56 protein-coding genes and 1 pseudogene (2 of these 57 only partly in view) are annotated in these 56,407 nt (G+C 66.6%); 38 read left to right on the top strand and 19 right to left on the bottom strand.

Annotation, left to right across the window (positions count from 1 at the left end):
- Positions 1-808 carry the 5' portion of an amidase gene (locus QF031_RS19190; RefSeq protein WP_307431908.1) on the bottom strand. Its footprint begins 602 nt before the window's first position, so 808 of the gene's 1,410 nt are visible here — the first part of the coding sequence; the start codon lies at positions 806-808; the stop codon falls past the left edge of the window.
- Between the two features lie 211 nt (positions 809-1,019).
- Here QF031_RS19190 and QF031_RS19185 point away from each other — a divergent pair, with 211 nt between their 5' ends.
- From QF031_RS19185 to QF031_RS19175, 3 genes are all read left to right on the top strand, one after another.
- The gene (locus tag QF031_RS19185; protein ID WP_307431905.1) at positions 1,020-1,346 is read left to right on the top strand and encodes a rhodanese-like domain-containing protein; all 327 of its coding nucleotides are present in this window, start codon (positions 1,020-1,022) and stop codon (positions 1,344-1,346) included.
- Entirely contained in the window at positions 1,346-2,326 is a 981-nt protein-coding gene (gene pheA / locus QF031_RS19180; RefSeq protein ID WP_307431902.1) for a prephenate dehydratase, read from the top strand. The genes QF031_RS19185 and pheA overlap by 1 nt, the downstream gene beginning before the upstream one ends.
- Positions 2,327-2,420: 94 nt before the next feature.
- On the top strand, positions 2,421-2,651 hold the full coding sequence (locus QF031_RS19175) for a hypothetical protein (protein ID WP_307431899.1): 231 nt from the start codon (positions 2,421-2,423) through the stop codon (positions 2,649-2,651).
- A 76-nt stretch (positions 2,652-2,727) separates the two neighbouring features.
- On the opposite strand, the gene QF031_RS19170 is transcribed toward QF031_RS19175, so the two are convergent.
- Positions 2,728-3,807, bottom strand: a complete 1,080-nt coding sequence (locus tag QF031_RS19170) for a diacylglycerol/lipid kinase family protein (RefSeq protein WP_307431896.1) — start codon at positions 3,805-3,807, stop codon at positions 2,728-2,730.
- An 88-nt stretch (positions 3,808-3,895) separates the two neighbouring features.
- Here QF031_RS19170 and serS point away from each other — a divergent pair, with 88 nt between their 5' ends.
- From serS to QF031_RS19150, 4 genes are all read left to right on the top strand, one after another.
- Positions 3,896-5,176 carry a serine--tRNA ligase gene (gene serS / locus QF031_RS19165; protein ID WP_307431893.1) on the top strand — a complete coding sequence of 427 codons (1,281 nt, stop codon included), beginning with the start codon at positions 3,896-3,898 and terminating at the stop codon, positions 5,174-5,176.
- A 153-nt stretch (positions 5,177-5,329) separates the two neighbouring features.
- On the top strand, positions 5,330-6,385 hold the full coding sequence (locus tag QF031_RS19160) for a type IV toxin-antitoxin system AbiEi family antitoxin domain-containing protein (RefSeq protein ID WP_307431889.1): 1,056 nt from the start codon (positions 5,330-5,332) through the stop codon (positions 6,383-6,385).
- 134 nt (positions 6,386-6,519) lie between these two features.
- Positions 6,520-7,407 carry an HAD family hydrolase gene (locus tag QF031_RS19155; RefSeq protein ID WP_307431887.1) on the top strand — a complete coding sequence of 296 codons (888 nt, stop codon included), beginning with the start codon at positions 6,520-6,522 and terminating at the stop codon, positions 7,405-7,407.
- A 66-nt stretch (positions 7,408-7,473) separates the two neighbouring features.
- On the top strand, positions 7,474-8,058 hold the full coding sequence (locus QF031_RS19150; RefSeq protein WP_307431884.1) for a histidine phosphatase family protein: 585 nt from the start codon (positions 7,474-7,476) through the stop codon (positions 8,056-8,058).
- A gap of 49 nt (positions 8,059-8,107) precedes the next feature.
- Here QF031_RS19150 and QF031_RS19145 read toward each other — a convergent pair whose 3' ends face one another.
- Positions 8,108-8,707, bottom strand: a complete 600-nt coding sequence (locus QF031_RS19145) for a hypothetical protein (RefSeq protein ID WP_307431881.1) — start codon at positions 8,705-8,707, stop codon at positions 8,108-8,110.
- Positions 8,708-8,860: 153 nt separating this feature from the next.
- Positions 8,861-11,092: a catalase gene (locus tag QF031_RS19140; protein WP_307431878.1), complete on the bottom strand. Its 2,232-nt coding sequence runs from the start codon at positions 11,090-11,092 to the stop codon at positions 8,861-8,863.
- Positions 11,093-11,276: 184 nt separating this feature from the next.
- Between QF031_RS19140 and QF031_RS19135 the strand changes: the two genes are divergently transcribed.
- Complete coding sequence (locus QF031_RS19135) at positions 11,277-13,715, top strand: phosphoketolase family protein (RefSeq protein ID WP_307431875.1); 2,439 nt, start codon at positions 11,277-11,279, stop codon at positions 13,713-13,715.
- A gap of 1 nt (position 13,716) precedes the next feature.
- Here QF031_RS19135 and QF031_RS19130 read toward each other — a convergent pair whose 3' ends face one another.
- The 4 genes from QF031_RS19130 to QF031_RS19115 all read right to left on the bottom strand — a co-directional run bounded on the left by QF031_RS19130 (position 13,717) and on the right by QF031_RS19115 (position 16,135).
- Positions 13,717-13,854: a hypothetical protein gene (locus QF031_RS19130; RefSeq protein ID WP_307431872.1), complete on the bottom strand. Its 138-nt coding sequence runs from the start codon at positions 13,852-13,854 to the stop codon at positions 13,717-13,719.
- Positions 13,855-13,880: 26 nt separating this feature from the next.
- Positions 13,881-14,198 carry a DUF429 domain-containing protein gene (locus QF031_RS19125; RefSeq protein WP_307431869.1) on the bottom strand — a complete coding sequence of 106 codons (318 nt, stop codon included), beginning with the start codon at positions 14,196-14,198 and terminating at the stop codon, positions 13,881-13,883.
- Between the two features lie 10 nt (positions 14,199-14,208).
- On the bottom strand, positions 14,209-15,552 hold the full coding sequence (locus tag QF031_RS19120) for a carboxylesterase family protein (RefSeq protein WP_307431866.1): 1,344 nt from the start codon (positions 15,550-15,552) through the stop codon (positions 14,209-14,211).
- A gap of 94 nt (positions 15,553-15,646) precedes the next feature.
- Entirely contained in the window at positions 15,647-16,135 is a 489-nt protein-coding gene (locus QF031_RS19115; RefSeq protein WP_043450105.1) for an inorganic diphosphatase, read from the bottom strand.
- 154 nt (positions 16,136-16,289) lie between these two features.
- On the opposite strand from QF031_RS19115, the gene dacB reads away from it, so the two are divergent.
- From dacB to QF031_RS19035, 16 genes are all read left to right on the top strand, one after another.
- Positions 16,290-17,786 (top strand): D-alanyl-D-alanine carboxypeptidase/D-alanyl-D-alanine endopeptidase, encoded by a 1,497-nt coding sequence (dacB, locus tag QF031_RS19110; protein ID WP_307431861.1) that lies wholly within the window; start codon positions 16,290-16,292, stop codon positions 17,784-17,786.
- A 106-nt stretch (positions 17,787-17,892) separates the two neighbouring features.
- On the top strand, positions 17,893-19,068 hold the full coding sequence (locus QF031_RS19105; RefSeq protein WP_307433515.1) for a zinc-dependent metalloprotease: 1,176 nt from the start codon (positions 17,893-17,895) through the stop codon (positions 19,066-19,068).
- A gap of 105 nt (positions 19,069-19,173) precedes the next feature.
- Entirely contained in the window at positions 19,174-20,232 is a 1,059-nt protein-coding gene (gene tilS, locus QF031_RS19100; protein ID WP_307433512.1) for a tRNA lysidine(34) synthetase TilS, read from the top strand.
- Between the two features lie 30 nt (positions 20,233-20,262).
- Positions 20,263-20,814: a hypoxanthine phosphoribosyltransferase gene (gene hpt / locus QF031_RS19095; RefSeq protein ID WP_141158593.1), complete on the top strand. Its 552-nt coding sequence runs from the start codon at positions 20,263-20,265 to the stop codon at positions 20,812-20,814.
- Positions 20,815-21,092: 278 nt separating this feature from the next.
- A complete protein-coding gene (ftsH, locus tag QF031_RS19090; protein WP_307431859.1) occupies positions 21,093-23,156 on the top strand; it encodes an ATP-dependent zinc metalloprotease FtsH in 2,064 nt (687 codons plus the stop codon).
- A 9-nt stretch (positions 23,157-23,165) separates the two neighbouring features.
- Positions 23,166-23,810: a GTP cyclohydrolase I FolE gene (folE, locus tag QF031_RS19085; RefSeq protein ID WP_307431856.1), complete on the top strand. Its 645-nt coding sequence runs from the start codon at positions 23,166-23,168 to the stop codon at positions 23,808-23,810.
- Between the two features lie 9 nt (positions 23,811-23,819).
- Entirely contained in the window at positions 23,820-24,758 is a 939-nt protein-coding gene (folP, locus tag QF031_RS19080; protein WP_307431854.1) for a dihydropteroate synthase, read from the top strand.
- 13 nt (positions 24,759-24,771) lie between these two features.
- Positions 24,772-25,161, top strand: coding sequence for a dihydroneopterin aldolase (folB, locus tag QF031_RS19075; RefSeq protein WP_307431850.1), 390 nt, complete (start codon positions 24,772-24,774; stop codon positions 25,159-25,161).
- Positions 25,158-25,703, top strand: a complete 546-nt coding sequence (folK, locus tag QF031_RS19070) for a 2-amino-4-hydroxy-6-hydroxymethyldihydropteridine diphosphokinase (RefSeq protein WP_307431848.1) — start codon at positions 25,158-25,160, stop codon at positions 25,701-25,703. Before folB ends, folK begins: the two co-directional genes overlap by 4 nt.
- Entirely contained in the window at positions 25,700-26,245 is a 546-nt protein-coding gene (locus QF031_RS19065) for a DUF3180 domain-containing protein (protein WP_307431846.1), read from the top strand. Before folK ends, QF031_RS19065 begins: the two co-directional genes overlap by 4 nt.
- A complete protein-coding gene (locus QF031_RS19060) occupies positions 26,226-26,738 on the top strand; it encodes a PH domain-containing protein (protein WP_307431843.1) in 513 nt (170 codons plus the stop codon). Before QF031_RS19065 ends, QF031_RS19060 begins: the two co-directional genes overlap by 20 nt.
- Positions 26,735-28,447 carry a PH domain-containing protein gene (locus QF031_RS19055; protein WP_370874540.1) on the top strand — a complete coding sequence of 571 codons (1,713 nt, stop codon included), beginning with the start codon at positions 26,735-26,737 and terminating at the stop codon, positions 28,445-28,447. Before QF031_RS19060 ends, QF031_RS19055 begins: the two co-directional genes overlap by 4 nt.
- Positions 28,440-29,333: a Rossmann-like and DUF2520 domain-containing protein gene (locus tag QF031_RS19050; protein ID WP_307431841.1), complete on the top strand. Its 894-nt coding sequence runs from the start codon at positions 28,440-28,442 to the stop codon at positions 29,331-29,333. Before QF031_RS19055 ends, QF031_RS19050 begins: the two co-directional genes overlap by 8 nt.
- Complete coding sequence (locus tag QF031_RS19045; RefSeq protein WP_307431838.1) at positions 29,334-30,257, top strand: 4-phosphopantoate--beta-alanine ligase; 924 nt, start codon at positions 29,334-29,336, stop codon at positions 30,255-30,257.
- 157 nt (positions 30,258-30,414) lie between these two features.
- Positions 30,415-30,981 (top strand): type 1 glutamine amidotransferase domain-containing protein, encoded by a 567-nt coding sequence (locus QF031_RS19040; protein WP_307431836.1) that lies wholly within the window; start codon positions 30,415-30,417, stop codon positions 30,979-30,981.
- Positions 30,982-31,104: 123 nt separating this feature from the next.
- Positions 31,105-32,619, top strand: coding sequence for a DHA2 family efflux MFS transporter permease subunit (locus tag QF031_RS19035; protein ID WP_307431833.1), 1,515 nt, complete (start codon positions 31,105-31,107; stop codon positions 32,617-32,619).
- Positions 32,620-32,630: 11 nt separating this feature from the next.
- Here the strand turns inward: QF031_RS19035 and QF031_RS19030 are convergent, their stop codons facing one another.
- Together QF031_RS19030 and QF031_RS19025 are read right to left on the bottom strand one after the other, a co-directional pair.
- On the bottom strand, positions 32,631-33,467 hold the full coding sequence (locus QF031_RS19030) for an alpha/beta fold hydrolase (RefSeq protein ID WP_307431830.1): 837 nt from the start codon (positions 33,465-33,467) through the stop codon (positions 32,631-32,633).
- 60 nt (positions 33,468-33,527) lie between these two features.
- Complete coding sequence (locus QF031_RS19025; RefSeq protein ID WP_307431827.1) at positions 33,528-34,442, bottom strand: alpha/beta fold hydrolase; 915 nt, start codon at positions 34,440-34,442, stop codon at positions 33,528-33,530.
- Positions 34,443-34,510: 68 nt separating this feature from the next.
- Here QF031_RS19025 and lysS point away from each other — a divergent pair, with 68 nt between their 5' ends.
- The 10 genes from lysS (at position 34,511) to QF031_RS18975 (ending at position 45,478) form a co-directional block, all read left to right on the top strand.
- Positions 34,511-36,049, top strand: a complete 1,539-nt coding sequence (gene lysS, locus QF031_RS19020; protein ID WP_307431823.1) for a lysine--tRNA ligase — start codon at positions 34,511-34,513, stop codon at positions 36,047-36,049.
- Between the two features lie 2 nt (positions 36,050-36,051).
- Positions 36,052-36,225, top strand: coding sequence for a hypothetical protein (locus tag QF031_RS19015; protein ID WP_307431821.1), 174 nt, complete (start codon positions 36,052-36,054; stop codon positions 36,223-36,225).
- A gap of 129 nt (positions 36,226-36,354) precedes the next feature.
- Positions 36,355-36,684 (top strand): histone-like nucleoid-structuring protein Lsr2, encoded by a 330-nt coding sequence (locus tag QF031_RS19010; protein ID WP_307431820.1) that lies wholly within the window; start codon positions 36,355-36,357, stop codon positions 36,682-36,684.
- 362 nt (positions 36,685-37,046) lie between these two features.
- Positions 37,047-39,539 carry an ATP-dependent Clp protease ATP-binding subunit gene (locus QF031_RS19005; protein ID WP_307431817.1) on the top strand — a complete coding sequence of 831 codons (2,493 nt, stop codon included), beginning with the start codon at positions 37,047-37,049 and terminating at the stop codon, positions 39,537-39,539.
- Positions 39,540-39,889: 350 nt separating this feature from the next.
- Positions 39,890-42,010, top strand: coding sequence for a S9 family peptidase (locus QF031_RS19000; protein WP_307431815.1), 2,121 nt, complete (start codon positions 39,890-39,892; stop codon positions 42,008-42,010).
- A 148-nt stretch (positions 42,011-42,158) separates the two neighbouring features.
- On the top strand, positions 42,159-42,668 hold the full coding sequence (locus tag QF031_RS18995; RefSeq protein ID WP_307431814.1) for an amino-acid N-acetyltransferase: 510 nt from the start codon (positions 42,159-42,161) through the stop codon (positions 42,666-42,668).
- A 248-nt stretch (positions 42,669-42,916) separates the two neighbouring features.
- A complete protein-coding gene (dhaK, locus tag QF031_RS18990; protein ID WP_307431811.1) occupies positions 42,917-43,918 on the top strand; it encodes a dihydroxyacetone kinase subunit DhaK in 1,002 nt (333 codons plus the stop codon).
- Positions 43,919-43,920: 2 nt separating this feature from the next.
- Positions 43,921-44,553 (top strand): dihydroxyacetone kinase subunit DhaL, encoded by a 633-nt coding sequence (gene dhaL / locus QF031_RS18985; RefSeq protein WP_307431809.1) that lies wholly within the window; start codon positions 43,921-43,923, stop codon positions 44,551-44,553.
- Positions 44,550-45,269, top strand: a complete 720-nt coding sequence (dhaM, locus tag QF031_RS18980) for a dihydroxyacetone kinase phosphoryl donor subunit DhaM (RefSeq protein ID WP_307431807.1) — start codon at positions 44,550-44,552, stop codon at positions 45,267-45,269. Before dhaL ends, dhaM begins: the two co-directional genes overlap by 4 nt.
- 35 nt (positions 45,270-45,304) lie before the next feature.
- Positions 45,305-45,478, top strand: coding sequence for a hypothetical protein (locus QF031_RS18975; protein ID WP_307431805.1), 174 nt, complete (start codon positions 45,305-45,307; stop codon positions 45,476-45,478).
- Positions 45,479-45,497: 19 nt separating this feature from the next.
- On the opposite strand, the gene QF031_RS18970 is transcribed toward QF031_RS18975, so the two are convergent.
- From QF031_RS18970 to QF031_RS18960, 3 genes are all read right to left on the bottom strand, one after another.
- Complete coding sequence (locus QF031_RS18970) at positions 45,498-45,992, bottom strand: hypothetical protein (RefSeq protein ID WP_307431803.1); 495 nt, start codon at positions 45,990-45,992, stop codon at positions 45,498-45,500.
- Positions 45,993-46,069: 77 nt separating this feature from the next.
- Positions 46,070-46,501: a DUF3592 domain-containing protein gene (locus QF031_RS18965; RefSeq protein WP_307431801.1), complete on the bottom strand. Its 432-nt coding sequence runs from the start codon at positions 46,499-46,501 to the stop codon at positions 46,070-46,072.
- A 59-nt stretch (positions 46,502-46,560) separates the two neighbouring features.
- The gene (locus tag QF031_RS18960) at positions 46,561-47,502 is read right to left on the bottom strand and encodes an A/G-specific adenine glycosylase (RefSeq protein WP_370874539.1); all 942 of its coding nucleotides are present in this window, start codon (positions 47,500-47,502) and stop codon (positions 46,561-46,563) included.
- Between the two features lie 151 nt (positions 47,503-47,653).
- On the opposite strand from QF031_RS18960, the gene QF031_RS18955 reads away from it, so the two are divergent.
- A complete protein-coding gene (locus QF031_RS18955) occupies positions 47,654-48,346 on the top strand; it encodes a hypothetical protein (RefSeq protein ID WP_307431798.1) in 693 nt (230 codons plus the stop codon).
- Between the two features lie 129 nt (positions 48,347-48,475).
- On the opposite strand, the gene disA is transcribed toward QF031_RS18955, so the two are convergent.
- The 4 genes from disA to QF031_RS18935 all read right to left on the bottom strand — a co-directional run bounded on the left by disA (position 48,476) and on the right by QF031_RS18935 (position 51,886).
- The gene (gene disA, locus QF031_RS18950; protein ID WP_307431796.1) at positions 48,476-49,552 is read right to left on the bottom strand and encodes a DNA integrity scanning diadenylate cyclase DisA; all 1,077 of its coding nucleotides are present in this window, start codon (positions 49,550-49,552) and stop codon (positions 48,476-48,478) included.
- Positions 49,553-49,704: 152 nt separating this feature from the next.
- A complete protein-coding gene (locus QF031_RS18945; RefSeq protein WP_307431793.1) occupies positions 49,705-50,886 on the bottom strand; it encodes an acyltransferase family protein in 1,182 nt (393 codons plus the stop codon).
- Positions 50,887-51,081: 195 nt separating this feature from the next.
- On the bottom strand, positions 51,082-51,573 hold the full coding sequence (locus QF031_RS18940) for a 2'-5' RNA ligase family protein (protein WP_307431791.1): 492 nt from the start codon (positions 51,571-51,573) through the stop codon (positions 51,082-51,084).
- An 88-nt stretch (positions 51,574-51,661) separates the two neighbouring features.
- A complete protein-coding gene (locus QF031_RS18935) occupies positions 51,662-51,886 on the bottom strand; it encodes a hypothetical protein (RefSeq protein ID WP_307431789.1) in 225 nt (74 codons plus the stop codon).
- A gap of 192 nt (positions 51,887-52,078) precedes the next feature.
- On the opposite strand from QF031_RS18935, the pseudogene QF031_RS18930 reads away from it, so the two are divergent.
- Together QF031_RS18930 and QF031_RS18925 are read left to right on the top strand one after the other, a co-directional pair.
- A pseudogene (locus QF031_RS18930) lies at positions 52,079-53,693 on the top strand (peptide chain release factor 3).
- A 7-nt stretch (positions 53,694-53,700) separates the two neighbouring features.
- Positions 53,701-54,930, top strand: coding sequence for a beta-ketoacyl-[acyl-carrier-protein] synthase family protein (locus QF031_RS18925; protein ID WP_307431786.1), 1,230 nt, complete (start codon positions 53,701-53,703; stop codon positions 54,928-54,930).
- 103 nt (positions 54,931-55,033) lie between these two features.
- Here the strand turns inward: QF031_RS18925 and QF031_RS18920 are convergent, their stop codons facing one another.
- The gene (locus QF031_RS18920) at positions 55,034-55,522 is read right to left on the bottom strand and encodes an NUDIX domain-containing protein (protein ID WP_307431782.1); all 489 of its coding nucleotides are present in this window, start codon (positions 55,520-55,522) and stop codon (positions 55,034-55,036) included.
- A 119-nt stretch (positions 55,523-55,641) separates the two neighbouring features.
- On the opposite strand from QF031_RS18920, the gene QF031_RS18915 reads away from it, so the two are divergent.
- Complete coding sequence (locus tag QF031_RS18915; RefSeq protein ID WP_307431780.1) at positions 55,642-55,881, top strand: hypothetical protein; 240 nt, start codon at positions 55,642-55,644, stop codon at positions 55,879-55,881.
- A gap of 65 nt (positions 55,882-55,946) precedes the next feature.
- Here the strand turns inward: QF031_RS18915 and QF031_RS18910 are convergent, their stop codons facing one another.
- Positions 55,947-56,407: the 3' end of a sensor histidine kinase gene (locus tag QF031_RS18910; RefSeq protein ID WP_307431778.1), read on the bottom strand. The gene runs 1,246 nt beyond the window's last position; 461 of the gene's 1,707 nt are visible here — the last part of the coding sequence; the start codon falls outside the window, past its right edge; the stop codon is at positions 55,947-55,949.

Here is a 56,407-nt window from a genome sequence, read left to right as displayed (position 1 = left end):
CCGGTGTGAAGGGGAAAGTGCCCGCCCACGGGCTGTCCAGCGTGACGCCAATCCTCAGCCGTGGCGGTTCCTGCTTCAGCTCCCGGAGGTAGGCATGCCCCGGCGCCAGGACGTCCATCATCAGTGCTGCGTCCTCTGAGGTCCGGGCGAGGGGGCCGGGCACCACCAGCCGGGCGGGATCGCCCGCGCTTTCTCCGGCCGTCACGAGGCTCCGGCCCGGCTTCAACCCCACCAGGCCGCATGCGGCGGCCGGAATCCTGACCGACCCGCCGCCGTCGGTTCCCGGGGCGAAAGGCAGCAGGCCTGCCGCCACCGCCGCGGCGCTGCCGCCGGAGGAGCCGCCGGAACTCCGGCTGGGAGCGTGGGGATTGCGCGACGGCGGTGCGATGCGGTTTTCGCTGTATGCAGTCAGTCCAAATTCGGGCACCTGCGTCTTGCCCAGCGTGATCGCGCCGGCGTCCCTAAAGATGGACACCAGCGGGCTGTCCGCGGGGGCAGGTTTGTGTTCCAGGGCAGCGCTGCCGTGCGTGGTAACGACGCCCGCTACGTCCGTAAGGTCCTTGAAAGCCAACGGCATGCCATGCAGGAGTGGAAGGTCCACGGCGTCCCCGGAGCGGGAGCGCAGTTCATCCGCCGTTCTGGCCTCGTCCAGGGCTTGTTCTGCGATCACGGTGATGAAGGCGCCCAGAAGGGGGTTCTGCTGTTCAATCCGTGCCAGGAAATGGGCGGCGGCGTCCACTGCGGACACTGTTCCATGTCGCAGGAGGTCCCGCAGGGCCAGCGCCGGAAGTTCGTGGAGTTCAGTCACGGGACCGCGGGGACCGTTCCTGTCCAGGCCGCCCGTTCCACGTTCGCGCCGGGGCGTGCTAGTGCCCCGGTCAGGGTGGCGATCTTGTGGGACATGGAAACCTCCTTGGGTTCCACCAGCCTAACCCGCGGCTTTTCCTGCTTGTTCAAGGCGGAAAGGGGTGGAAGGGCTAGGCTTAAACCGAACTCTGATCCGCCAAGACAGGACTCCGATGAGCGATTTCGATACCGTCCCCGTCCATGACATCCCCGCTGACGCCGTGATCCTGGACGTCCGGGAGGACTACGAGTGGGTCGCCGGGCACGCCGACGGCGCACTCCATATCCCCATGGACCAGATCCCCGCCCGGCTCAATGAACTTGATCCGGACGAGGACCTCTACGTCATTTGCCGCACCGGCGGGCGGTCCTTCCGCGTCGCCCAGTGGCTCACCGGCCAGGGCTACACGGCCATCAACGTCTCAGGCGGGATGGACCAGTGGCTGGAATCCGGCAAACCCCTGGTCTCGGATAACGGACTTAAGCCGCTGGTCCTTTAGTGCCCGGCAGTCCCCTGACCTACGCCTTCCTTGGACCGGAGGGCACCTTCACCGAAGCCGCCCTCCTGCAGGTACCTGACGCACGTCAGGCGGTCAGGGTCCCGGCATCCAACGTCAATGCCGCCCTTGACAGCGTGCGCGACGGTTGGGCCGATGCCGCCATGGTACCCATCGAGAACTCGGTGGAGGGCGGCGTCACTGCCACCCTGGACGCCATTGCCATTGGCCAGGAACTGCGCATTGTCCGCGAGGTCCTGGTTCCCATCAGCTTCGTGCTGGTGGCCAGGCCAGGAGTGCGGCTCGAGGACGTGCGGCGGGTGTCGACCCACGGCCACGCCTGGGCGCAGTGCCGGCAGTGGATGGACAGGAACATACCCGGCGCGGAATACGTGCCCGGTTCGTCAACCGCCGCCGCGGCACTGGGATTGCTGGAGCAGGACTGCCACTACGATGCAGCTATCTGTGCCCCGCTCGTTGCACGGGAGCACGCCGGGCTGTCGGTCCTGGCGGAGAATATCGGCGACAACCCGGGCGCGGTGACGCGCTTTATCCTGGTCGGTCGGCCTGGTGCACTGCCGGCACGTACCGGAGCGGACAAGACGACCGTTGTAGTGCCGCTTCCGGAGGACCGTCCAGGCGCACTCATGGAGATCCTGGACCAATTCGCCAGCCGCGGTGTCAACCTCAGCCGGATTGAATCCCGGCCTACAGGGCAGTACCTGGGCCACTACTTCTTCAGCATTGACGCGGACGGCCACGCCTTCGAAGCCCGGGTGGCCGATGCGCTCGCCGGGCTGCACCGCATCAGTTCGGGAACCCGGTTTTTGGGCTCGTACCCCAGGGCGGATGGGCAAGCCACTGCGGTCCCGGCCCATACCTCCGACGATGCATTCTCGGCGGCCAAAGCGTGGGTCGAATCGATACTCACCCTGAAATCCGCCGCAGGTGAAAGCGGTTCCGGTGCTTCGCCAAAAGCGTAGGTAAATGCCTTTGGAAGTACTTCCGCGGGCTGTGGACAATGCGTATGCTTGCCTGATCCACAAGGGGTATGGCCCCAGACGAAGGGAGCGGGTCATGACCAGCAGCAGCACCGACAACGACGGCCAGGGGATGATCGTCAACCCCAAGCCGACGGGAGATAACCAGGACTGGGACGGGGACGACGCAGACCGCGCCGACCGCCTTCGCTTCGAAGAGGAGCAGGCAATGATCCGGGAGCAGTCCGAAGCGCATGCCGCTGCCAAGGAAGCCCAGCACGCTGCGGCTGAGCCAGGAGCTGCCGCGGACAAGGAAGACCGGTCCTGACCACGACCGGATTCCGGCACCCTGTCACCACAGCCTTCGCCACTCGTTGCCGTTGTCGGCACTTGTTGGCCGCGCGTTAGCGCGCGGCTCCCGCGATGCCCGGTACCTGCCCCTTGACCCGGACCAGGAGTGACCGGGGCGCCACCTGAACCGTAAGCTGTGTTGCTTCCCCCGACGTGTCGCCGTCGAGCTGTGTGGGCATGGGCTCGGGGCACTTGATGACCACCTTCGTTGACCGGTACACGGTCATGATGGGCAGCTTGCCGCTGTGCTTGAACATGATTTTTACGTACATCAGCAGCCAGCCGAGCGCGCTGCGCGGGCTCATCACCACCACGTCCAGCATGCCGTCGTCGATCATGGCCTGCGGGATGAAATCGATGCCGCCGGGTACCAGGCCGCAGTTGGCGAACAGCACGCTGCGGATGTTCCGGATCTGCTCGGGACTCCCGTCCAGGCCGATGGATACCTTCTTCCGCCGACCGGGGAGGTGGCGTACGCCGGCCTCGGTGTAGGCCAGCCAGCCCACGGCCTTCTTCAGCCCCGCGTTGGTGTCGGCCAGGACCTCCGCATCCATGCCGATTCCCGCGATGACCAGGAAGACGTGCTCCGAGTAGTGGCCCGTGCGGGAGTTTTCAATGGCCATCCGGGCCGTATCGATGTACCGCTGGCGGCCGAAAAGCGCTGTCTGGACGTTGCCGTGCAGGTCATTCACGTCCAGGTCCACGTTCCGTGCCAGCAAATTTCCGGTGCCCAAGGGAATCAGGCCCATGGCAACATCGGTGCGGGCGAGGGCCTCAGCCACGACGCGTACCGTCCCGTCCCCGCCGCCCACCAGGACGACGTCGGGCTTTCCTGCCAGCGCGGCCTGCATCTGGGAGAAGCCGGGGTCCTCAGCCGTCGTCTCAAAGAAGACCGGTTCATCCCAGCCGGCGGCCAGGCAGGCCCTGTGGATCATCTCCCGGGCTTGCTCGGCCCGCGACTTGATGGGGTTCAGGACAACGGCCACCCGCTGCTGCGCCAGCCCGGAGTCGTAGGCTTCGCCGGCCACGGTACTGCGCACGTGCAGGGCCTTGAGGCGCCGCACCCCCCACCAGCTGGAGGTGGCGAAGGCAAGCGCCACCGCAATCAGCAGGTAGAGAATCCAGTCGCTCATGGTGTTTCAACAGTAGCCCGGCGGGCGGCGGGAGGGTGCACGGAGCCGGCCGCCCGCCGTCGTGCAGTGAATTGGATACCCTTGTCTGGTGATCGACGTAAAAGACCTCAGCGAAAACCCGGACAAGTACCGTGCCAGCCAGCGCGCCCGCGGCGCGGACGAATCAGTGGTGGACGCGATCATCTCCGCGAATTCCGCCCGCCGCGAGGCCCTGCTCCGCTTTGAGAACCTTCGGGCCGAACAGAACGTGTTCGGCAAGAAGGTGGCGAAGGCCAAGGGCGAGGAGAAGCAGGCCCTGCTGGCCGAGGTCAAGGAGCTGGCCAACTCCGTTAAGGCAGCCTCCGCTGAGGCCGATGCCGCGCAGGCCAAGCAGGAAGAACTGCTGCGCACCATCCCCAACCTGGTGGAGGACGGCGTTCCCGAGGGCGGCGAGGACGACTACGTGGTGGTCAAGACCGTCGGCACGCCGCGCGAGTTCCCGGATTTCGAGCCGCGCGACCACCTGGAGATCGGCGAGCTGATTGGCGCCATCGACATGGAACGAGGCGCCAAGGTTTCCGGCGCCCGCTTCTACTTCCTCCGGGGCGTGGGTGCGCGGCTGGAGATGGCGCTGCTGCAGATGGCCATGGACCAGGCCATCGAAGCCGGTTTCGTGCCCATGATCACGCCCACCCTGGTGCGCCCCGAGACGATGCAGGGCACCGGCTTCGATGTAAAGCACGACGCCGAGATCTACCGTCTCGCCGAAGACGACCTTTACCTTGTGGGCACCTCCGAGGTGGCGCTGGCCGGGTACCACGCCGACGAGATCCTGGACTTCTCGGCTGGCCCCATCCGCTACGCCGGCCAGAGCTCCTGCTACCGCCGCGAGGCCGGTTCGCACGGCAAGGACACCCGCGGCATCATCCGCGTGCACCAGTTCAACAAGGTGGAGATGTTCATCTACACCACCGTTGAGGAAGCCGCCGCCGAGCACCAGCGCCTGCTGGCCTGGGAAGAGGAGATGCTGGCCAAGTGCGAGCTGCCGTACCGGGTGATTGACACCGCCGCCGGCGACCTGGGCATGTCCGCGGCCCGCAAGTACGACTGCGAAGCCTGGGTCCCCACACAGGGCGCATACCGCGAGCTGACCTCCACCTCCAACTGCACCACGTTCCAGGCGCGCCGCCTGAACATCCGCGAACGAATCGTCAACGCGGAGGGCGTTTCCAAGGGCACCCGCGCCGTGGCCACGCTGAACGGCACGCTGGCCACCACCCGCTGGATCGTGGCCCTGCTGGAGCACCACCAGAATCCGGACGGCTCGGTCAACGTGCCTAAGGCGCTGCAGAAGTACCTGGGCGGCCTCGAGGTCCTTCCGGTTCTGTAGGGGCTCCCCTTTCATAGGCTTGTTCGCGGATCCGAACCTTCATGGTTCTGATCCGCGAACAGGTTCAGGAGTCTTCTGGGCCCATCCCAGAGGCTATCCACATAGGCGTGTTTACGGGAGCTTTCGCGGGCGCCCGGGCTGCAGGCTGTGGGAATGGAGATACCGCCCGGACTGATCGATACTGCCGCCGTCCTCCGTACGGGAGTCACCACCGACGCTATCCACCGTTCCTTCAAGGCAGGGCAGCTCGTCCGGATCCGGCGTGGCTTCTACGTGCGCACCGAGGACTGGCTGCAGGCGCGCCCCTCGCAGCGCTTTGCGTGGACTACGACGGCGATCGCCCGGTCGGTCAAGGGTGCAGAGCTGTGCGGGCAAACGGCAGCCGTTGCCAGCGGGTTGCCCACGCTCGGCACGCCGCCCTGCGTTGAGCTGGCCACAGACCTCCCCGGCCGCAGCGGTGTCCGTAAGTCGCCCCTGTTGGTCCTGGGTGGGGACGGAACCGCGCAGGAGGTGCGCAAGACGCGATCCTATTCGCTCAGGTACCGGCTCGTGCCGCGGTTTGAACCTGTCCGGCATGGGGAGTTCCTTTGTTCCGGGCTCATCCGCACGACAGTGGACGTACTTGGCTCAGCGAAGTTGGACCAGGCGCTGGTGCTTGCGGATGGAGCGGCCCGCAGACTCGTAACGGACGGCATTCTGGGACCAGGCGGGTCGTTGTTTTCGGTCTCAGGAATGGCAGCCGGCATAGCCGCTCTTCCTTCCGCAGCGGCCCGGAGCCGGGCGGAGATGGTTGCTGCCCTCGCCAGCCCACTGTCGGAATCGGTAGGGGAGTCCTACAGCCGGGCCGTGTTTGTGCTTCTGGGGTTCGAGCAGCCTGTACTCCAGCACGTCTTCAGTGACCGTGCAGGCTTTATCGGCAGGAGCGACTTCTGGTGGCCTCGGCAGCGTGTGGTCGGGGAGTTCGACGGTAAGGGCAAGTATGTGCAGGACGGCCTTCGCGGCGGCTACACCGCGGAGGAGGCGGTGTACCGGGAAAAGCTCCGCGAGGACCGGATTCGCGCGCTCGGGCACGGCTTCGTGAGGTGGCGGTGGGCCGATCTGACGGACCCCAGCCGGCTGAGGTGGAAGCTTCTGGCGGCCGGACTCCGCCCGGGCTCGGAGGTACCTTTGCCCGAGGGGCAGAGGCTTGTTCGCGAATCAGAACTCTGAAGGGGCGGATGTGCGAACACGGTTCGGACTGACGATTTCGGACGGCTGTGGAAACCCGCCGTGTTAATCAACAGTTCAATAAACCTGTGGCCCGCGTCCTAGCGCCTGTCAGTGACGTCTGGTTCACTATGTGGATGACAACGTTGACTGAAACCTCAGTCGCCGGCAACGATGACCGGCGAGAGAACAACGAGAACAACTCCCTGAACCACATCGAGTTCGCCGCAATTGACCAGAAATTCATGGTCGCACTGGACGTGGACGGCACCTTGGTGAACCATGACGGCCACATGTCCCCCGGAGTGCGGGAAGCGGCGCAGGCCGTGGTGGCCGCCGGGCACGAGGTGATGATCGCCACCGGCCGTTCCCTGAATGCCACGCTTCCCATCATCGAAAAAATCGGCATCGAGCGCGGGTATGCCGTCTGCTGCAACGGCGGGGTGACCCTCCGGCTCCACCCGGAACTGGAAAACGGCTACGAGGTGATCCACAAGGCCACGTTTGATCCGGCCCCGGCCCTGCGTGCACTCCGGGAACGCCTCCCGTCCGCCAAGTACGCGCTGGAGGATGCCGACGGGAACTTCCTGTCCACCGAGCGGTTCCAGGATGCCAGCTTTGGCGTGGAGGCGGTGGGCGTTGACTTCCACACCATGCTGGAGTCCACCGCAGTCCGCGTGGTGGTGTTCAGCACCGAGAACACTCCGGAGGAGTTCACCGAAGCCATCAACCACGTGGGCCTCGCGGGAGTGACCTACTCCGTGGGCTGGACCGCGTGGCTGGACATCGCCGCAGCAGGGGTGACCAAGGCCAGCGCTCTGGAAAACCTCCGGGTCCGGCTTGGTGTCGAGCAGCACCTCACGGTTGCGGTGGGCGATGGCCGGAACGACATCGAGATGCTCACCTGGGCTGGGCGCGGCGTGGCCATGGGGCAGGCCCCCGCAGAAGTGGTCGCCGCAGCCAACGAGGTCACCCACTCAGTGCACGACGACGGCGCCGCCCACGTGCTGCGCAGCCTCCTCTAAGGCACCCACGGCGTAGCCCGCTGCCGCGATTCCAGTACGGGCCCGCAGTCAAGGCAGAATAGGGGCATGACCCTTACGACGTTCGCCCTCGTCCGCCATGGCCAGACCGACTGGAACGCCGAGCGCCGGCTGCAGGGTGCGACGGACATCCCCCTGAACGACGTCGGACGCGGCCAGGCGCGGGACGCCGTCGCCGTCCTTGCCCCTTACGAATGGGACGCCATCGTCTCCTCGCCGCTGAGCCGCGCCGCTGAAACGGCAGACCTCATCGCCGAAGGGCTCGGGCTCAAAGTGTCCCGCCGCGTCCCGGAACTCACCGAGCGCAGTTTCGGCCCGGCCGAGGGGATGCAGGCAGGCCCCGAACTGGACGCGCTTCGCGTGCCCGGCGGGTTCAAGGGTGCGGAGAGCGAAGAAGAGGCCGCCGGCCGTGGCCTCGCGGCGCTGGAAGCCCTGGCGGAGGAGTTCCGGGGGCAGCGGCTCCTGGTGGTCACCCACGGGACCCTGCTGCGGGTCAGCCTCAGCCGCGCCATCGGACAGACCCTGGCAAGCGTGGACAACGCGGCACTCAACCTGGCGCACCACCACGCGGTGGACGGCTGGAAGCTGGAGTACTTCAACGGCGAGCTGGTCATGGCGGCCACCGGGAGCTAGGCCCAGGGCCGCGAAGGTAACGGACGACGGCGGGACGCGGCTGCGGCGGTCAGTCCACCGCGAGGATCAGCGCCAGCAGCCGGGCAGCTGCTGGCCGGGCAGCATGTTCTTCATTCCACTGCGCCCGTGCCACCGCTTTGCTGACGGCCTGGGTAGTGATGCCCAGTTCCTGCGCCACGGCCTTCTGCTGGCCTCGGACTCCAGGGGTCAACAGGTCCAGCACGCGCCATTCCGCGCCTGAGCGGTCCCGCACGATGTGGCCCAGCAGCCGCAGGATGGCTTCGGCGTCATGGGCAACATCAACCAGCGGCCCCTCCACCGCAACCGGCACCCGCTCCTTGCTCCTGCGGAGCCGGTCCACGGCACGGCGCGCATAGACCAGCCCGTGTCCGGATGCGTCCTTGATTTGGTTGGGGAGCGGCTCGTCCACCGGTCCGGCGCCAATGCCCACGTACCAGTGCCCGCTGCGAAGAGCGATGAGGGCGGCGTCCACCGTCTGATGCGGGCACTCGACAATCCCCTGGACCTCGTCCTCCACCGACCGGTCGAAGTCCAGGCGCGCGGGAATGTGCCGCAGCGCCTTGAGCAGCTGCGGCACCTGGTCGCCGTCGCGCCGGCTGTCCGTCTGGTTGATGGTGAGGGTGTACATTCTGGGTCCACATTACCCGGAAGTAGGAATTGCGAAACGGGTGGTTTTGCCAACCGTCACCCGGCGCTTCACAGCGGGAAACGCGGGGGGCCCGCATCAAGTGTGACGCGGGCCCCCAGCGATAAAAGCGGCGGATGAAGCGGTGAGCGCGGCCTACTGCTCCACGGAGACGGCCGCCCCGGTGGCCGGGAACCGGTCCCAGGCGCGGTGCGCGGCGAGCAGCCTGGAAACCTCGGCGGTCACCGAGGCTGCATCGCTGCCGGCAGCAACGCCAACCGTTTCCTGCTGGATGCCGATCGCCTCAAGAACTGCTGAACCGGAGCCCCACACGCCAATGGCCTTGGCGTGGCGGTACGCCTCGGAGAGCATGAGGGCGACCCGCGGATCGGGGGCGTTAACCGGCTCCCCGGCCTTGGCGTCGCGCCCGGCGGAGGCGTCGGGCCCGGGCTGCTTGCCTCCGGCCACGATCAGCGCGTCGAACTCGGTGGACCGTGCAGTGAGGAAGGTCCGTTGGACCGTCACCGAAAGCCCGTCGGAGGAAAGCACGCCCCCGGTTGGTGCGATGACCAGCGGGACCATGCCCTCGCCGTCGAGCGCTTTGCGGGCGGCCTCCACCTCGGCCAGGTCGCTGGAGGAATCGGCAATGATGCCCACCACGCGGCCGGCAACCGGCCAGGTTTCGCCCACCTGGGACACTGCCGGGCTGGGGTCGCGGTCCGCGACCTGCTCGGTGGCCTCCGGCGCGGGCATGCCCAGGCCGGCTGCGACGGCGGCGCACAGTGCGGCGTCGATGTTGGCCAGGGCCTGGAGCTGGCGTTCGCGGACCGCGCTTTCGTAGCACTTGCCGAGCTCGAACGTGTACGCCTGGATCACATGGTCCTGCTCCACGGCGCTCAGGCTGCGGAAGAACAACCGGGCCTGGCTGAAGTGGTCATCGAAGGAGGCCGGGTTGCGCCGTTCCTTGATGGATTCCGCAACCGCCTCCGGCACGTCCACGAACGCCCCCACGTCCTGCCCGGCCAGGAACGGGCAGCCGCCGTCCAGCGAATTGGGCCGGTAGGGCGCAACTCCTGCATGGTCCGCCGTCTGGTGCATGCCGTCCCGGAGCATATCGTTGACCGGGGCGTGCGGCCGGTTGATGGGAATCTGCGCGAAGTTGGGCCCGCCCAGGCGCGAGATCTGGGTGTCCAGGTAGGAGAACAGCCGCACCTGCAGCAGGGGATCATTGGTGACGTCGATGCCCGGCACCAGGTGGCCCGGGTGGAACGCCACCTGCTCGGTCTCAGCGAAGAAGTTGGTGGGGTTCGCGTTGAGCGTCATGAGCCCGATGGGCTGCACCGGGGCCAGTTCCTCCGGGATGAACTTGGTGGGGTCCAGCAGGTCGATGCCTTCGAACATCTGGTCTTCCGTGTCCGGGAAGGTCTGGATGCCCAGTTCCCATTCCGGGTAGGCGCCGGCCTCGATGGCGTCCGCCAGATCGCGCCGGTGGAAGTCCGGGTCCATGCCGTTGATGATCTGGGCTTCCTCCCACACCAGGGAGTGCACGCCCTGCTTCGGCTTCCAGTGGAACTTCACCAGGGTGGTGTCGCCTGCAGCGTTGACAAGGCGGAAGGTATGGACGCCGAAGCCCTCCATGGTCCGGTAGGAGCGGGGGATGCCGCGGTCGGACATGTTCCACATGGTGTGCGCCTGCGCCTCTGTGTGGAGCGACACGAAGTCCCAAAACGTGTCATGCGCGCTCTGGGCCTGCGGGATCTCCCGGTCCGGATGGGGCTTGGCGGCGTGGACCACGTCCGGGAACTTGATGCCGTCCTGGATGAAGAACACCGGAATGTTGTTCCCCACCAGGTCGTAGGTGCCCTCATCCGTGTAGAACTTCGTGGAGAAACCGCGGGTGTCACGCACCGCGTCCGCGGACCCCCGGGAGCCGAGCACGGTGGAGAACCGAACAAACACGGGCGTTTCGACGTCCGCGGCAAGGAAACCGGCGCGCGTGACCTTCGAAGCCGTCCCGTAGGACCGGAACACGCCGTGGGCGCCCGCTCCGCGCGCATGGACAACGCGCTCCGGGATCCGCTCGTGGTCAAAGTGGGTGATCTTTTCGCGCAGGTGGTGGTCCTGCAGCAGGATGGGGCCCCGCGCGCCGGCCTTCAGGGAATGGTCCGTATCCTGCAGCCGGAGGCCCTGGGCCGTGGTCAGGTACTGGCCCGACTGGGCGCGCGCTGTGGCCGGCGCGCCGGTAGGGCTGCCGGTGGGGGACACGGCCTCGGGGCCGCGCTGGTCGGGCTTTGGCGGCAACGGCTCCCGCGGAGTGGTGGACTCCTCGAGCGCCGGCGGCTCGCTGGACGGAACCCCGGGAATTACAATGTCGTCTTCGGCTGGCATGTCTCGATCTCCCCACAATTGACGTTCCCAGCTTCCGCCGCAGCGAAAGCTAAGCTTGCTTAGTACCCTACAGGGGCCCAAGGCCCACAAGGCAAGGGCCGACGGCGGGGGTTGCCTCCCTGCCCCTCCATCTGTTGCGATGGGGAAACGGCCGCCTGCAGCGGCACCCGACGTGAGGATGGTTATGGCCGGCAGCACTGGGCACGATGGAATGCAGAACACGATGCAGCAGGAGGACGTGCGGCAGGAAGGCATCGAACAGAGGGATCTCGAGCTCGTTGACAAGTGGTGGCGGGCGGCCAACTACCTTTCGGTGGGGCAGATCTACCTCCGGTCCAACCCGCTGCTGCGTGAACCGCTGCAGGCGGAGGACACCAAGTCCCGCCTGCTGGGCCACTGGGGCACCACCCCGGGACTGAACTTCGTCTATGCCCACCTGAACCGCGCAATCCGCCGCGACAACCTCGAGATGCTCTTTGTTGCAGGTCCCGGCCATGGCGGCCCCGCCGTCGTCGCCAATGCCTGGCTGGAAGGAACCTACTCCGAAATCTATGGCCACGTGGGCAATGACGAGGCAGGCCTGGCCGAACTGTTCCGGCAGTTCTCCTACCCGGGCGGCATCCCCAGCCACGCGGCCCCGGAAAGCCCCGGCTCCATCAGCGAGGGCGGCGAACTCGGGTACTCCCTGGCCCACGCCTACGGGTCGGTGTTCGACAACCCCCAGCTGGTGACCGCCGTCGTGATTGGCGACGGCGAGGCCGAAACCGGGCCGCTGGCCGCCAGTTGGCACTCGCACAACTTCCTGGACCCTGCCGTGGACGGCGCCGTGCTGCCCATCCTGCACCTGAACGGCTACAAGATCGCCAATCCCACCGTCTTGGCGCGCATGCCGCAGGACCAGCTGGAGCAGCTGCTGCGCGGCTACGGCCACGAGCCGTACTTCGTGGCAGTGGCGGATCCGGACAACACGGAGCAGGCGCACCGTGATTTCGCCGCGGTCCTGGACCGCTGCCTGGCCGATATCAAGGCCATCCAGGACGCCCACCGGCAGAATTCGGACGCTGAAGAGGCGGGGGAGGGCGGGCACCGCTGGCCGATGATCGTCCTGCGTTCCCCCAAGGGCTGGACCGGACCCCGCACGGTGGACGGGCTGCAGGTGGAGGGCACGTGGCGTGCGCACCAGGTGCCGCTGTCCGAGGTCCACACCAACGGCGAGCACCTCAAGCAGCTTGAGGAGTGGCTGGAGTCCTACCGGCCCAACGAACTGTTCGACGGCGATGGCCGGCTGCGCCCCGACGTCGCCGAAGGTGCGCCCACCGGTGATTTCCGCATGAGTGCCACGCCGCATGCCAACGGCGGCGTGCTGAGGCGCGCGCTGAAGATGCCCGCCTACCGGGACCACGCCGTCGAGGTGCCAACTGCCGGCGTCGAGCGCGTCAGCCCCATGGTGACGCTGGGCTCCTGGATGCGCGACGTCATCGCGCAGAACATGGAGAACTTCCGGCTGTTCGGGCCGGACGAGACGGCGTCGAACCGGCTGCAGAACGTCTACGAGGTCACCGACAAGGTGTGGCAGTACCGGATTGACGACGTCGACGAGCACCTTGCACGGTCCGGCCGGGTGATGGAGGTTCTGAGTGAGCACCTGTGCCAGGGCTGGCTGGAGGGCTATCTCCTCACCGGTCGCCACGGGGTCTTCAACTGCTACGAGGCCTTCGTCCACATTGTCGACTCCATGTTCAACCAGCACGCCAAATGGCTGAAGGTGTCCCGTAAACTGCCTTGGCGCCAGCCGGTGCCGTCACTGAACTACCTGCTGTCATCGCACGTGTGGCAGCAGGACCACAACGGTTTCTCACACCAGGATCCCGGGTTCATTGACCACGCGGTGAACAAGAAGGCAGAGGTCATCCGGGTCTACCTGCCGCCGGACGCCAACACCCTGCTCTCGGTCATGGAGCACTGCCTGGCCTCCACGGACTACGTGAACATCGTGGTCAGCGGCAAGCAGCCCTCGCCCACGTGGCTTGGCCCCGGGGACGCGGCCAACCACTGCCGCCGCGGCCTGGGGATCTGGACGTTCGCCGGCTCCGAGGTACCCGGCGAGGAGCCCGACGTCGTCCTGGCCTGCGCCGGTGACGTCCCCACGGTGGAGACCGTCGCGGCCGCCGAACTGCTCCGCGTCGGTGCGCCGGGGCTCAAAGTCCGGGTGGTCAACGTCGTGGACCTCATGCGGCTGCAGGATGAAAGCGAGCACCCGCACGGCCTCCCCGCCCATGACTTCGACGGGATTTTCACCGCGGACAAGCCCGTCATCTTCGCCTACCACGGCTACCCGGCGCTGATCCACCGGTTGGCGTACCGGCGGACCAACCAGCAGGGGCTGCACGTGCACGGTTACAAGGAAGAGGGGACCACCACCACGCCGTTCGACATGGCCATGCTCAACGGCATTGACCGCTTCACCCTGGCCATCGACGCGATTGACCGCGTTCCCGGTCTGGCCGAGAAGCAGTCGCTCCTCCGCCAGGACCTGCAGGACCGCCGGGCCCGCGCCCGCGAACACACCCGAACCCACGGCGAGGACCCCGAGGAGATCCGGAACTGGAAGCTGGGCGGCTGACCTACTGAAGCGGGAGCTCGTCCAGGCCGCAGGAGGGCAGGTGGATCCAGCCTTCGCTGCGGGCGGCTGCTGCGTGGGCAGCGTCCGGCAGGAGGGTACGACGGCGGGCCACGGCCCGGGCGGTCAGCGAGGCGATCACGGCGTCGAACAGGTCGTCTGAAGCGGCTATTCGCTCCCGGTGACCGCCCAGGTCCAGCCACGGCGCCTGTAGGCAAGCAGCCTCCGGCCCGCGCTCCCGTCGTGCTCAAGGACGGGTCCGGCGTCGGAATTCAGGTGGCCGGTCAGGAAGGGGATCAGTGCGTCGGGCCAGCCCACGGGACAGTCGACGCCGGTCATGTCGCAGGTGCCGAACAAGTCCACAATCTCCTGGTCGCTTACATCCAGGGCCAAACGGGTCAGCGTGGCGCAGTCATCGCTCCATTCAACGACCGCGACGGCGGTCTTCTTGGTCGAGGCCGCCAGGTCCACGCCGAGGGTTCTCACGGGCTTCCTGTCAGACCCGCCGGTAGTGGAGGGCATCGTTCACGGCGCCAGCCTCACCCAGGTCATCCCCGCGGGCAAAACGGGCCCACAATGACCTCACCGCCCTGCCAGTCATGTCCGCGGACTCCCAGTCAGCGCCGGCGATCAGTCCTACGCCGTCCCAGGTCTTCCGGTCGCCAAGCAGCAGGGGCAGGTCCACGGTGTGGGCAGCGCCGAAGATGTTGCCGGGTGCGTGCCAGTGCAGGACGTAGCGGTGCGCCCGTCCACCGGCCTGCGCATGGCGGCGGGCGAAACGGCGGGTTGCGCGGCCATACACGGTTTCGGTGACCACCCAGTCGATGGCCCGGACCGTGGCAGGCCCAACCACAGGAACACCGGCCAGGCGCATCAGGCGCGGACTCCGTGGGAGGAACAGCCGGGCCTCCTCCGAGGTATGCCCGATCAGCACCTCGATGGCCGGCGCAGTCCGGTTCCAGGCAGCCTCGATGCCGGACTCTTCGGGCAGGGGGTCGTGGCCGTACTGGGTGCCAAAGGGCATGGCGGCCAACATGCCGAACTTTTTGGCCACGTGGGTGACCTGCTCCTCAATTTCCACCACTTCCATCGCGGGCGTCTCCGCGGTGACCGACTCGGCGGCAATGCCCATGGCGTGGTTCATCTTCGCCCGCCCCCGGGTGATGCCCAGCGGCGCGCTCTGGATGATGGCGCGCCGGAAGAGGTTTGGTGCCTCGGGTGTGGCCATCAGGTGGGCAATGGCATCACCGCCGGCGGACTGGCCGAATGCAGTGACGTGGCCGGGGTCGCCGCCGAATGCAGCGATGTTCCGCTGTACCCAGCGGAACGCCTCGAGCTGGTCCAGGAGCCCCAGGTTGCCGGGACGTCCGGCAGGGGTCGCCAGGAAACCGAACAAGCCGAGCCGGTACGTCACAGAGACCACGATGACCCGGTTCTCGGCCACCAGCCTGGCGGGGTCGAAGATCGCAAGGTCCCCGGATCCGGTGGTGTAGGAGCCGCCGTGGATCCACACCATCACTGGCAGTTTTTCGTCCGCCAACACATCTGCGGGCATGGTGATCGAAAGGTTCTGGCAGTCCTCGCTGCCCGGAAGCTCGCCGTATTTGGTGCCCAGTACGGCGTCGAGGAACGGGACCGGCGCCTGCGGGCACGCGGGGGAGAGGGACGTGGCGGCAAATTCTGCGGTCCAGTCCGGAACCTGTGCCGGCGGCTGGAACCGCGGGGCCCTGGCGTAGGGGATGCCGGTGGCGCGGACAACGTCGCCGTCGCGCCACCCGCTGACGGGGCCGCAGGGCGGATGGAACAGTAGCTGGGACGTCAGTGCTGGCTCGGAACTCACAGCCCCACGATGCCACAACTTCCTGGAACAACGACGGCGGGTGCCCGGCTTCGAAAAGCCGGGCCACCCGCCGTCGTACTGGTGGTTTGTGGGACTAGTGCCCGGTGGGCACGTACCGCTTGATGGAAGCTTCCAGCTCGGCTTCGGCGGCGGCGCGGTCGCCCCAGCCCTCGGCCTTGACCCACTTGCCCGGCTCCAGGTCCTTGTAGCGGGTGAAGAAGTGCTCGATTTCCTTGATCAGGTACTCGTTGACGTCGCTGACTTCCTGGATGTGGTCAAAGCGGGCGTCGACCGGGACGCAGAGGATCTTCGCGTCTCCGCCGCCGTCGTCGGTCATGTTGAACACGCCGATGGGGCGGGATTCGACGATGACGCCGGGGTGCAGGTCGAAGTCCTGCAGGAGCACCAGTGCATCCAGCGGGTCGCCGTCCTCGCCGAGGGTGTTCTCGAAGTACCCGTAGTGGGTGGGGTACTGCATGGAGGTGAAGAGGACGCGGTCCAGGCGGACGCGGCCGGTCTCGTGGTCAACTTCGTACTTGACGCGTGATCCCTTGGGGATCTCGATGGTCACGTCGTGCTTCATGGGAATGCTCCTCGGCAATTGCAGGGGGCGCGGCACACTTGACTGGCCTACAAAAAAGAGTGTCGGTGCCGCCGACTACAATTGAGGATATAGCGAGAGGCCCTGGAATCAGGAACTTGTGGGGAAATTTCAGGACTTGAGGACCGGCACCAGCATGACCAAAACAACCGGCGCGGAACCGTTGCACACCCGTCGGCCGAGCCGCCAGGGAAGCGTGGAACAAAGGTCTTACAGGCCCTGGCCCCTGGCGCTGGCGGCCTTGATCCTGATCGTCCTTGCCATCCCGGGAGCCCTGCTGGTGGCTCCAGGGTTCCGGGGTCCGGACGCCCCTGCCCCCGCTCCTACCGCGCCGGCCTGGCAACAGGCTCCAGCCACACTTTCCGCCCCACAGGTGCTTGCCCCGCTTCAGCCCGCCGCTCCAGTGCCCGGGCAGGCAGCGGTGACGGCCCAAGTGGACCCGGTGTTAAAGGCCGACGGCGGCGGTACTTTCACGGGCATGGTGCAGGATGCCCTTACGGGCCAGGTCCTCTTTGACCGGGGCGGCGCGCAAAGCCGGGTGCCGGCGTCGAACCTTAAGCTGCTGACGGCGGTCGCCGCGCTGCGAACCCTGGGTCCCGACCACCGGTTCACCACCAAGGTGGTGCAGGGCCCGGCACCGGGGCAGGTGGTGCTGGTTGGCGGCGGCGACGTCCTCCTGGGCGCCGCAGAGTCGCAGCCCGAACAGGTCATGGGCCACGCTGGGCTCGCCACCCTTGCCGCCGCTACTGTGCACACGCTGCAGGCCTCCGGCGCCACCGGCGAGATCAAGGTGCTGGTGGATGACTCCCTCTTCACAGGCCCCGCGCTGAACCCCAACTGGCAGTCCGGCGACGTGGAGGCCGGCGAAATCGCGCCGCTGTACCCGCTGGCCCTCAACTCCGCGCGCTTCGACCCCGCCGTCACCACCGGCCCCCGCCCCCAGGACTCCGCCATGGCCGCGGCCCAGGAATTCGCGGCCCGGCTCCGTACGGCAGGTGCCGGTGCGGGACTGGCCGTGGCGGCCGCCGTCGACCGTTCACCCGGAGCTTCCCAAGCCAACGCCGCACTCCTCGCCGCCGCTGACTCCGCCACAGTGGCGGAGCAGGTAAACCTCATGCTGCAGGTCTCGGACAACTACCTGGCCGAAACCATGGGCCGGATGGCGGCTGTAGCCACGGGCCGCCCGGGCAGCAATGACGGCGCCACCGCGGCGCTCGCTGCCGAAGTCCCGGCCGCCGGCATTTCCCCGGACGCAATGAACCTGGTGGATGTTTGCGGCCTGGCCATGGGAAACCAGGTTTCTGCCCGCCAGTTCGCGGAGGCGGTGCGCGCCATCACCACCGGTACCGATACCAGGCTTCGCGCGGCTTTGGACGGCTTCCCGGTGGGCGGCCTCACCGGCACCCTGGACACGCGCTACGGGGATGCCACCACATCCGGAGGCGCCGGGCTGGTGCGGGCCAAGACCGGCACCCTGAACACCGTGCTGGCGTTGAGCGGCTACGTCGTGGACGCCGACGGGCGGCTCCTGGTGTTCTCGTTCCTTGGCAACGGCCTGACGCCGGGAGCGGCCGGCAACAAGGAAGCGCTGGACCGGGCGGCGACGGCTTTGGCAGGCTGCGGCTGCCGCTAGCGCGGGCTTGGTGCGGTGTTTTCGGCGTCCTGTGCAGCCGCTGTGCAAGTTCGCCGGTGAGCGAACTTAAGGACGATCCCCAGCCTGCTGTGTTCTGATGGGACTCATGGAGTCCACTGCGCGCGAGTCCGCATCGACGATGTCCCCAAAAGCCCAGTCCAACGGGGCCCAATCCAATGGGTCCCAGCCCAGCCAGGCGCAGGCCCTGATCAACTGGGACCTCGCCGCCTCCACCGCCGCGCGGCTGGCTCCCGCCGGGCCGGTGCTCGACCAAAAGGCCATCGGCGAGGCGGTGGACAGCCTGCGGCGGCTCGCGGATGCCTCTGTTCCGCACGTCCACGAAATCACCGGGCTGGAAGCGGCACGCGACCTGCGCGACTCCTCCGTGCTGGTGGTGGACCGGGCATCGTGGGCCAAGGCCAATACCCAGAGTTTTGCGGTGATGCTCAAGCCCGCCATGCAGAAGATGCTGGACAGCCGGCGGGGGTCCCTGAGCCCCTCCGCGGCCAGCGTCAGCGGTGCCATCACCGGCAGCCAGCTGGGCGCCGTGCTGGCCTTCCTGTCCAGCAAGGTCCTGGGCCAGTACGATCCCTTCGCGGCACTGGCGGAGAACTCCTCAGCCCCGGCCGGCGGCAGGCTCCTGCTGGTGGCGCCGAACATCGTCTCGGTGGAGCGCGAGCTCAACGTCACACCGGAGGATTTCAGGCTCTGGGTGTGCCTGCACGAGCAAACGCACCGCGTCCAGTTCGCCGCTGCACCCTGGCTGCGCCACCACATGCTGGAGCAGATCGACAACCTCAGCGGCCACCTCCTGGGCAACGTTGATTCCCTGATGGAGCGTGCTTCCGCTGCCGCCCGCTCCCTGAAGGACCGCTCGGCAACCGGGGATGCGCCCCGCCGCGGTGCCATCCTGGACCTGCTGCAGGACCCGGAGGAAAAGGCCGCCATCTCGCACCTCACCGCCGTGATGAGCCTGCTCGAAGGTCACGCGAACGTGGTCATGGACGCCGTGGACGCCAGCATCGTTCCGTCCGTCAGGACCATCCGGCAGCGCTTCAACGACCGCGGCAAGGACCGCGGCGTGATCGAGAAGTTCATCCGAAGCCTCCTGGGCCTGGACGCCAAGATGCGCCAGTACTCCGACGGCGCAAGGTTCGTCCGCGCCGTGGTGGATGTGGCAGGGATGGATGGCTTTAACAAGGTGTGGGAGTCGGCGGACCACCTGCCCACCGAGCCCGAGATCCACGACGCCAAGCTGTGGCTTGAGCGAATGGGCCTCTGATTGCCTGACGCCCAGTTGCCTGAAGAGGCACCAGCGGCTGCGGCCGTTCCCAGCGGACGCCGCCGGCCCGGAAGGCTCGCACCCGTCGTCGGCACCGCGCGGAAAATGCTGCAGAACGCCTTGGCCGACGCCGGTTATCCCCGCCACGTCATCGTGGCGTGCAGCGGCGGGCCGGATTCGCTGGCGCTCGCCGCCGTCGCCGCCTACTTCGCGCGCCGCGGCCACGTGGACGGGCACCCTGTGACAGTGGGAGCCGTGGTGGTGGACCACCAGTTGCAGGACGGATCCGCTGGCATCGCCGCCCGCACCGCGCACGCGTTGGAGGAGTTGGGCCTCTCACCCGTTGAGGTCCGCGCCGTCACCGTGGCCTGTGCCGGCATGGGTCCGGAAGCGGCTGCCCGCGAGGCGCGGCATGCAGCCCTCGAAACCGCCGCGGCACAACAGGGCGCGGAGGCGATCCTGCTGGGCCACACCCTCGACGATCAGGCCGAACAGGTACTCCTGGGCCTGGCCCGCGGCTCCGGCACGCGTTCCCTCGCCGGGATGCGTCCGGCCCGCGGCAAGCTGGTGCGCCCATTCCTTGGCCTCCGAAGGGCGGACACGGAGGAGATCTGCGCCGTGGAGGAGCTGGAGCCTTGGCACGATCCCACCAACGCCGATCCCGCGTTCGCACGGTCCAGGACCCGCGTTGAGGTACTCCCGCACCTTGAAGAAAAACTTGGCCCCGGCGTCGCCGAGTCCCTGGCCCGCACCGCTGCCATCCTGCAGCTGGACGCCGACTACCTGGAGGATGTGGCGGAAAGCACCTACGCCTGCCTCGTGGAGCGGGACGGCAGCGAACTGAGCCTGCCGGAGGAGGCGTTGCGCACCCTGGCCCCAGCCATCAGGTACCGGGTGATCGCCAAGGCAGCGGCCGACGTCGGCGGGCAGCAGCCCAGCTACCAGCGCCTTTTGGCGGCGGAGGCGCTGCTGCGGCGGCAGGGTTCGGCCGGTCCGGTGGAGCTTCCCGGCGGCGTCAGTGCATACCGGCTGTCACTGGCGCAGCTGGAGGAATCGAAGGACAACCCCGCCAAGGTGGCCCCGGACCGCGCAGGCTCCGTTCCCCGGGAACGCGCGCGCTGTGGGAAGCTAGTATTCCGGCCTCAAAAACCGCCCGCAAAATAGTCGCACCCCGCATCTAAACAGGAGCCATTGGTGGATTCAAACGACGTCCAGGCAGATCTCAAGCACGTTCTCTACACCAAGGAACAGATCCAGCAGCGGATCACCGAACTCGCCGCGCAGATCGACAAGGACTACGAAGGCCGCGAGATCCTCATTGTGGGCGTCCTCAAGGGCGCGGTGATGGTCATGGCGGACCTCGCCCGTGCACTCCACAGCCACATCTCCATGGACTGGATGGCCGTGTCGTCCTACGGCTCGGGAACCCAGTCCTCCGGGGTGGTCCGCATCCTCAAGGACCTGGACACGGACCTCATGGGCAAGGACGTGCTGATCGTGGAGGACATCATCGACTCCGGCCTCACCCTCTCTTGGCTCAAGACCAACCTGGAGTCCCGCGGGACTGCCTCGGTGGAGATCTGCACCGCGTTCCGCAAGCCCACCGCCGCCAAGGTGCAGATCGACGTCAAGTACGTCGGCTATGACATCCCCAACGAGTTCGTGGTGGGCTACGGCCTGGACTACGCCGAAAAGTACCGCAACCTGGACTTCGTGGGCACGCTGGCCCCGCACGTTTACGAGTAACCCCTTCCCGCGAGATGGCAGTTCACGGCAATGTTGCCGCCCGGGACTGCCGTCAAATGCCATCTCGCGGAAAATGCCCGCCCGGACCCCTGCATGTACCCTTCCAACAGCAGGCGGCGGGCGGATGCGCCACGCTACGCCCACAGGGAACTTTTGCTTTTCGCTGTGCGTGATGTACTCCGGACGGTGTATAGCTAGAAGCTGACGCAGCACCATCACGTGCGCAGAGTACTCGCCGTGAAGCACTACCGGAAGGGACGGGGCCAGCCCCCGAACAGATGAAAGCTAAGAACTTCTTCAAAGGCCCGGGCATCTGGATCGTCATTGTGGTCGGTCTGCTCCTCGTGGCTTTTGCAACGCTCGCCCCCGGCGGTGCGGCCCGGATCGACACGGACAAGGGCCTGGAACTGCTCTCCGGCAACAAGGTGGAGCAGGCCAAGATCTTCGACGGTGAGAACCGCGTCGACCTCACGCTGAAGGACAACCTGCAGCTGGATGGGCAGGACAAAGGCAAGAGCGTCCAGTTCTTCTACGTGGATGCCCGCGCGCAGGACGTGGTGAAGGCCGTCACCGACGCCAAGCCCGCCCAGGGCTTTACGGACCAGCCGATTGAAAGCAACTGGTTCTCCGGCCTGCTCTCCCTTCTGATCCCGGTCATCCTGTTGGGCGCCCTCTTCTGGTTCCTGATGACCCGCATGCAGGGCGGCGGCTCCAAGATCATGCAGTTCGGCAAGTCCAAGGCCAAGATGGTCAGCAAGGACATGCCGCAGGTGACCTTCGCCGACGTCGCAGGTTCGGATGAAGCCGTGGAGGAACTGCAGGAGATCAAGGAATTCCTGCAGGAACCGGCCAAGTTCCAGGCCGTTGGCGCCAAGATCCCCAAGGGCGTGCTGCTCTACGGCCCTCCGGGTACCGGTAAGACCTTGCTGGCACGTGCCGTTGCCGGTGAAGCCGGCGTACCGTTCTTCTCCATCTCCGGCTCGGACTTCGTCGAAATGTTCGTAGGTGTCGGCGCCTCCCGCGTCCGTGACCTCTTTGAACAGGCCAAGGCCAACTCGCCGGCCATCATCTTCGTGGATGAAATCGACGCCGTCGGCCGCCACCGCGGTGCAGGCATTGGCGGCGGCAACGATGAGCGCGAACAGACCCTCAACCAGTTGCTGGTTGAGATGGACGGCTTCGACGTCAAAACCAACGTGATCCTGATCGCCGCCACCAACCGGCCCGATGTCCTGGACCCGGCACTGCTGCGTCCCGGCCGCTTCGACCGCCAGATCGGCGTCGACGCGCCGGACTTGATCGGCCGTGACCAGATCCTGCAGGTGCACGCCAAAGGCAAGCCGATGGCACCCGGTGTGGACCTCAAGGCCGTAGCCAAGAAAACGCCGGGCTACACCGGCGCGGACCTCGCCAACGTCCTGAACGAGGCGGCGCTGCTCACCGCCCGCTCCAACGCCAACCTGATTGATGACCGCGCCCTGGACGAGGCGATCGACCGGGTCATGGCGGGCCCGCAAAAGCGCAGCCGCGTCATGAAGGAACATGAACGCAAGATCACCGCGTACCACGAAGGCGGCCACGCCCTGGTGGCGGCTGCCCTGCGGAACTCTGCTCCGGTCACCAAGATCACCATCCTGCCCCGCGGACGTGCCCTGGGCTACACCATGGTGGTTCCGGAAAACGACAAGTACTCCGTGACCCGTAACGAGCTCCTGGACCAGATGGCTTACGCCATGGGCGGCCGCGTGGCCGAGGAGATCGTGTTCCACGACCCGTCCACCGGCGCGTCCAATGACATCGAGAAGGCCACCGGCACGGCCCGGAAGATGGTCACCGAGTACGGCATGAGCGAACGCGTCGGCGCCGTCCGGCTTGGACAGGGCGGCGGCGAACCTTTCCTGGGCCGCGACGCCGGGCACGAGCGCAACTACTCGGACCAGATCGCATACGTCGTGGATGAGGAAGTGCGCCGCCTGATTGAGCAGGCCCATGACGAGGCCTACGAAATCCTTACCGAGAACCGGGACATCCTGGACTACCTGGCCCTTGAGCTGCTGGAGCGCGAAACCCTCAACCAGGCCGAGATTGCCGACATCTTCCGGGACGTGCGCAAGCGCGACTTCCGCGAGGTGTGGCTGTCCAAGCAAACCCGTCCCGTGCAGCTGACGGGGCCGGTGGAGAGCCGCCGTGAGCGGGCTGAGCGTGAAGCGCAGGAAGAAGCGAAGCAGGCCCGGCTGGACGAGCCGCTGGACGCGCAGCCGCCGCATCCGCAGGGCGTTCCGGAGGATGCACCCTTCAAGGGCGGGGTCACCGACTCGGGGCCTGACACCCTTCGCGGCTAAGCTTTCCCTGTGACTTCCTTCGACGACGACGACGTTCCCGCCTCCGCCGGATACCTGGCGGAGGACGGTTCCCACCATTCGATAAGCCAAAAGGTGGACCGGCCGCGAATCGAGGCTGCCGTCCGCGAGATCCTCCTCGCCATTGGCGAGGACCCGGACCGCGGCGGCCTCCTCGACACCCCCAAGAGGGTGGCGAAGGCGTACGCCGAGATTTTTGCCGGACTGCACCACGATCCGGCGCAGGTCCTCTCCACCACCTTCGAGCTGGACCATGAGGAACTGGTCCTGGTCAAGGACATTCCCTTCTATTCCACCTGCGAGCACCACCTGGTGCCGTTTCACGGTGTGGCCCACGTCGGCTACATCCCGTCACACGACGGCAGGGTGACTGGGCTGAGCAAGCTGGCCCGGCTGGTGGACATCTACGCACGCCGGCCGCAGGTCCAGGAGCGGCTCACCACTGAGATCGTCGAAGCGCTGGTCACCCACCTCAAACCCCGCGGCGCCATCGTCGTCGTTGAATGCGAGCACATGTGCATGTCGATGCGCGGCATCCGCAAGCCCGGAGCGAAGACCGTCACCAGTGCGGTCCGCGGGCAGCTTCATGACCCGGCCACCCGTGCCGAAGCCATGAGCCTCATCCTCGGAAGGTAACCACACACCATGGATTCACTCGCTGCAGCCCCCGGAACGGGGCCCGCAACTTCCCCGCTGCCCATCCTGCGCAAGCCCCGGCCGGCCGCGCGCTTCGAAGAGCTGCCCAGCGGCCGGACCCTGGTCATGGGCATCCTGAACGTCACCCCGGATTCCTTCAGCGACGGAGGGAAACACACCACGGCAGATACGGCCATCGCCGCCGGCCTGAGGATGTTCTACGCCGGTGCGGACATCATCGACGTCGGCGGCGAGTCCACCCGCCCGGGCGCGGATGACGTCAGCCCCGACGAAGAGCAGCGCCGGGTGCTGCCCGTAATCGAGGCCCTGGTAAAGGCAGGGGCGCTGGTCAGCATCGACACCACCCACGCCGCCACCGCCGAAGCGGCAGTCAGGGCGGGCGCCGCCATCGTCAACGACATTTCCGGCCTGAGCATTGAACCGGAAATGGCCGAGTTCGTGGCGGCCTCCAGGGTGCCGTACGTGCTCACCCACCGCCGCGGGGACGCCCGGACCATGAACTCGCTTGCCCAGTACACGGATGTGGCCGGGGAAGTGGTGGCCGAGCTGGCAGGAGTGCGGGACAAGCTGTATGCCGCCGGTGTCAGCCCGGAACAGATCATCATCGATCCGGGCCTGGGCTTCGCCAAGAACGATGCCCAGAACTGGGAACTGCTGCAGCACCTGGACCAGCTGGACAGCCTGGGCCACAAGGTGCTGGTGGGCGCCTCCCGCAAGCGCTTCCTGGGCACCCTGCTCACGGTCGCCGGGAAGGCCGCCGCTCCCGAGGAACGGGACGGGGCGACGGCGGCGATCACGGCCATCAGCGCCTTCCGGGGTGCCTGGGCTGTCCGCGTACACGACGTCGGGTCAAGCCTTGACGCCGTCAAGGTGGCCGCGCGCATGGCGGCCGTACCCACAGCAGCAGCCGTACCCAAAACGCAATAGGGCCGGGGGACCCATGGACAGGATTACGCTCACCGGAGTGACCGCAGTGGGCCACCACGGCGTCTTCGATTTCGAACGCCGGGAGGGCCAGCCCTTTGTGGTGGACGCCGTGCTCTGCCTGGATTTCACCGAAGCGGCGCAGTCCGACGACGTGCGGGACACGGCACACTACGGCGAGGTGGCGCGGCGCATCACCGAGTGGATCTCCGGAGAACCCCTGAATCTCATCGAGGCACTCGCGGTGCGGATCGCGGACAGCCTCCTGGCGGAATTCAAGCTCCAGGCGGTGGAAATCACCGTCCATAAGCCCCAGGCCCCCATCGAGGTTCCGTTCGGGGACGTTGCGGTTACCGTCCGCCGGGAACGTGTCCCTGCCGGCGTGGTGTCCGGGCCCGGCGCATGAACGGCATTTACACCAAGGCGGTGCTCGCCCTCGGCAGCAACCTTGGTGAACGGAACGAGACCCTGACGGAGGCTGTGGCGGACCTGGTGGATCCGCCGGAGGTGCGCCTCCTGGCCGTCTCGCCCATCGTGCAGACGAAAGCCGTGGGCGGCCCTGCCGGGCAGCCTGACTTCCTGAACATGGTCATCACCGTGGAAACCAGCCTGACGCCCCTGGAACTGCTGGAACACTGCCATGCCGTGGAGAACAAGCACCTCCGCGTCCGCGAGGTGCACTGGGGGCCGCGGACGCTCGACGTCGACATCATCACGTACGGGGACCTCCGCAGCGACGACCCCACCCTGACGCTCCCGCACCCCCGCGCTGCGTCACGGGCGTTCGTCCTCTACCCGTGGTCACTGATCGAACCGGCCGCCACCTTGAATGGCGAACGGATCAGCTCCCTGGCCGCCCGGGCCGACGACTTTGCCGACCTGGCACCGTTCGATGGCTTCGGGGACTTTGACGGCATGCCGACGGCGGGAGCGGTGGAGGAGCGATGAACCCCATCAACCCCCTGCGCCTGCTCCTGATCTGCGTCATCCTCACGGTCGCCGGCTGGTCGGCCACAGTGGTCACCAGTCGGTACAGCATGGCCACGCCCGTCCTGCCTGCCACCGCGCTTGCCACCATGGGCGTCATCGTCATCATCACGCTGATCCTGGGCATCCGGATCCTGAGGTGGCGCAACAGCCACAAACCCAACAGCACGGCAAAAAAGACCCAGCTGGATCCCCTCATGGCCGCCCGGACCCTGGTCCTGGCGCAGGCCTGCGCGTACGCCGGCACAGTGCTGCTGGGTTGGCACATCGGCATCTTCCTGGACCAGCTCCGGATCTGGAGCATGCGCAGTGACCAGGGGATCACCTGGCTGGCCCTGGCCATGGCCGGCGGCGGCCTGGTGATGATCGTGGTGGGGCTCATTGTGGAGCGTTTCTGCAAGATTCCGCCCGAGGACAGCGACCCCAACCTGGACGGTAAAAAGGGCCGCCCTGCCCGCGGCGAGGCGGCTGGGGAAGGCGAATATGCGTACCGAGGCGATTGACCCGCCGGGTATCGCCTGGCAGCGCGTGTCACCCCAATACATAAGGGTCCGTTTGGTGGAATGGGCCCTGGCCAACCTTGCCGCGGTCCTGGTGCTGTCCGCACCGCTGGCGTTTGTCCTCCTGGGATGGTGGCGGTGGCCCCCGCTGTGGCTGGCCATCACCGTTCCGGCCGTCATGCTGCTGGTCGCCGTGTGGCGGCTGGTGCTTATCCCGCGGCAGGTCCGGGCCATCGGCTACGCCGAGCGCGATGCCGACCTGCTGGTCAGGAGCGGCATCTTCTTCCAGCGCACCATGGCCGTGCCGTACGGCCGGATGCAGTACGTGGACATCGCCGTGGGACCAGTGGAGCGCAGCCTGGGCCTGTGCACCGTTAAGCTCCACACCGCGTCGCCGGGCACCAACGCGCGCATCCCCGGCCTTCCGGCTGAAGAGGGCGCGCGGCTGCGGGAACAGCTGGCCGCCCGCGGTGAAGCCAGGCTGGCAGGACTGTGACCGCTGACGGCCAGTTCCCCGGGCAGCCCGTGCTCCCTCCTGCCGCAGCCGGCGCAGAAAGCAACAGGATGCCCGACGGCGAATGGCGGCGTGTGCATCCCGCCTCGCCTTTCGTCCGCGGCTGGGTTGCGCTGGCCGCCATCACGTTCTTTTTTGGCAGGGACCTTTTTGAGCGGTCCCTGCAGGGCCAACCCGTTTTCGAGGAGGGGTTCGCCAGGCGTGCCCCGTGGCTCCTGGGCGGCGGCGCGCTGGTGCTGGCTGTGGCGGTGCTGGGATTCGTCCTGACTTGGTACTTCACCAAATACCAGGTGTCGGGCGGCTACGTCCGGGTCAACAGCGGGCTCCTTTTCCGCCAGCACCGGCAGGCGCGGCTGGACCGGGTGCAGGCAATCGACATTGTGCAGCCGCTGCTGGCCCGCATCTTCGGCCTTGCCGAACTCAAGTTCGAGGTGGCGGACGCCGGGGAATCGGCGGTGCGGTTGGCCTACCTGAAGATAGCCGACGCCCGCCAGCTGCGGGCCACCATCCTGGCGCGTGCTTCCGGGGCCAGCGCCGGTGCCGGTACTGATTACCTCTCCGGTGCCGGTGCGGGTGCCCCAGGGGAAGCTGGCCCCGGAGGCGCGGCCGGTCCGGAGCAGCTCACCCAGCCCGCACCTGAGGCGCCGGAGATTGTGGTGCTTGCCCTGCCGCCGTCGCGCCTTATCGGATCGCTGCTGCTGAGCGAGCAGAGCTTCTTCATCGTGGTGGCCGGCGCCGCTTCGGTGGTCCTGTCAGCGGTGACGGACAACCGGGCCTTCTACTTCTACCTGGTGCCCGCCGCGCTGGGCCTCGCGGCCAGCTACTGGAACTTCTTCAACAAGGGGTACAACTTCACCGCAGCCATCTCCCCCGACGGCATCCGGCTGCGGTACGGGCTGCTGGACACCCAAGCGCAGACACTGCCGCCGGGACGGATCCAGGCAGTGAAGATCGCCCAGCCGCCGCTCTGGCGTCCTTTCGGCTGGTACCGGATGCAGGTGAACGTGGCGGGCTACGGGACATCAGGCAACGCGGCCGAAGGCAACACCAGGACCATCCTCCTGCCGGTGGGCAAGTTCGCCGACGTCCTGGCCATGCTCTCGCTGGTCCTGCCGGACCCCGGAACCCACCAACCGGAGGCGGTGTTTGCTGCCGGGCTTGGGGGCAGGGATTCCGACGGCGGCTTTGTCACCACACCGAGGCGCGCACGGTTGCTGGCGCCCCTGGCGTGGCGGCGGAACGGTTTTGCCGCCACGGACACGGCCCTGTTGATCCGCTCCGGGCGCTGGTGGCGGGAGCTTGTTGTCGTTCCGCACCAGCGGACGCAGTCGATGGCGCTTCACCAGGGGCCGGTAGCGCGCCGGTTCCGGGTGGCGGACCTGGTGCTGCACACCACCGCCGGGCCGGTCGCCCCGCGGCTGACCCAGGCGGGGCTGGACGAGGCCCGGCAACTCTTCGACGAGCAGGCGGAACGCGCCCGGTTGGCCCGGAAGCGGCAAACCACCGAACAATGGTTGCGGCAGGTTGTTCCGGCAGGGGCACCCACGGCGTTACCCGGTGCACCCGTGCCTGCTGTACCGCAGGCTGAAACCCTCTTGCCCGGAACTGCCTTGCCTGGCACTCCAGTGCCCGACGCGGCGCCCAGGGAAGCCCGAACCCCTTACCAACAGGAAGGCCAGCAGCATGGCTAAGCCCGGACGCCTCGGTGTCGGAATCATCGGCGCCGGCAAAGTGGGGGCGGTGCTTGGCGCCGCCCTGCGCGCGGCAGAGCACGCCGTCGTCGGGGTGTCGGCGGTCTCCGATGCCAGCCGGGAACGGGCCGACGCCCTGCTGCCCGGGGTGCCCATCCTGGAAGTGCAGGACATCGTTGAACGCGCGGAGCTGGTGCTGCTGGCGGTGCCGGACGACGCTCTACCGGATTTGGTGGAAGGACTGGCGAAGCTCGGAGCCTGGCAGCCGGGCCAGTTGGTGGCGCACACGTCCGGCCGGTTCGGAGTCGGGGTGCTGCACCCGGTGCGGGCCGCCGGCGCTGTTCCCCTGGCGCTGCACCCGGCCATGACCTTTACCGGCATGAGCCTGGACCTCACCCGGCTGCTGGACTGCACTTTCGGCGTGACGGCCGATGCACCCATGCTGCCCATCGCCCAGGCGCTGGTAGTGGAGATGGGGGCCGAGCCCGTGGCCATCGCCGAGGCGGACAGGACGCTCTATCACGCTGCCCTGGCCCACGGGTCCAACCACCTCGTCACCCTGGTGGCGCAGGCGTCGCAGCTGCTGCGTGAGGTGGGTGTGGAATCACCCGAGCGCATGCTGGGGCCGCTGCTGAGGGCCACTTTGGAGAACGCCTTGGCCTCGGGCGAGTCTGCGCTGACAGGCCCGGTGGCCCGCGGGGACGTGGGAACGGTCCGTGCGCATGCCGAGGCGCTGCGGGAGTTCGACGCCGGCGGGCACGGCGACGTGCTGGAGGCCTACCTTGCGATGGCACGCGCCACAGCCCTGCGCGCCGAAGCGCGCGGCCTGCTGAAACCTGACCAGCTGAAGGGGCTGCACCAGGCCCTCGATCCGAAGGAGGACTGAATGTCCATGCAACTCGTGACCACCGTGGCCGGCCTGCACGCCGAAAGTGCCCGGCTCCTCAACGCCACGCAGGGCAGGTCACAGGGGTTGGTGCCCACCATGGGCGCACTCCACGAAGGGCATGCGGCGCTGGCCCGCACCGCCGTCGAGGACAACGATGTAGTGGTGGCCAGCATCTTCGTCAACCCACTGCAGTTCGGCGACGCCGTGGACCTGGACCGCTACCCCCGGACTCTTGACGCGGACCTTGAGTTGTTGGAGGCACAGGGCGTGGACCTGGCCTTCGCGCCCTCCGCGGAGGAGGTCTACCCCGGCGGGGAGCCCCTGGTGCGGATCACCTCAGGACGCCTGGGGGAGAAGTGGGAGGGCGCCTCCCGGCCCGGACACTTCGACGGCGCCCTGACTGTTGTTGCCAAGCTGCTGCACTACGGGATGCCGGCGGCTGGTCTTCGGGCCGGGTCCGCTGGTTCTGCCGGCGGAAGCCTGCCGGCGTACCGCGCCTACTTTGGGCAGAAAGACGCGCAGCAGCTGGCTCTGGTCCGGCGGATGGCGCACGACCTCAACTTCCCGGTGGAGATCGTGGGCGTGCCAACGGTCCGGGCCGACGACGGCCTTGCGTTGTCCAGCCGGAACCGGTTCCTGTCCGACGACGAGCGGGACGCCGCGCTGGTCCTGTCCAGGGCACTGCGGCTGCTCGAGGAGCGGGCAAACGCCCACGAGCCGCTGGACCTTGATACGGCACTGGCGATGGTTGAGTCCCAGCCCCTGGTGCAGCTGGACTACTTCGACGTGGTGGATCCGGACACCCTCGAGCCGCTCGCGGAGAACTGCCGGGAAACTCCCTTCCGCGGGGAGGCGCTGGCGCTCATCGCGGCCAAGGTGGGCCCGGTGCGGCTGATAGACAATGTTCCGCTGAGTTCCTGACTCCGGTCTTCGGTGCCTGTGTTCGATGGGGCGAACGGCCAATAGTCAGCTTGCTTATTACTTTCAGCTTTCCTAGGCTGGAACATGTCAGGCAATCAACTCTCGGGCGGTTGCCGCGCGCGTGAAGGCCGCGGACCGCCTCAGGCGAGGAGGAACAATGTCAGAGCACAGCATCGCAGGCAAGAAGGTAGCATTCCTGCTGACTGACGGCGTGGAGCAGGTAGAGCTCACCAGCCCCTGGCAGGCCGTGAAGGACGCCGGCGGAGAACCCACCCTGGTCGCTCCCAAGGGCGGCAAGCTGCAGGGCTACAACGGCACGGAGAAGGGTGACACCTTCGACGTCGACCTTACGGTCGCCGAAGCAAGCGCCTCCGACTTCGACGCCCTGGTACTCCCCGGCGGCGTCGTCAACGCAGACCACCTGCGCGTCGACAAGGACGCGCAGAGCTTCACCCGCAGCTTCTTCGAACAGCACAAGCCCGTGGCATCGATCTGCCACGGTCCGTGGCTGCTGATCGAGGCCGGCGTCATCAGGGGCCGCAACGTCACGTCCTATTTCACCCTGGAAACGGACCTGAAGAACGCGGGCGCCAACTGGACGGACCAGGAGGTGGTGGTGGACCAGGGCCTGGTGACCAGCCGTAACCCGGATGACCTCCCGGCCTTCAACAACAAGCTGGTGGAGGAGATCTCCGAAGGCCAGCACGCAGGCCAGACCGCCTGACCCCTAAAGTTCCCTCAGGGTTTTTAAACCCGTATGGAGGAATTACTCCAGCGGGTAGAGTGTTGCAATCTGCAGCGGCGCCGACCGCGCATCACTTTCAAAAACACCCCTGAGGGAACACCCATGTCTACCGAAGTCTCTCCGAACGCCGGCGGCCAGTCCGTCCAAGGCGAAGGAACCCGCGACGAAATCCGCGGTGGAGTCCGCCAAGGAACCCAGGCCGCTGCACCGGAAAAGATGTCCCGGGAATCCGTGACCATCATCAGCACGCTGCTGGTGGCGACGTTTGTGGTGATCCTCAACGAGACCATCATGAACGTCGCGCTGCAGCGGCTGATGGTCGATCTCCGCGTTGACGCACCCACCGTCCAGTGGCTGTCCACCGGATTCATGCTCACCATGGCCGTGGTCATCCCCACCACCGGCTTCATCCTCCAGCGCCTCTCAACGCGCGCCGTCTTCATGCTCGCCATGGGACTGTTCGCCGGCGGGACGGCGCTCGCCGCAGTTTCCCCCGGCTTCGAGGTCCTGCTGCTGGCCCGCATCGTCCAGGCCGGCGGCACCGCCATCATGCTGCCGCTGCTGATGACCACCATCCTCACCCTGGTCCCGTTGGCCAAGCGCGGCGCCGTTATGGGGAACGTGAGCATCGCCATCTCGGTTGCGCCCGCCATGGGCCCTACCGTTTCCGGCCTGATCCTGGAGCACTTCACCTGGCGCTTCATGTTCGTTTTCGTCCTGCCTGTGGCCCTCGCCGCGCTGGCCATCGGTGCGAAGTACCTCACCAACGTGGGCGAGGTGGAGAAGGGAAAGCTCGATTTCCTGTCCGTAGTCCTCACCGTTCCCGCCTTTGGCGGCCTGGTTTACGGGCTTAGCCAGATCGGCGGCGGCCACGGCGGCCAGGCCGGTCCGAGCGCCGGCGCCATTGCGGCGCTGGTGATCGGTGTGGCTGCACTCACGGTTTTCGTGCTCCGCCAGGTGCGGTTGCAGAAGGCCGCTGCGCCCCTGCTGGACCTGCGGGCGTTCCACTTCCGCATGTTCACCGTCTCGGTCCTGCTGATGGTGGTGGCCATGATGGCCCTGTTCGGCGGGGTCATCCTGCTGCCGCTGTACCTCCAGGAGGTCCGCGGCCTCGGCTCGCTGGAAACCGGCCTGGCGCTGCTTCCCGGCGGCCTGGCCATGGGCCTGCTGGGTCCAGTCATTGGCCGTGCATTCGACAAGGTGGGCCCGCTTCCGCTCACGGTCACCGGGTCCATCCTCATGGTGGCGGCCCTTTGGCAGTTCTCCATGCTCGACGCCGGCACGCCGGTTTGGTGGATCGTCACCCTGCATGTCGGGCTGAGTTTCGGCCTCGCGCTGCTGTTCACCCCCGCCTTCACCACCGGCCTGAACCCGCTGCCGCCGCACCTGTACTCGCACGGCTCGGCGATCATGAGCACCACGCAGCAGGTGGCCGGCGCTGCGGGTACAGCACTGCTGGTGTCCATCTTCGCCGTGGTGAGTGCCGCCTCCGGGCTCGTCGCAGGGATGAGCGCCGCCTTCATGACGGCAACCGCCATCTCCCTTGCCGCCGTCGTGCTCTCTGCCATGATGCGCAAGACCGAAGGTGCCGGCCCGGGCCACGGTCCTGCCCACTGAAGCCAGTTGGGTCAGCCGGCGTAGAAGTCGCTCAGTTCCTTGATCAGCTTTTCCGGTGCCTTGATGGCGCCGTCGTGACCAAAACCGGGCAGGATGGTGTAGCTGGAGCCGGAGAGCACGTCGTGGATCTGGCCGCAGGCAATGCCGAAGTAGGCCGGGCTCTTTTCGCCCACCACAATCAGCGTCTCCAGGGGCAAATCGAGGAACGGCTCGGCGGGCATGTCCGCGGCGATGATGGCCTTGATCTCGCGGACGCCCGTGCGCATCAGTTCGCGCTGCTGCTTGCCTTCAGTGGTGCCCGCGGTCAGCTTGTTGGCCAGGGTGAGCATGGACAGCGGCATCCGTGAGGAGAATGCGCCGCCGGCTTCCAGCCCCCGCTGGATCACGGCGAGGGCGCGGTCATCGTCTCCGGCGGCGATGGCGCGCTCGTACTCCCCAATCCAGTCGGCGCTGACGCTGCCGTTCACGGACACCGCGGGATCGTAGACGGCGAGCCGTTCCACCGGGAGGGTCCGCGCGGCGTGCAGGGCCACGGCGCCGCCGAAGCTGTGGCCAAAGACGTCCGTGCTGGCGGTGTGCTTCATCACGGCAGCGAGGTCCCGAATGTCCACGTCCAGCGTGTAGTCCTCAGGTTGTGGCGACGACGAACCGCGGCCGCGCCGGTTGAAAGTATGCACCGGCCGCCCCAGGGACGCGCTCAGTTTCTGCGCGAACCTGGTGTAGTCCGCGGCCGTCACCATGGAGGGCGGCACCACCACCACACCCGAACCTGCCGAAGCCAGGTCCACTCCGGTGGAAAAGAGTTCCACAGTGCCGCCGTCGGGGGTCCTGATGTTCTCTCGCGTCATGTTCCGAGCCTAGCCGAGCAAGCTGGGCGGGGGCATAACGGATGCGTCTCAGCGGCACGTTCAGCCGCGGGGAACGGGGACAGCGCCGGCGGCGTCCGTACGGGAGTCCCCGTCCGGGCGGTCATCCTTGAAGTACGCCCCGATGGCGTCCACGAGATCCTTCACCGCTGCCGGGACGGACCCGTGGAAGCACTTGGGGGACAGTTGGTAGGTGCTCCCCGGCACCGCGGCGTGGAGCCGCTCCGCCGTCACTCTGTAATAGCTGGGGCTCTTGCCCCCTGCCATGAAGAGAGTGCCGGTAGGGAGCACGCTGAAATCCCGGGCATGGTCCTTTTCGTCGTAGGCGGCGCGCAGTTCGCCCACGCCGCTGGGCATCACCTGCCGGAAGATTTTGTTCACCTTGGTCCGGAAGAGGACCGCCATCAGGCCCGCGAGGACAGGTTCCGGGATCCTGGCCATAGCCGAGCCCGGGCTGGTGGCCTTCTTCATATGCGCCAGCGCGTGGCCCACCTTGCCGTTGTTGACCGCATCCTCAAACCCGTCCAGCCATCTGGTGTCAATGCTGCCGTCGATATTCACCGCAGCGTCATACACGGCCAGCCTGTCCGGGACGAACGGGGTCCCCGTGAATTCCTGGACGGCGTTCAGGGCCACCGATCCGCCCAGGCTGTGGCCCAGGATGTTCCGGGCGCCGGTGGCGGTGAGGACCGTGCGGACATCCTCGATCTCGGTGGCCATACTGTAATCTGCCGGCTGCTCGGACGAGTTGCCGCGGCCCCGGCGGTCGTAGACGTCCACCGCCCACCCGTCGCCCAGGCCCTTGGCCAGTGCAACTGAGAACGGGCGGTAGATCAGGGCCGTGAGGAACGCGCCCCCGATCAACAGCACCCGCTTTTCGCCCGGCGCATCCTCGGCGCCGTAGCTGTACAAAGCCAGCCTCCCGCCGTCGTGCGTTGGAAGTACCCGTTCTTTCACCAGCCCATCCTAGGCAGCAAGCCTGCGCAGCAACTGGGAGCCCGGCCTGGCAACGCCCGGTAAACTTGATGATTGTGACTTCCCAAAACACCCCCGCGCCCAAGAATGCCCCAGAGCCCGTCGATGCCAGTGAGCAAATGCGGATCCGCATGGAAAAGCGCGCCAAACTCCTTGAGCGCGGCACGGAGGCGTACCCCGTGGGTGTGGAGCGCACGCACTCGCTTGCCGAGATCCGGGAAAAGTACGCCCACCTTGAAGCGGACGACACCACCGGCGACGTCGTGGGCGTCACGGGCCGTGTGGTCTTCGTCCGCAACACCGGCAAGCTGTGCTTCGCAACGCTGCAGGAAGGCGGAACAGACGGCAAGGGAACGCGTCTGCAGGCGATGCTGAGCCTGGCCAACATCGGCGAGGAAGCGCTCGCCGACTGGAAGGCCCTGGTTGACCTGGGCGACCACGTGTTCATCAAGGGCGAGGTCATCTCCTCCCGCCGCGGCGAGCTGTCCATCATGGCCGACTCCTGGTCCATGGCGTCCAAGGCGCTGCGCCCGCTGCCGGTGCTGCACGCCGACCTGAACGAGGAAACCCGCGTCCGCCAGCGCTACGTGGACCTGATGGTCCGCGACGAGGCCCGCGAGATGGTCTACACCCGCGCCGCCATTACCCGGTCCATCCGCGAAACGCTGTTCCGGCACCGCTACGTGGAAGTGGAAACGCCCATCCTGCAGCTGGTCCACGGCGGCGCGCTGGCGCGGCCGTTCGAGACCCACATGAACGCCTTCGACCAGAGGATGACCCTGCGCATCGCCACCGAGCTGTACCTCAAGCGGGCAGTGGTGGGCGGGATCGACCGCGTCTACGACATGGGCCGCGTTTTCCGCAACGAAGGCGTCGACTCCACCCACAGCCCCGAATTCACCACCCTCGAGTGCTACGAGGCCTGGGCGGACCAGTTCATCATGGCGCAGCGGATCAAGGAGATCATCCTCGACGCCGCCGACGCCGTGGGTGCCGGCCGCGTCCTGCAGACCGACGCCGGGGAAATCAACCTCGACGGCGAGTGGGCCTGGTTGCCCGTCTACCCCGGACTGTCCGACGCCGTTGGGCAGGAGATCACGCCGGACACTTCCGTTGAGGTGCTTCGGGAGATTGCGGCAAAGCACGACGTCAAGGTGGATCCCAAGTGGGACGCCGAAAAACTGGTGGTGGAGCTTTTTGGCGAAATCGTGGAGCCCACCCTGCTGAACCCCACCTTCGTGTACGACTACCCGCCGTCCGCGCAGCCGCTGGCCCGCCCGCACCGCGAGGACGGCCGGCTGATCGAGGCCTGGGACCTGATCATCGGCGGCATGGAGCGCGGCACCGCCTTCTCCGAGCTGATCGACCCCGTCATCCAGCGCGAGCGGCTCACGGAACAGTCCATGCACGCAGCTGCCGGTGACGTCGAGGCCATGCAGCTTGACGAGGACTTCCTGCGCGCCCTTGAATACGGTGCTCCGCCCATGGGCGGCATCGGCCTGGGCATCGACCGCCTGGTGATGCTCTTCACCGGCGCCGGTATCCGGGAAACCATCCTGTTCCCCCTGCTGAAGCCCGAAGGGCACTGATCATGGAATACGTAGCAGTTCTCCTTCCCTCCCTGGTGGTGGGCCTGCTGTTCTGGTTCGCCATGAAGGCGATCTTTAACGCCGATAAGGCTGAGCGGCAGGCGGAGGCCCGCGCCCAGGCCGAAGCCGATTCCGCCGTTCACCCGACGGACCGGCCGGGTTCCGAGTCCGAATAGATAAAACCCCCAACTTTCGGGGTTTATCCCCAAGGAACCATTAGGCGCTTTGACGCGTTGCCAAGATAAGAGTCATAATTTTTTTGGGAAACATCCTGCTTTTCTGAAAACCCAAGAGGAAGACCTTTAATGGCACAGAAAGTAAACATCATCCTCGTTGATGATCTGGATGGGGGATCCGCTGACGAGAATGTGAAGTTTGGCCTCGACGGGGTCAACTACGAGATTGACCTGTCGGCAGGCAATGCCGCTGAACTTCGGTCTTCATTAGAGAGGTTCATCAACGCCGCGCGCAAGGCGTCCGGGGGCCGCGCGCAGCGGACCAAGGCGCCAACCGGGGGACGCAGCCACGACTCAGCACAAATCCGGCAATGGGCACGGGATAACGGCTACACGGTTAACAGCCGCGGCCGAATTCAGGCCGAAATCCAGGAAGCCTACCAAAAGGCAAATTCCTAGCACCGCCTTTAGCTCCACCGAAACCCCGCTTACCGCCGCACGGCGGGGCGGGGTTTTTCAATTTTCCGATAATGCTGCTACGGGCAGGGTCCGCTCAATTGGCCCAATTCCGGGGGGGGGGCGGCCGGTCCGCTGGATGGCCGGTCTATTTGGTGGGCCTATGGGTCTGAGGACCCCGCGGCACGGCCGGAACCGGTTTGCTGTGTCAGCTTCCCCTGCCCTTGGGGCCCGTTCTGTAGCGCTGCAGCTCACTGCTGCGCCTATTCCCGCAAGCGGCCGGGTTTCCCCTGTGGCGAACATGCTCCACATCACCGGACGGGCCACGTAGCATCAAAGTACGTCGTAGCTAGGAGTGTGGCGAAATGTTTGAGCGATTTACGGACCGTGCCCGTCGCGTAGTTGTGCTTGCCCAAGAAGAGGCACGCATGCTGAACCACAATTACATCGGTACCGAACACATCCTCTTGGGTTTGATCCATGAGGGTGAGGGCGTTGCCGCCAAAGCTCTTGAGTCCTTGAGCATTTCGCTCGACGGCGTTCGCGAGCAGGTGCAGGAGATCATTGGGCAGGGCCAGCAGGCTCCCTCCGGTCACATCCCCTTCACCCCCCGTGCCAAGAAGGTACTGGAGCTCTCGCTGCGCGAAGCCCTCCAGCTGGGCCACAATTACATCGGCACGGAGCACATCCTGCTCGGCCTGATCCGGGAAGGTGAAGGTGTCGCTGCCCAGGTTCTGGTCAAGCTCGGCGCCGACCTCAACCGGGTCCGCCAGCAGGTCATCCAGCTCCTCTCCGGGTACCAGGGCAAGGAAACCACCGGCGCAGGCGTCGGCGGCGGACAGCCAGAAGGCGCACCCGCCGGTTCCGTGGTCCTGGACCAGTTCGGCCGTAACCTGACCCAGGCTGCGCGCGAGAACAAGCTGGACCCGGTCATCGGCCGCGAGCAGGAAATGGAACGCGTCATGCAGGTCCTTTCCCGCCGCACCAAGAACAACCCGGTCCTCATCGGCGAGCCGGGCGTCGGCAAGACTGCCGTCGTCGAAGGCCTTGCCCAGGCGATCGTGCGCGGTGATGTCCCGGAGACCATCCGTGACAAGCAGCTGTACACCCTGGACCTCGGTTCCCTGGTGGCAGGCTCCCGCTACCGCGGTGACTTCGAGGAGCGCCTGAAGAAGGTCCTCAAGGAGATTCGCACCCGCGGCGACATCATCCTGTTCATCGACGAGATCCACACCCTGGTGGGTGCGGGCGCCGCCGAAGGCGCCATCGATGCGGCCTCGATCCTGAAGCCCATGCTTGCCCGCGGTGAGCTGCAGACCATTGGCGCCACCACGCTGGACGAGTACCGCAAGCACATCGAGAAGGATGCCGCCCTGGAGCGCCGCTTCCAGCCGATCCAGGTCAAGGAACCCTCCGTGGCACACGCCATTGAGATCCTCAAGGGCCTGCGCGACCGGTACGAGGCACACCACCGCGTCACCATCACCGATGGCGCCCTGGCCTCCGCTGCCAGCCTGGCCGAACGCTACATCTCGGACCGCTTCCTGCCGGACAAGGCGATCGACCTGATCGACGAGGCCGGCGCCCGGTTGCGCATCCGCCGCATGACCGCTCCGCCGGAGCTCAAGGCCATGGACGAGCGCATCGCCAAGCTGAAGATGGAGAAGGAATCCGCCATCGACGCGCAGGACTTCGAAGGCGCTGCCGCGCTCCGCGACAAGGAGCAGAAGATGATCTCCGAGCGGTCGGAGAAGGAACGCCACTGGAAGTCCGGCGGCATGGACGACATCTCCGAGGTGGATGAGGATCTCATCGCCGAGGTGCTGGCCAACTCCACCGGCATCCCCGTCTTCAAGCTGACCGAGGAAGAGTCCTCGCGCCTGCTCAAGATGGAAGACGAACTGCACAAGCGCGTCGTCGGCCAGGACGAGGCCATCAAGGCACTGTCCCAGGCCATCCGCCGCACCCGTGCAGGGCTCAAGGACCCCAAGCGTCCCGGTGGCTCGTTCATCTTCGCCGGCCCCACCGGCGTCGGAAAGACCGAGTTGGCCAAGGCCCTCGCGGAGTTCCTGTTCGGCGAAGAGGACGCCCTCATCACCCTGGACATGTCCGAGTACTCCGAGAAGCACACCGTTTCGCGGCTCTTCGGTGCCCCTCCGGGCTACGTGGGCTACGAAGAGGGTGGCCAGCTGACCGAGAAGGTCCGCCGCCGTCCGTTCTCCGTGGTGCTGTTCGACGAAGTGGAAAAGGCCCACGCGGACCTCTTCAACTCGCTGCTGCAGATCCTGGAAGACGGCCGCCTGACCGACTCCCAGGGCCGCGTGGTGGACTTCAAGAACACCGTGATCATCATGACCACCAACCTGGGTACCCGGGACATCTCCAAGAGCGTCGCCACCGGCTTCCAGTCCGGCACCGACACGCAGACCGGCTACAACCGCATGCGTGCCCGTGTCACGGAGGAACTCAAGCAGCACTTCCGCCCCGAGTTCCTGAACCGTGTTGACGACGTCGTGGTGTTCCCGCAGCTCACCCAGGACGAGATCATCGAGATCGTGGACCTGTTCGTGACCCGCCTCGAGAAGCGGCTCAAGGACAAGGACATGGGCATCGAGCTCACCAAGGCCGCCAAGGTGCTTCTGGCAACCCGCGGCTACGATCCCGCCATGGGTGCCCGGCCGCTGCGCCGCACCATCCAGCGGGAGATCGAGGACCAGCTGTCCGAGAAGATCCTCTTCGGCGAGATCCACCCCGGCGACATCGTCGTAGTGGATGTCGAAGGCGAAGGCGACGACGCGAAGTTCACCTTCGCAGGCAACGCCAAGCCGCGCATCCCGGAGATCGCCCCGAGCGTCTAGTCTCCACAGCCAAAGCCCCGCCACTCCGCAAAGGAGCGGCGGGGCTTTGGCTCTTTAACGACACCGTGGTTGGGTCCGGTGACGGCCATCAGAGATTTCCCGGCGCCTGCTCGTTCCTCGCTTTGACGCCGCCTACGTAAATCCCTGATGTCCGCCACCTCGTGCACTGGTGGACTTCAGGCGAAGCGCGGCCGCCGGGGTCATTTGTGTAGCTTGCGTCAAAGCGAGGAACGAGCAGCAAGCGGCAAATGGCGCCGGTGGCGGCGCGCCCCAGCCAACCCCAGTCAACCCATCAGCGTGTCGGCCCCCCCAGTTTGTGACGGGGAGCACAAGCCGTGTTGAATCGGGGCATGGCTAATCAGAATCCGGCGATCCCGGATGAGCAACCTTTGACCCCTTTCCATGACCTCGACCACTACCTGTCCATCCCCCGGGTAAGCGGGCTGGCCCTGAGCCCCGACGGTTCGCGGCTGGTGACCACGGTGAGTACCTTGAACGGCAAGGGCACCGAATTCGCCAGTGCCCTGTGGGAGCTGGACCCGGCCGGGCAGAAGCACGCCCGGCGGATCACCCGCAGCGCCAAGGGCGAGGCCGGCGCCGCCTTCGCAGCCAACGGCGACGTCTACTTCACGTCTGCCCGGCCCGATCCGGACAGCCCTGACGAAGAACCGGTCAGCGCGCTGTGGCTCCTTCCGGCCGACGGCGGTGAGGCGCGGGTAGTCCTCAGCCGGCCGGGTGGTGCGGGCAGGGTGATGACGGCCAGTGATGCTGATGCGGCGTTCCTGACCGCGGAGGTCCTGGCTGGGTCGGCGGATGAGGAGGATGACGCCGAACGGCGCAAGTCCCGCAAGGACAAGAAGGTCTCGGCCATCCTGCACAGCGAATATCCGGTCCGGTACTGGGACGCCGACCTCGGGCCCGGCCAGCCGCGGATCTTCGCGGTTGAAGCGGGGGAGGACAAGGGACCCGGCAGGCCAACAACAGTTGACGCGACTGCCCCTTTGGTCCTGCGCAACCTGACGCCCGACGCCGGCCCGCGGCTCAGGGAGGCCGCGACTGTGGCCAGCCCCGACGGGAAGACCGTCTACAGCAGCTACACCAAGCCCCTTGCCAAGGCGGACAGCCGGTCAATCCTGGTGGCAGTGGATGTGGCATCCGGGGGCCTCAAGGTGCTGCTGGACCAGGAAGGCATGAGCTTCTTCCCGGGTCCCGTCAGCCCCGACGGGCGTACGCTCGTGGTGGTCAGCGAGAGCGACTCCACCCCGCAGCAGGCCCCTGAGGTCAGGATGAACCTGCTGGACGTCTCCGGCGGGACCGCCGAGGACGCCGGGCTGCAGCCCCTTGCCCACGACTGGGACCGCTGGCCCAGGCCCGCAGCCTGGCTTCCGGACGGCTCCGCCATCCTGGTCACAGCGGACGACGACGGCGCATCGCCGGTTTTCCGGGTCAGCGTTCCGGCGGCTGCCGCTGAGGTTGGCGTCACCCGGGTGACGCAGGACGCTGCGGCCTACTCCGACGTCGTGGTTTCGCCGGAGGGGCGCACCGCCTATGCCCTGCGCAGTTCGTACGGGTTCCCTCCGGAGGCCGTGCGGATCGACCTGGCCACGGGCGAAACCACCCGCCTGCCTGCCCCGGCTGATCGTCCGTCCTTCCCCGGCCGGTTGGAACGCGTTGCCGCCACCGCCGTGGACGGCTGGCGCGTGCCCGCCTACCTTGCCCTCCCCGACGGTGCCTCAGCGGACCATCCGGCGCCGCTGCTCCTGTGGATCCATGGCGGTCCGCTTGGGTCCTGGAACGCCTGGACGTGGCGCTGGAACCCCTGGCTCCTCACTGCGAAAGGGTACGCAGTGCTGTTGCCGGACCCCGCGCTCTCCACAGGCTACGGGCAGTCGTACATCCAGCGCGGTTGGGGGTCGTGGGGGAAGGCGCCCTTTACGGACCTCATGGCCGTGACCGATGCGGCGGTGGAACGCCCCGACATTGATGAGACCCGGACTGCGGCGATGGGCGGCTCCTTCGGCGGCTACATGGCCAACTGGGTGGCCGGCAATACGGACCGGTTCAAGGCAGTGGTTACCCATGCCAGCCTCTGGGCCCTGGACCAGTTCGGGCCCACCACCGACGCCTCGCAGTACTGGCTGAAGGAGATGACGGAGGAGATGGCGCTGGAGAACTCGCCCCACCTCCATGCGGAGAACATCAGCACCCCCATGCTGGTAATCCATGGCGACAAGGACTACAGGGTGCCCATCGGCGAAGGCCTGCGGCTCTGGTACGAACTGCTGTCCAAGTCCCGGCTCTCGGCGGACCAGGACGGACAGACGCCGCACCGGTTCCTGTACTTCCCGGACGAGAACCACTGGGTCCTCCAGCCACAGCACGCCAAGGTCTGGTACCAGGTGGTGGAGTGGTTCCTGGCAAAGAACGTCCTGGGCCAGGACACCGAACTGCCGGGCGAACTAGGCCTGTAAGTTCGCGGGCTTCGCGCCGTCGGCCGAGGTATTTGCCCGCGCCTGCTCGTTCCTCGCTTTGACGGCGCCTACACAAATGGCGCCGGTACCCGAACGCCCCAGCCCATCCGCAACCATTAGCAGCCGTCACGCCTCGTAGGATGGCTTTGTGACCAACTCCTTCCACATCCGCCCAGCACGCACCAGCGACGTCCCTGCCATCAAGAGGCTGGTGGCGCCCCTGGCCGAGGAGCGCATTTTGATGGCGAAGGAGACGGTGGCGTATTACGAGAGCCTCCAGGAGTTCCGTATTGCCGAGTCCAGCGACGGCGAAATGATCGGCTGTGGAGCACTGCACGTCATGTGGGAGGACCTGGCCGAAATCCGCACCTTGGCGGCTTCGGGGGAGTGGCGCGGCAGAGGGGTGGGGCACGTCCTGGTGGAAAGCCTGCTGGAGGAGGCCCGGGCGCTGGGGGTGGCCCGGGTCTTCTGCCTCACCTTCGAGGTGGACTTCTTCAAGCGCCACGGCTTCGAGGTGATGGCGGACCAGTCAGCTGTGGATCCGGAGGTCTACTCGGAGCTCCTCCGCTCCCACGACGAAGGCGTGGCGGAGTTCCTGGACCTGGCCCGCGTCAAGCCGAATACCTTGGGTAACACCCGGATGATCCGCACCCTCTGACGGGATTGGAGACTGCACTCCGCGAAGCCCTCTTGGTTTTACTCGATTTGATGGATAAACTTTTGAAGGCCGGTATGTGGGGGCCTCAGGAAAGGGACAGTCATTGGGGGCTGTCCCTTTGCTGCATCCGGAATCAACTGCCCGGCATCGGGGTCCGAAATTCCGGGAAGAACGAATCTACCGCCAGCCGCAATGCCGGTAGTAGGGTACGAGACACATCCTTCAGGAGCACAGCCAGGAGCAACGCCATGAAGAAACTCATCAACGATCCAAAATCCGTTGTCCAGGAAGCTGTCCAGGGCTTTGGCCTGGCACACGCCGGCCTGGTCACCATCAGCGAAGACCCCATCTACGTCACGCGCAAGGACGCGCCCGTGGCAGGCAAGGTGGGGCTGGTTTCCGGCGGCGGAAGCGGACACGAGCCGCTGCATGCCGGTTATGTTGGGCAGGGAATGCTCGACGCCGCGGTGCCGGGGGCGGTGTTCACCTCACCAACGCCGGACCAGATCCTTCCCGCCACCCTGGCAGTGAACTCCGGCGCCGGCGTCGTACATATCGTCAAGAACTACACCGGCGACGTCCTGAACTTCGAGACGGCGGCCGAACTGGCTGAGGCTGAAGGCGTCAGCGTCCGCACCGTGCTGGTCAATGACGACGTGGCGGTGGAGGACTCGCTGTACACCGCAGGCCGCCGCGGCGTGGGCGGCACCGTGCTGGTGGAGAAGATCGCCGGTGCCGCTGCCGAGCGTGGTGACAGCCTCGATGCCGTGGCCGCCATCGGCGAACGGGTCAACGCCAACGTCAGGACCATGGGTGTTGCGCTGTCAGCCTGCACGGTGCCGCACGCAGGCACGCCAAGTTTCGATCTCGCCGAGGATGAGATCGAGATCGGTATTGGCATCCACGGCGAACCCGGCAGGCACCGGATCCCCATGGAAAATGCGGACAGCATCACCAACCGCCTGCTGGAACCCGTCCTTGCCGACCTGAAGATCAGCTCCGGCGACAAGGTGCTGCTTTTCGTCAACGGCATGGGCGGCACGCCGCTGAGCGAGCTCTACATCGTGTACCGGCGGGCCGTGCAGGTACTGGGCGATGCCGGGGCCACAGTGGAACGGTCGCTCGTGGGCAACTACATCACCGCGCTGGAGATGCAGGGCTGTTCCATCTCGGTCCTCCGGCTCGACGACGAGCTCACGGAACTCTGGGACGCCCCCGTGCATACCCCCGCGCTGCGCTGGGGCGTGTAGCCGTGGTGCTGGATGCCAACTGGGCCGTAAAGTGGCTGACCCTGTGTGCGCAGGCCATGGCCGAACACCGGGTTGAACTTATCGAGCTGGACCGCGCCATCGGGGACTCGGACCACGGCGAGAACATGGACCGCGGCTTCCAGGCGGTCCTTGTCAAGCTCGGCGAATCCACCCCTGAGACGCCGGGCGCGGCGTTGAAGATGACCGCCATGACCCTGATGTCCAAGGTGGGCGGCGCTGCCGGCCCCCTCTACGGGACCGCGTTCCTTCGCGCCGCCACCGCGCTGGGCGATTCCGCTGAGATCGATCCGGCTGCGTGGGCCGGCGCGTTGGAGGCGGCCCGGGACGGGATCGTGGCGCGCGGCAAGGCGGAGTCCGGGGACAAGACCATGGTGGATGCGTGGACCCCGGCAGTTGATGCTGCCCGTGCGGCAGCCGACGGCGGCAGTACGGACGTTCTCAGTGTCCTGGTGGCCGCAGCTGAGGCTGCCGAGGCAGGGGCGGTGGCCACCGACCCGATGGTGGCGCGGAAAGGCCGCGCCAGCTATCTTGGCGAACGCAGTGCAGGCCACCGGGACCCGGGAGCAGTGTCCAGCGCGCTGATCCTGCGCGCGGCGGTTGGGGCGGCTGCGTGACCGTCAGCATCGTGGTGGTGTCCCACAGCGAAAAGATTGCCGACGGCGCCGTGGAACTTGCCGCCCAAATGGCGCCGGACGTGAAGATCATCCCCGCCGGCGGCACCGACGACGGCAGGATCGGTACCAGCCTGGAGAAGGTCCTCGCCGCTCTGGAAAGGGGCAGTGAACAGGGGAGCGGGGACGGCGCGGTGGCTGATGGCACCGTGGTCATTACGGACCTGGGATCGGCCGTAATGACCGCGGAATCAGCCCTTGAATTCCTGGAGGATCCGGCCGGCGTGCTGCTTGCCGACGCCCCGCTGGTGGAAGGCCTGGTGGCAGCTGCCGTCGCGGCCCAGGGCGGAGCTGACGTGCAGGCGGTCCGGAAGGCCGCCGAAGCAGCAGGACGCATTGTGCAACAGGCGGAGCCAGCGTCTTCCGGGGAGGAGGAGCTGGAGCCCGTCACCAGCGCCCCACCCGACTGCACTGGGGACTTCGAACTGGTGAACCAGGCAGGCATGCACGCCCGGCCCGCCGCGAAAGTGGCAGGGGGACTCGCCTCCCTCGATGCCGAAGTCACCATCAACGGAGTGGATGGCGCCTCCATGACCGGGTTGATGACCCTGGGCGCCGGCAAAGGCGCAGTGCTGCACGTGGAAGCATGGGGCGCGGATGCGGAACGGGCTGTCGAATACGTGGGCGGCCTGGTGGAAGCCGGCTTCGGCGAGCCATAAGCGCCCCGGCCATTCCTGGCCATAAGCTCGATGGCATGGAACGGCCGCTCACAGACAACTCCCAGGAAATCGAAGTGCTGGACGGCCAGATCTCGGTGGAGGAACTGCTCGCCGAACTCGGCTTCAATTGGACTGCAGAACCCGTGGGCGGCGGTCCCGCGCCCGGCACTTCCGAGGGCGACACGTTTACCCAGCCCGCGCTGTTCTAGCGGCTGCTTTCCCCGGCGCTCACGGGGACGCCGGCTGTAGGTGCAGCCCGGCATCGTCCAGCAGGACTGCTGCCGACAGGACCTTCCCGCACTGCTTCCCGAACGGATAAAGCACCTTCGGCTGGAACTCCAGCGCGCGGACCTGCAGGGCGGTCCGGTCCGGGGCCGTACCCGAAGCCGTGACCGTCATGGGTGATTCGGTCAGGGTGTCCAACATCAGGGTGGCCACCTTGGTGCCGTCAGGAGAGGCTGTAGCCGAACATGCCCCGCCTTCGATGCAGCCCTGGTCAATGGTGGAGGTGCCGGGGCGGAGTTCGACGTCGGCCTCCTTGCAGGTGCCGTCCTGGCAGGCCCGGAGGTGCAGGCTCGCCACCCGCGGCGAATAGCCCGCGGTGACAGTTACGGCGACGGCGGTCGCCTGGGCGATGGCCGGACAGGCGCTGCCGGCCGGCTGGCAGGCGGGGACGAGCGACATCGTCGTCATCAACACCAGGAGCAGCGCGGGCCTCCGCATGCCTTCAGGCTACGTCCGGTGGAGGCACAGCAGTTGAGCCCGATCCAATTGGTGGCGGCATTGTTATGCCTGCCGCCCTAACCCATTGGGAAAACGCCGATAAACCAGAACGAAACAACCGCAAAAACCGCGAAAAACGCGATCAGGCAGCCCATTACCGTACGCGGCTCTGAAGAGACCTGCAGCGATTCATTGGGATTGGCCGGGTTGTAGGCCACCTCGATCAGCGAGCCCGGCGCCGGCTGCTCCACCCCTGAGATCTCTGACTTGCCCATGAAGAGGGTGCCCTGCGGATCGGTGAACTGATAGGTGGGGAAGTAGCGCAGGTTCCGGCTGGAACCGCCCGCACCGCTGGTCCATCCGGTGGTGCTGCCGGTGACAGTTGCCCGGGCTTTGGGCCAGGCCGCCATCTGCTGTCCCTGGCGCCTGGTCCTGCGGGCCGTATAGACCAGCGAGAATATCGCGGCGGCAACAAACAGCACCCACACGATGTACAGAATGATTTTCACGGCTTCCCCCGGTTCCGGTCACCAAGAAGTATGCCATCCCGGCCCGCGCCGGCGGCGCGTCAGGCCGGCAGCCGGTAGCCGCCGTCGTGCATCTCCGCCAGCCCGTCAGCCAGCAGCCCTGCCATTGCCCGTTCCAGTTGCTCCGGGGCGGAGCTAAGCCGGTGCAGCGCGGCCAGGGGCACGCCGATCCCCTCCGGCTCAAAGCCCAGATCGGCGGGTTCGCGGTGGAACATGTCCGGGGGCACCGGTGCATCAGCCAGGCGGAGCACGGCCAGCACGGCGCCGCGGACCTGGCGGTCAGTGCCGTGCCACGCCTGGCCCTTGGGAACGTACGACGGCGGGGGCTCGCCTGCCGCGAGCCACGCACAGGAGTCTTTTACCGGGCAATCGGCGCACTTGGGTGCCCGGGCCGTGCACACCAGAGCCCCAAGTTCCATGACCGCGGCGTTCCAGCGCACGGATGTACCGTCGTCGTCCGGCAGCAGGGCGGCGGCCAGGCGCATCTCCGCCGCGGTCAGGGCCGGAGCCGGAAGTGCTGTCCCGGAGATCAGCCGGGCGTGCACCCTGCGGATGTTGGTGTCCACCACCGTTTCGCGGCGGCCATAGGCGAAAGCCGCCACGGCAGCGGCCGTGTAACTCCCCACCCCGGGAAGGGCCAGCAGCTCCGGGTAGGTGTCAGGGACCTTGCCGCCGTGCTCCTGCACAATGGCGGTGGCCGCGGCGTGCAGCCGAAGAGCCCGCCGCGGGTAGCCCAACCGGCCCCAGGAACGGACGGCCTCACCCGCCGGTTCGCCTGCCAGCCCCGCGGGCGTGGGCCAGCGCTTCAGCCACTCGTGCCAGACCGGCAGCACCCGGACCACAGGGGTCTGCTGGAGCATGATTTCGCTGACCAGCACACCCCAGGGGGAGCAGTCGGGCTTGCGCCACGGCAGGTCCCGGGCAATGCCGGCGAACCAGCCGTTGATCCGCCGGTGGAGCAGGTCCAGCTCTGCGGGGGACACCGGCGTGTCCGTGCTGGGAGAGGTTTGAGTGTCGATGCCAACACTGTAGTGGATGGGTTCGGGCGGGCTGCAAACCGGGTGTGACCAGAGCAATGGAGCCGCGGCGGCGTGGTGGCGGGGCAGAACCGGAGGCGTTCCCTAGCCTAGAAGGATGGGCAGGCAAGGCAATTCATCAGCACGCGGCACGTCGGGTTCCAGCAGCGTCCGGAAGCCGAGCGCCGCTGTGTACCGCCGCCGCCGGCTTGTTGTTGGCGGTGCCCTGTTGCTGGTGATCCTGGTGGTCAGCGGTTTCGCGCTCGCCGGTGCCTTCAGGGGCGGTTCGCAGCAGGCCTCCTCCACCCAGCCTTCTTCCACCGACCCTGCTTCAGCGACCCCGGCCGCCTCGGCCACCTCTTCTGCCGCCGCTGCGGCAACTGCTTCCGCCACGCCGTCGCCCACGGCCTCCGCAACCCCAACCTGCGACCAGAACCGGGTCACGGTCACGGCTTCCACGGACAAGCCCGCCTACGGCCCCGGGGAAAACCCCATGCTCACCCTGAAGGTAACCAACGGCGGCAAGGTCCCTTGTGAGGTCAACATTGGAACCTCGCAGATGGAATTCCTGGTGACCAGCGGCTCGGACCGGATCTTCTCCTCCAAGGACTGCCAGGCGTCCAGCGAGGACCTGGTGAAGGTCATTGCGCCCGGTGCCAGCGAAACCGCGAACTTCCCGTGGAGCCGGAACCGCAGCGCCGACGGCTGCAAGGCCGTGGCCGCGGCTCCAGGCGGCGGCGGGGCGTACTACATCTTCACCGCGAAGCTGGGCTCACGGGCCAGCCCCAAGGCAGTCTTCCAGCTGAACTGACACCCCACACCCATCGATTGCTCCGTAGATGCCGTTTTCAGCGTCCAAAACGGCAGCTACGCAGCAATCGATGAGAGTGACCCAGCGACTTACCGGGAATTGGATCGGCTGCGCCCGGGGTCTGGTTGTCTAGAGGAAGCGGTCCAGGAGGCTGGCTTCGGCCATCCGGCTCAAGCCTTCGCGCACGGTCCGGGCGCGCTGGTCGCCGATGCCGTCAACGGTCATGAGATCGTCAATGGTTGCGGCCATCAGGAACTGCAGGCCCCCGAAATGTTCCACCAGCCGGTCCGCGACGGCCTTGGGCACTGCCTTGAGTCCGGACAGCAGCCGGTAGCCGCGGGGCTGGACCACCGCATCCAGGTTTGCTTCGCCCCCGGCGAACCCAACAATTGCCGAGATCTTGCCCAGGTCAATCAGTTCGGTTGGGCCCAGGCTGACCAGTTCATTGACCGCTTTGTCGATGTCATCGGCGGAGGCATTGGGGCTGGCGTAGTCGCGGATGATCACGTCGCTGCCCGGGCCCCGTCCCACCGTCAGTTCGTCGAGTTGGAGGGAGAGGAGCCGGCCGTCCTCGCCCAGTTCCAGGACGTACTGCGAGATTTCCTCCGAGATTCGGCGCACCATCTCCTGCCGCTGGAGGGTGACGGCCACATCGCGTACCGTCACCATGGCCTCGATCTCAAGGGCTGAGAGCGAACTGGTGACCTGGTCCAGCCGGGCACGGTAGCGTTCCAGGGTGGCAAGGGCCTGGTTGGCGCGGGCCAGGACGTTCTCGGAGCCCTCCAGGACGTGCCGCAGCCCGTTGACGTAGAGGGCGATGATTTGCATGGACTGGCTGACGGAAATGACCGGAACACCCGTCTGCTTGGCTACCCGTTCCGCCGTGCGGTGGCGGGTACCGGACTCCTGGGTTTCAATGCTCGAGTCCGGGACCAGCTGGACCGCGGCGCGCAGGATGTTGCCCGCGTCCTTGTCGCAGATGATCGCGCCGTCCATCTTGGCGAGTTCCCGCAGGCGGGTGGGCGAGAACTCGATGCCGATATCGAACCCGCCGGAGCAGATGGAATCGATGGTGCGGTCTGACCCAAGCACGATCAGCGCACCGGTGCGCCCCCGGAGGATCCGTTCCAGGCCGTCGCGAAGGGGAGTTCCGGGTGCAACCCTGCCCAGAGTGGCCCTCAGCGTTTCTTCGGGGCTCCGCGCCATTGGTGTTTCCCTTCAAAGGTGCGGACCGCCGCCCGCAGGAATGCCGGCATCCGCAGTTGGCCGGCAGGATCGAAAAATGCTCCGATTCCCGCAAGCTCAATGATAGGGGCAAGAAACCCAAGTTCCGCACGGGCAAGCCCCAAAGTGCCCCATTAGGGGGTGGCATGCAAGTGCTCCGAAATGCGCTCGACGCCGGGTGCCGGCAGCGCATTTTGCGCTGCCTTGTGTTGCGATCCTGACCGAGTGCGGAACACGTCGCGTAGCGCCCGTTCGCAGGGTTTCTCCACAAATTGGTTTGCGACCCATGCCAAGGCTGCCGCGCATAGCAGGGCAGGCGGGACGAGCCACCAGGGAAGTCCTTGGGCCCACCGGCCAACCAGTATGCCGAAAGCACCCAGCACAAGGTAGTGGACCATGTAGAAAGCGAATGAAAGTTCGCCCAGCCTCACGAAAACGGGTTTGGTGAGCAACCTGCTGGTCCCCGCGAGTTCCCTGCGAGCAGCTGTCCAGATGACGATGATGATCGCGGGCAGCATGAGCGTCTGGCTGATCCACCAAGGGGCGAAATGCCGAAAGTCGGCCACAAGGGTTAGCGTAACGCCGGCCGTGGCGAAAGCGGCTGCCGACAATTGAGTCGTGTGTGCTGGCACGTAGCCGGCCTTGAGCAGAAGCGCCAGAGCGACGCCGACGACGAACTCGGGCAACCGGTACAGCGGAAGGTTGTAGGTGATGAAATGGCTCACCTGCGCTCCCAAAGTAAGTTGGCAGGCGACGCCCAGGACAGGTTGCAGGATTGCGAGGAATACCACCGTTCCAGTAAGTTCCTTCGTGCGGAAACGGCTCATCACCGCCACAATCGGGGGCAACAGGAGATAGAAGAAGGCCTCTGCGGACAGTGACCAAGCTACGGGGTTGAAGGAGGAAGCAGACCAAGGCAACCACGCCTGAGTCAAAGTCAGGCTTTGCAGGAAAAAGAGGGCACTGGAATTCTGCGCTACGGGCACCAGCGCTGCAATGGCCAAAGAGGCTGCGCTCAGCGGAAATAATTTGGCGAAACGGTTCCTCAGAAAGACGCCTGCACCGCTTTCTGCCGCGTTGGCCCAGGTCAGTACGAAACCGGAGAGGACAAAGAAGAAGCTTACGCCGACAAAACCGAGGTCAACCACGGGCAGTTCATAGTTAGCAAAGCCGTGCATCAAGGCCACGGCAAGTGCGGCGAAGAACCTTAGCCCAGTCAAGGAATGGAGCCGGAGCCTTCCGATTCCCCTTTGGTGGTTGGCGGGCGATGGTGGGCCATCGGGTCTAACAACGGCTGCCTTGTAGGCGGAGGACATGGGTAGAGACCTTGGGGGGAAGGGCCGCAATCACTGCGGAGCATCGTATTTGTCTGGCTCCAACCAGCCTATGAGGGCCTACACCGACGGTGACGCGTAAATGGGGCAGGAAAAGCCAAGGACTTGGCAAGGATCAGTGCAGCTTTCCACCGCGCATAGCCCCACCTTTGTGCCCGAATTCCGTTGCCCAGGACGTCATCCCAGCGGCGTGACAGTCTGGGTGCTGCTGTCCCAGAGCCGCGCACCCGTGCATTGTCCTTCTACCCGCAGGTCCATCAGCTCCAGCGCTGGTCCGAGTTGCTGCCCCGGGATGCGGCGGGAAATGGTGACGTGCGGCGTCCAGGCCCCCGGCAGCGTCAGCGGCAGCGCCCCGGAAAGGTCGAGGTGGAGACGCCGGTGCAGGTCCAGCAGGGGAGCGGTCAGCAGGACTGCCCTGGCCAACACATACTTGCCCGCACCCGCCGGAAAAACGATGGCGCCGGAGAACGTGATGTCCACGGGCAGCGCGTCCCATGGTCCTTCCGCGTCGGATTGCAGATCCGGCCCGGCGGCGAGCGTGATGTGGGGACTGTTGCTGGGGGAGGTGTGCGCGGCAAGGCTCGGAAGCCCGGCGGCCTGCAGCTGGGCCCAGTCAGCCCTGATCAAGGAATCGGTGGAGTCGTCAAAGACCAACTCGATGCTGCGCATTAACCCATCATGCCGTTACCGGGTGCGCGGGAAACTTGGGCGGCACCTGCGTGTCACTTGGCTGGTGCCGCCGCGCCGCCGTCGGGCCTCAGCGTTTCCGTTCCCGGAGCATCCGCTCCAGATCCCTGCTGACTTTTGTAAGGGACGCGGCCCGAAGTGCCTTGTGTTCTGCCGCCGTCTGGATCCCGCGCTTTCTCTCCGCGCTGGAGGATCTGCCGGAATCCGGGGCCCCCGCAGGGCCGGAGGCATTGGCAAGGCTGGTGGCCAGGGGGTCGAAGAACAGGTTGCCGGAGAAAGTAGCGCCATGCATCATGCGCCTACGCTAATGGCCCCGCATTTCACGGCTTTGAATGCCCGGTTTCGCCTGCGTTAAGCGGAACCGGAGCCGTTTGCAGGCCTGCGATAAACTTGTACTTTGGCCGTTCGCCAACCACACCCCGCCCTCGTGCCGCAGTGCAGTACCCGAAAGGCCCTGGGCAGCCACAACCGCAGCGAAAGTAGCACCGTGTCCCAAGATGTCCTCACCCCCGCCCGGATCTCCGAGATTCACAAAGAGGCGGGCCGACGCAGGACCTTTGCTGTCATTTCCCACCCCGACGCCGGCAAGTCCACGCTCACCGAAGCGCTGGCCCTGCACGCAAAAGTGATCGGTACCGCCGGTGCCTCCAGCGGCAAGGCCAACCGCAAGGAAACGGTCTCCGACTGGATGCAGATGGAAAAGGACCGCGGCATCTCCATCAGTTCCGCGGCCCTGCAGTTCTCCTACCGCGATACCGTCATCAACCTCCTGGACACCCCCGGCCACGCTGACTTCTCCGAGGACACCTACCGCGTGCTGGCCGCCGTCGACTGCGCCGTGATGCTGGTGGACGCCGCCAAGGGGCTGGAAACCCAGACCATGAAACTCTTCGAGGTCTGCAAGCAGCGGAACCTTCCCATCATCACCGTCATCAACAAGTGGGACCGGCCGGGCCTGGACGCCCTGGCGCTGATGGATGAAATCACCGAACGCACCGGCCTGCAGCCCATGCCGCTGACCTGGGCCGTGGGCATCTCCGGTGACTTCCGCGGTGTCTGGGACCTGCGCAACGACCGCTTTGCCCGGTTCCAGCGCAATAACGCCGGCGCCCAGATCGCCATCACCGAATACTTCACTCCCCAAGAGGCCGCCGAAAGCCAGGGCAGCAACTGGACGGATGCCGTGGATGAGGCCGGCCTGGTGGTCGAATCCAACCTCGAGTTCGACGTCGAAGCCTTCCACGCCGGCAAGGCCACCCCCATCCTGTTCAGCTCCGCAGCACTGAACTTCGGCGTCAAGGAACTGCTGGACGCGCTGGTGGACTTCGCGCCGCCCGCGGCGCCCCGGCCCGACATCGACGGCAACGCACGTCCTGTCGAGTCCCCGTTCTCCGGCTTCGTCTTCAAGGTCCAGGCCGGCATGAACAAGGCCCACCGCGACCACGTGGCCTTCATCCGCGTCTGTTCCGGCGTCTTCGAGCGCGGCATGGTGGTCACCCAGACCCGCACCGGCAAGTCCTTTGCCACCAAGTACGCCCAGCAGGTGTTCGGCCGGGAACGCGAGGTCATCGACGAGGCTTATCCGGGGGACGTGGTGGGCCTGGTCAACGCGTCCTCGCTGCGGGTGGGCGACAGCCTCTTCCTCGAGGAAGCCGTGGAATACCCGGCCATCCCGCTGTTCGCCCCGGAGCACTTCCAGGTGGCCCGGTCCAAGGACCCCAGCAAGTTCAAGCAGTTCCGCCGCGGCATCGAACAGCTGGAACACGAGGGCGTCATCCAGCTGCTCCGCTCCGACCTCCGCGGGGACCAGGCGCCGGTGCTCGCCGCTGTCGGGCCCATGCAGTTCGAGGTGGTGGAGGATCGCATGGCGCACGACTTCAGCGCCCCCATGCGCCTGGAACGCCTGCCTTACTCCCTGGCAAGGATTACGACGGCGGACGCCATGCCCGCGCTGGCCAACGTGCCGGGCGCTGAGGTTCTTTTGCGGTCCGACGGCGAGTACCTCGCCTTGGTTCAACGACGTCTGGGCGCTGCGGCGGATCGAAAAGAACCATTCGGACCTGACACTCGTGCCCATCGGCACGCACAACCCGGCGAAGTAAGGCATTCGTGAACACTCCTGCACCCCGCGCCGTTGTCACCGGCCTCGGCACCATCAACCCGCTCGGCGCCAACGTCAAGGAAACCTGGGAGGCCCTGCTGGACGGCCGCTCCGGGATCACAGCGCTTGACCAGGACTGGGCGGAGCAACTGCCGGTCAAAATCGCCGGGCAAATCACTGCTGACCTTTCGGAGCATCTCAGCACCCGTGAGCTGAAGCGCATGGACCGGTGCGGGCAGCTGGCCCTCATCGCTGCACGCGAAGCATGGACGCAGGCCGGCAGCCCCGAGGTTGACCCCGAGCGGTTCGCGGTGGTGATCGGCTCAGCCTATGGAGGGCTGGGGTCCACCATTGAGCAGGACCGCGTGCTGTCGGAATCCGGACCGCGCAAGGTGTCGCCGCACACCCTCACCCGGCTCATGGTGAACGGTCCCGCTGCCTGGGTGTCCATCGACCTGGGTGCCCGCGGCGGCGCCCGGACGCCTGTCAGCGCCTGTGCCTCCGGGGCTGAGGCGATTGTCCAGGCAGCCGAGATGATCCGCTCCGGTGCCGCCGACGTCGTGATTGCCGGTGGTGTCGATGCCTCCGTCAATGACTTGGTGATCAGCGGTTTCTCCCAGATCCGTGCCCTCTCCACCCGTTCCGACGACCCGCAGCGGGCCGCGCGTCCGTTCGACGGCGGCCGGGACGGCTTTGTGCTCGCTGAGGGCGCCGGCGTGGTGGTGCTGGAGAGCGAAGGGCACGCCCGTGCCCGTGGTGCCGCAATCCTTGGTGCCGTGGCCGGGGGAGCGGTGACCTCCGATGCCAACGACATCGTGGCCGCAGATCCTGCGATGCAGCGCCGCGTCATGCAGAAAGCGCTGGACTCGGCCGGGATGGAACCGGCGGACATCGGCTTCGTCCACGCCCACGCCACTTCCACCCCTGTAGGCGACCGGCTGGAGGGCCAGGCGATCAATGCCGTCTTCGGCGCGGACGTTCCCGTCACCTCCACGAAAGGCCACACCGGCCACCTGCTGGGCGGCGCCGGAGCGCTGGCCGCCGTCGTTGTCCTCGAAGCCCTGCGCACCGGCCAGCTGCCGGGGACGCTGAACGTGGAGGCGCTGGACCCGGAAGTGGACCTCAACGTCATCACCGAAAGCGCCCACCAGCTTCCGCCCGGTTATGCTCCGGCCGGGCTCGTGAATGCCTTCGGATTCGGCGGCCACAGCGTCGCCCTGGTGATCACCGGCGCCTAGCCAAACGCCGGGAACGCCGGAACGGTGCGGAAACGCCGGAACTCATCGGCGTTTCCGCACCGTTCCGGCGATCCCGATGCAGCGGAGCGTTTAAGCGGGTGGTCTAGGTGGCGGCCATGTCCTCAACCAGCGCGTCGAGGATGGGCAACTGGCCCTTGACGAGCTTGAGCCGCGCTTCGTCCTCCGGGAACCAGCGGGCATCGTCAATTTCGGGATAGTGCTGGATCCTGCCGGACCCCTTGGGCCATTCAAGCGGAAACGTGTTGCTGCTGATGACCGAAGGGGCAAAATCCGCCTGCGCAGCGTAGACCGTGATGAGCTTTCCGGAGGATTGCCGGAACTCGCCAAGCAGCCGGTAGTCAGCCTCCGGGGCAGCAGTCCCCATCTCCTCAGCGAACTCTCGGAGGGCGGCGGCCAAGGGGTCTTCCCCGTCGGCATACTCTCCCTTTGGAATGGACCACGCATGGGCGTCCTTGCGCGCCCAGAAGGGGCCGCCCATGTGTGCGATCCAGACCTGCAGCCCATCACGGGCGTCCGCGGAGGTGGCCGGGTCCTGCCGGTACAGCAGGATGCCTGCGCTTCGAATGGGCATTGAATCTCCGGATCGTCAGGAAGTGCAGTTGCCGTCCGCCGTTAACGTGGAGTTCACGGCGCTGCTCTAGGTTATTCCCTCAGGCACTCTGCCAGGCATTCCGCTCGGAAGGAGCACTCATGGCCAACATTGCTGAGGTTTTGGGACGGCTGACGCCGGAAGAAGTGGATGAGTTGCGCAACCTTGGCCCGCAGGGCCACCTGCCGCGGCACCTTGTGGATGCCCTGGACCGCGCCGCCGGGGGAGCCGGCTCCGGCCGCGGGTACTACGTGGCGAACGGCAACGTGAGCGTCACCGGCGGCCCCCTGCTGGTGCTTCGCAGCGATGTTGCCAGGTGGCTGGTCGGCGCCGCTTCCTGAGTGAACCAGCCGCAAACCCCCTTGCGTCCACCCGGACAGGCATCGTTCCGGAATGCCCCTCCTGCTTAGGATTCCGGCAGGATGAAGGTTGCGGTGGTGCCTGCTCCGGGCTCACTGTCCAGGCTGATTGTTCCTCCGTGGCCCTCGATGATGGTCTTGCTGACGGGCAGTCCCAGGCCTGCACCGGGGATGGCCGTTTCGCGCGACCGCGCTGAGCGGAAGAATTTGGTGAAGGCCTGTTCCTGTTCTTCCTCCGTCATCCCCAGCCCGGTGTCGGTGATGGAGCAAACCAGGCCCTCTTCGGTCCTGTAGGCCTTGGCGGTGATCAGGCCACCTTGGGGGGAGTACTTGATGGCGTTCGAGAGCAGGTTCTGGATCACCTGCCTGATCCGCTTCGGGTCCATTTTGGCCGGCAGCGGCTGCTCCGCCTCGAGGACCAGTTGCAGCCCGTTGCCGGCCGCCTTGGGTAAGGCCGCGTCAACCTCGACGGCGAGCAGCCGGGCCAGGTCCGTCTCCTCCCGCGAGA

It is taken from the genome of Pseudarthrobacter defluvii (assembly GCF_030816725.1).
Classification (GTDB): domain Bacteria; phylum Actinomycetota; class Actinomycetes; order Actinomycetales; family Micrococcaceae; genus Arthrobacter; species Arthrobacter defluvii_A.
Note: the sequence above shows the minus strand (reverse complement) of the source record. Positions and strands in the feature narration are given on the sequence as shown.

Bases quoted from the DNA above. Each gene is read 5' to 3' on its own strand.
- QF031_RS19185 (WP_307431905.1), top strand. From the start codon at position 1,020: ATGAGCGATTTCGATACCGTCCCCGTCCATGACATCCCCGCTGACGCC.
- QF031_RS19175 (WP_307431899.1), top strand. From the start codon at position 2,421: ATGACCAGCAGCAGCACCGACAACGACGGCCAGGGGATGATCGTCAAC.
- QF031_RS19170 (WP_307431896.1), bottom strand. From the start codon at position 3,807: ATGAGCGACTGGATTCTCTACCTGCTGATTGCGGTGGCGCTTGCCTTC.
- QF031_RS19160 (WP_307431889.1), top strand. From the start codon at position 5,330: ATGGAGATACCGCCCGGACTGATCGATACTGCCGCCGTCCTCCGTACG.
- QF031_RS19155 (WP_307431887.1), top strand. From the start codon at position 6,520: ATGACAACGTTGACTGAAACCTCAGTCGCCGGCAACGATGACCGGCGA.
- QF031_RS19150 (WP_307431884.1), top strand. From the start codon at position 7,474: ATGACCCTTACGACGTTCGCCCTCGTCCGCCATGGCCAGACCGACTGG.
- QF031_RS19145 (WP_307431881.1), bottom strand. From the start codon at position 8,707: ATGTACACCCTCACCATCAACCAGACGGACAGCCGGCGCGACGGCGAC.
- QF031_RS19140 (WP_307431878.1), bottom strand. From the start codon at position 11,092: ATGCCAGCCGAAGACGACATTGTAATTCCCGGGGTTCCGTCCAGCGAG.
- QF031_RS19135 (WP_307431875.1), top strand. From the start codon at position 11,277: ATGGCCGGCAGCACTGGGCACGATGGAATGCAGAACACGATGCAGCAG.
- QF031_RS19115 (WP_043450105.1), bottom strand. From the start codon at position 16,135: ATGAAGCACGACGTGACCATCGAGATCCCCAAGGGATCACGCGTCAAG.
- dacB (WP_307431861.1), top strand. From the start codon at position 16,290: ATGACCAAAACAACCGGCGCGGAACCGTTGCACACCCGTCGGCCGAGC.
- QF031_RS19105 (WP_307433515.1), top strand. From the start codon at position 17,893: ATGGAGTCCACTGCGCGCGAGTCCGCATCGACGATGTCCCCAAAAGCC.
- tilS (WP_307433512.1), top strand. From the start codon at position 19,174: ATGCTGCAGAACGCCTTGGCCGACGCCGGTTATCCCCGCCACGTCATC.
- ftsH (WP_307431859.1), top strand. From the start codon at position 21,093: ATGAAAGCTAAGAACTTCTTCAAAGGCCCGGGCATCTGGATCGTCATT.
- folP (WP_307431854.1), top strand. From the start codon at position 23,820: ATGGATTCACTCGCTGCAGCCCCCGGAACGGGGCCCGCAACTTCCCCG.
- folB (WP_307431850.1), top strand. From the start codon at position 24,772: ATGGACAGGATTACGCTCACCGGAGTGACCGCAGTGGGCCACCACGGC.
- folK (WP_307431848.1), top strand. From the start codon at position 25,158: ATGAACGGCATTTACACCAAGGCGGTGCTCGCCCTCGGCAGCAACCTT.
- QF031_RS19065 (WP_307431846.1), top strand. From the start codon at position 25,700: ATGAACCCCATCAACCCCCTGCGCCTGCTCCTGATCTGCGTCATCCTC.
- QF031_RS19060 (WP_307431843.1), top strand. From the start codon at position 26,226: ATGCGTACCGAGGCGATTGACCCGCCGGGTATCGCCTGGCAGCGCGTG.
- QF031_RS19050 (WP_307431841.1), top strand. From the start codon at position 28,440: ATGGCTAAGCCCGGACGCCTCGGTGTCGGAATCATCGGCGCCGGCAAA.
- QF031_RS19045 (WP_307431838.1), top strand. From the start codon at position 29,334: ATGTCCATGCAACTCGTGACCACCGTGGCCGGCCTGCACGCCGAAAGT.
- QF031_RS19040 (WP_307431836.1), top strand. From the start codon at position 30,415: ATGTCAGAGCACAGCATCGCAGGCAAGAAGGTAGCATTCCTGCTGACT.
- QF031_RS19035 (WP_307431833.1), top strand. From the start codon at position 31,105: ATGTCTACCGAAGTCTCTCCGAACGCCGGCGGCCAGTCCGTCCAAGGC.
- QF031_RS19030 (WP_307431830.1), bottom strand. From the start codon at position 33,467: ATGACGCGAGAGAACATCAGGACCCCCGACGGCGGCACTGTGGAACTC.
- lysS (WP_307431823.1), top strand. From the start codon at position 34,511: ATGATTGTGACTTCCCAAAACACCCCCGCGCCCAAGAATGCCCCAGAG.
- QF031_RS19015 (WP_307431821.1), top strand. From the start codon at position 36,052: ATGGAATACGTAGCAGTTCTCCTTCCCTCCCTGGTGGTGGGCCTGCTG.
- QF031_RS19010 (WP_307431820.1), top strand. From the start codon at position 36,355: ATGGCACAGAAAGTAAACATCATCCTCGTTGATGATCTGGATGGGGGA.
- QF031_RS19005 (WP_307431817.1), top strand. From the start codon at position 37,047: ATGTTTGAGCGATTTACGGACCGTGCCCGTCGCGTAGTTGTGCTTGCC.
- QF031_RS19000 (WP_307431815.1), top strand. From the start codon at position 39,890: ATGGCTAATCAGAATCCGGCGATCCCGGATGAGCAACCTTTGACCCCT.
- dhaK (WP_307431811.1), top strand. From the start codon at position 42,917: ATGAAGAAACTCATCAACGATCCAAAATCCGTTGTCCAGGAAGCTGTC.
- QF031_RS18975 (WP_307431805.1), top strand. From the start codon at position 45,305: ATGGAACGGCCGCTCACAGACAACTCCCAGGAAATCGAAGTGCTGGAC.
- QF031_RS18970 (WP_307431803.1), bottom strand. From the start codon at position 45,992: ATGCGGAGGCCCGCGCTGCTCCTGGTGTTGATGACGACGATGTCGCTC.
- QF031_RS18955 (WP_307431798.1), top strand. From the start codon at position 47,654: ATGGGCAGGCAAGGCAATTCATCAGCACGCGGCACGTCGGGTTCCAGC.
- disA (WP_307431796.1), bottom strand. From the start codon at position 49,552: ATGGCGCGGAGCCCCGAAGAAACGCTGAGGGCCACTCTGGGCAGGGTT.
- QF031_RS18945 (WP_307431793.1), bottom strand. From the start codon at position 50,886: ATGTCCTCCGCCTACAAGGCAGCCGTTGTTAGACCCGATGGCCCACCA.
- QF031_RS18940 (WP_307431791.1), bottom strand. From the start codon at position 51,573: ATGCGCAGCATCGAGTTGGTCTTTGACGACTCCACCGATTCCTTGATC.
- QF031_RS18935 (WP_307431789.1), bottom strand. From the start codon at position 51,886: ATGATGCATGGCGCTACTTTCTCCGGCAACCTGTTCTTCGACCCCCTG.
- QF031_RS18920 (WP_307431782.1), bottom strand. From the start codon at position 55,522: ATGCCCATTCGAAGCGCAGGCATCCTGCTGTACCGGCAGGACCCGGCC.
- QF031_RS18915 (WP_307431780.1), top strand. From the start codon at position 55,642: ATGGCCAACATTGCTGAGGTTTTGGGACGGCTGACGCCGGAAGAAGTG.